This is a genomic window from Achromobacter seleniivolatilans (genome assembly GCF_030864005.1).
In the GTDB taxonomy this organism is placed as follows: Bacteria; Pseudomonadota; Gammaproteobacteria; order Burkholderiales; family Burkholderiaceae_B; genus Achromobacter; species Achromobacter seleniivolatilans.
Genome location: NZ_CP132976.1, coordinates 5,888,870 through 5,946,540, shown reverse-complemented (window position 1 = coordinate 5,946,540; position 57,671 = coordinate 5,888,870). Strand labels below are relative to the sequence as shown.

At 59.1% G+C, this 57,671-nt stretch carries 44 protein-coding genes and 3 pseudogenes (1 of these 47 cut by a window edge); 21 read left to right on the top strand and 26 right to left on the bottom strand.

All coding sequences use genetic code 11. From position 1 onward, the window contains the following. Positions 1-78: 78 nt before the first annotated feature. Entirely contained in the window at positions 79-1,212 is a 1,134-nt protein-coding gene (locus RAS12_RS26900; protein WP_306943199.1) for a hypothetical protein, read from the bottom strand. Positions 1,213-1,785: 573 nt separating this feature from the next. Then, entirely contained in the window at positions 1,786-1,938 is a 153-nt protein-coding gene (locus RAS12_RS26895) for a tripartite tricarboxylate transporter substrate-binding protein (RefSeq protein ID WP_306943197.1), read from the bottom strand. Between the two features lie 74 nt (positions 1,939-2,012). Here RAS12_RS26895 and RAS12_RS26890 point away from each other — a divergent pair, with 74 nt between their 5' ends. Then, positions 2,013-2,381 carry a hypothetical protein gene (locus tag RAS12_RS26890; RefSeq protein WP_306943195.1) on the top strand — a complete coding sequence of 123 codons (369 nt, stop codon included), beginning with the start codon at positions 2,013-2,015 and terminating at the stop codon, positions 2,379-2,381. Positions 2,382-3,452: 1,071 nt separating this feature from the next. Here RAS12_RS26890 and RAS12_RS26885 read toward each other — a convergent pair. After that, positions 3,453-4,595 carry an IS30 family transposase gene (locus tag RAS12_RS26885; protein ID WP_306943192.1) on the bottom strand — a complete coding sequence of 381 codons (1,143 nt, stop codon included), beginning with the start codon at positions 4,593-4,595 and terminating at the stop codon, positions 3,453-3,455. Positions 4,596-4,748: 153 nt separating this feature from the next. Between RAS12_RS26885 and istA the strand changes: the two are divergent. Next, positions 4,749-5,281 (top strand): annotated as a pseudogene (gene istA / locus RAS12_RS26880) (IS21 family transposase); the annotation flags it as partial. Positions 5,282-5,322: 41 nt separating this feature from the next. Here the strand turns inward: istA and RAS12_RS26875 are convergent. The 6 genes from RAS12_RS26875 to RAS12_RS26855 all read right to left on the bottom strand — a co-directional run bounded on the left by RAS12_RS26875 (position 5,323) and on the right by RAS12_RS26855 (position 18,394). Then, a complete protein-coding gene (locus RAS12_RS26875; protein WP_306943190.1) occupies positions 5,323-6,054 on the bottom strand; it encodes a hypothetical protein in 732 nt (243 codons plus the stop codon). A 438-nt stretch (positions 6,055-6,492) separates the two neighbouring features. Continuing rightward, positions 6,493-6,906: a very short patch repair endonuclease gene (locus RAS12_RS31105; protein WP_371321223.1), complete on the bottom strand. Its 414-nt coding sequence runs from the start codon at positions 6,904-6,906 to the stop codon at positions 6,493-6,495. 48 nt (positions 6,907-6,954) lie between these two features. Beyond that, positions 6,955-8,103 carry a DNA cytosine methyltransferase gene (locus RAS12_RS26870; protein WP_306943188.1) on the bottom strand — a complete coding sequence of 383 codons (1,149 nt, stop codon included), beginning with the start codon at positions 8,101-8,103 and terminating at the stop codon, positions 6,955-6,957. A gap of 36 nt (positions 8,104-8,139) precedes the next feature. After that, positions 8,140-14,007: a DEAD/DEAH box helicase gene (locus RAS12_RS26865; protein WP_306943186.1), complete on the bottom strand. Its 5,868-nt coding sequence runs from the start codon at positions 14,005-14,007 to the stop codon at positions 8,140-8,142. After that, a complete protein-coding gene (locus tag RAS12_RS26860; protein ID WP_306943185.1) occupies positions 14,000-16,099 on the bottom strand; it encodes a hypothetical protein in 2,100 nt (699 codons plus the stop codon). The genes RAS12_RS26865 and RAS12_RS26860 overlap by 8 nt, the downstream gene beginning before the upstream one ends. 27 nt (positions 16,100-16,126) lie before the next feature. Continuing rightward, on the bottom strand, positions 16,127-18,394 hold the full coding sequence (locus tag RAS12_RS26855) for a hypothetical protein (RefSeq protein ID WP_306943183.1): 2,268 nt from the start codon (positions 18,392-18,394) through the stop codon (positions 16,127-16,129). 956 nt (positions 18,395-19,350) lie between these two features. Here RAS12_RS26855 and RAS12_RS26850 point away from each other — a divergent pair. The 3 genes from RAS12_RS26850 (at position 19,351) to RAS12_RS26840 (ending at position 21,261) form a co-directional block, all read left to right on the top strand. Beyond that, positions 19,351-20,088, top strand: coding sequence for a putative phage abortive infection protein (locus RAS12_RS26850; RefSeq protein ID WP_306943181.1), 738 nt, complete (start codon positions 19,351-19,353; stop codon positions 20,086-20,088). 159 nt (positions 20,089-20,247) lie between these two features. After that, positions 20,248-20,655 carry an AbiV family abortive infection protein gene (locus RAS12_RS26845; protein ID WP_306951637.1) on the top strand — a complete coding sequence of 136 codons (408 nt, stop codon included), beginning with the start codon at positions 20,248-20,250 and terminating at the stop codon, positions 20,653-20,655. 75 nt (positions 20,656-20,730) lie between these two features. Beyond that, the gene (locus RAS12_RS26840) at positions 20,731-21,261 is read left to right on the top strand and encodes a hypothetical protein (RefSeq protein ID WP_306943180.1); all 531 of its coding nucleotides are present in this window, start codon (positions 20,731-20,733) and stop codon (positions 21,259-21,261) included. An 871-nt stretch (positions 21,262-22,132) separates the two neighbouring features. Here RAS12_RS26840 and RAS12_RS31100 read toward each other — a convergent pair. Further along, positions 22,133-22,936, bottom strand: coding sequence for a TniQ family protein (locus tag RAS12_RS31100; protein ID WP_371321318.1), 804 nt, complete (start codon positions 22,934-22,936; stop codon positions 22,133-22,135). Here RAS12_RS31100 and RAS12_RS26835 point away from each other — a divergent pair. Further along, complete coding sequence (locus tag RAS12_RS26835; protein WP_306943178.1) at positions 22,935-23,135, top strand: hypothetical protein; 201 nt, start codon at positions 22,935-22,937, stop codon at positions 23,133-23,135. The two genes, RAS12_RS31100 and RAS12_RS26835, sit on opposite strands and share 2 nt — an antisense overlap. Positions 23,136-23,570: 435 nt before the next feature. On the opposite strand, the pseudogene RAS12_RS31095 reads toward RAS12_RS26835, so the two are convergent. The 5 genes and pseudogenes from RAS12_RS31095 to RAS12_RS31090 form a co-directional block, all read right to left on the bottom strand. Beyond that, positions 23,571-23,945, bottom strand: a pseudogene (locus tag RAS12_RS31095) (TniQ family protein); the annotation flags it as partial. A 19-nt stretch (positions 23,946-23,964) separates the two neighbouring features. Further along, positions 23,965-24,852, bottom strand: coding sequence for a TniB family NTP-binding protein (locus RAS12_RS26830; protein ID WP_306943176.1), 888 nt, complete (start codon positions 24,850-24,852; stop codon positions 23,965-23,967). Next, on the bottom strand, positions 24,849-26,867 hold the full coding sequence (locus tag RAS12_RS26825) for a TnsB C-terminal domain-containing protein (protein ID WP_306943175.1): 2,019 nt from the start codon (positions 26,865-26,867) through the stop codon (positions 24,849-24,851). The genes RAS12_RS26830 and RAS12_RS26825 overlap by 4 nt, the downstream gene beginning before the upstream one ends. Then, complete coding sequence (locus tag RAS12_RS26820) at positions 26,830-27,489, bottom strand: TnsA endonuclease N-terminal domain-containing protein (protein WP_306943173.1); 660 nt, start codon at positions 27,487-27,489, stop codon at positions 26,830-26,832. Before RAS12_RS26820 ends, RAS12_RS26825 begins: the two co-directional genes overlap by 38 nt. Before the next feature lie 164 nt (positions 27,490-27,653). Continuing rightward, on the bottom strand, positions 27,654-28,088 hold the full coding sequence (locus RAS12_RS31090; RefSeq protein ID WP_371321222.1) for a helix-turn-helix domain-containing protein: 435 nt from the start codon (positions 28,086-28,088) through the stop codon (positions 27,654-27,656). 368 nt (positions 28,089-28,456) lie between these two features. Between RAS12_RS31090 and groES the strand changes: the two genes are divergently transcribed. From groES to RAS12_RS26805, 3 genes are all read left to right on the top strand, one after another. Continuing rightward, on the top strand, positions 28,457-28,744 hold the full coding sequence (groES, locus tag RAS12_RS26815) for a co-chaperone GroES (protein WP_057283173.1): 288 nt from the start codon (positions 28,457-28,459) through the stop codon (positions 28,742-28,744). Positions 28,745-28,781: 37 nt separating this feature from the next. Further along, positions 28,782-30,422, top strand: coding sequence for a chaperonin GroEL (gene groL, locus RAS12_RS26810; protein ID WP_306943170.1), 1,641 nt, complete (start codon positions 28,782-28,784; stop codon positions 30,420-30,422). 213 nt (positions 30,423-30,635) lie between these two features. Further along, on the top strand, positions 30,636-31,607 hold the full coding sequence (locus RAS12_RS26805; RefSeq protein ID WP_306943168.1) for a YihY/virulence factor BrkB family protein: 972 nt from the start codon (positions 30,636-30,638) through the stop codon (positions 31,605-31,607). A 113-nt stretch (positions 31,608-31,720) separates the two neighbouring features. On the opposite strand, the gene RAS12_RS26800 is transcribed toward RAS12_RS26805, so the two are convergent. Together RAS12_RS26800 and RAS12_RS26795 are read right to left on the bottom strand one after the other, a co-directional pair. Next, entirely contained in the window at positions 31,721-37,120 is a 5,400-nt protein-coding gene (locus RAS12_RS26800) for an autotransporter domain-containing protein (protein WP_306951635.1), read from the bottom strand. 381 nt (positions 37,121-37,501) lie between these two features. Continuing rightward, complete coding sequence (locus RAS12_RS26795; protein ID WP_306943167.1) at positions 37,502-37,978, bottom strand: MarR family winged helix-turn-helix transcriptional regulator; 477 nt, start codon at positions 37,976-37,978, stop codon at positions 37,502-37,504. A gap of 139 nt (positions 37,979-38,117) precedes the next feature. Between RAS12_RS26795 and RAS12_RS26790 the strand changes: the two genes are divergently transcribed. The 11 genes and pseudogenes from RAS12_RS26790 (at position 38,118) to RAS12_RS26745 (ending at position 47,490) form a co-directional block, all read left to right on the top strand. Beyond that, a complete protein-coding gene (locus RAS12_RS26790; RefSeq protein ID WP_306943165.1) occupies positions 38,118-39,575 on the top strand; it encodes a 2-hydroxymuconic semialdehyde dehydrogenase in 1,458 nt (485 codons plus the stop codon). Positions 39,576-39,600: 25 nt separating this feature from the next. Further along, the gene (locus RAS12_RS26785) at positions 39,601-40,032 is read left to right on the top strand and encodes a RidA family protein (protein WP_306943164.1); all 432 of its coding nucleotides are present in this window, start codon (positions 39,601-39,603) and stop codon (positions 40,030-40,032) included. A 93-nt stretch (positions 40,033-40,125) separates the two neighbouring features. Beyond that, positions 40,126-41,103 carry a LysR substrate-binding domain-containing protein gene (locus RAS12_RS26780; RefSeq protein ID WP_306943162.1) on the top strand — a complete coding sequence of 326 codons (978 nt, stop codon included), beginning with the start codon at positions 40,126-40,128 and terminating at the stop codon, positions 41,101-41,103. Between the two features lie 110 nt (positions 41,104-41,213). Beyond that, entirely contained in the window at positions 41,214-41,765 is a 552-nt protein-coding gene (locus RAS12_RS26775) for a 3-hydroxyanthranilate 3,4-dioxygenase (protein ID WP_306943161.1), read from the top strand. 27 nt (positions 41,766-41,792) lie between these two features. After that, entirely contained in the window at positions 41,793-42,794 is a 1,002-nt protein-coding gene (locus RAS12_RS26770) for an amidohydrolase family protein (RefSeq protein ID WP_306943160.1), read from the top strand. Positions 42,795-42,852: 58 nt separating this feature from the next. Then, positions 42,853-44,028, top strand: coding sequence for an ABC transporter substrate-binding protein (locus RAS12_RS26765; protein ID WP_306943159.1), 1,176 nt, complete (start codon positions 42,853-42,855; stop codon positions 44,026-44,028). A 40-nt stretch (positions 44,029-44,068) separates the two neighbouring features. After that, the gene (locus RAS12_RS26760; RefSeq protein ID WP_306943157.1) at positions 44,069-44,989 is read left to right on the top strand and encodes a branched-chain amino acid ABC transporter permease; all 921 of its coding nucleotides are present in this window, start codon (positions 44,069-44,071) and stop codon (positions 44,987-44,989) included. 10 nt (positions 44,990-44,999) lie between these two features. Next, positions 45,000-45,998 carry a branched-chain amino acid ABC transporter permease gene (locus tag RAS12_RS26755; protein ID WP_306943156.1) on the top strand — a complete coding sequence of 333 codons (999 nt, stop codon included), beginning with the start codon at positions 45,000-45,002 and terminating at the stop codon, positions 45,996-45,998. Positions 45,999-46,060: 62 nt separating this feature from the next. Continuing rightward, a pseudogene (locus RAS12_RS31145) lies at positions 46,061-46,507 on the top strand (ABC transporter ATP-binding protein); the annotation flags it as partial. Between the two features lie 6 nt (positions 46,508-46,513). Further along, positions 46,514-46,783, top strand: a complete 270-nt coding sequence (locus RAS12_RS31140; RefSeq protein WP_442538744.1) for an ABC transporter ATP-binding protein C-terminal domain-containing protein — start codon at positions 46,514-46,516, stop codon at positions 46,781-46,783. Beyond that, positions 46,780-47,490, top strand: coding sequence for an ABC transporter ATP-binding protein (locus RAS12_RS26745; protein ID WP_306943152.1), 711 nt, complete (start codon positions 46,780-46,782; stop codon positions 47,488-47,490). The genes RAS12_RS31140 and RAS12_RS26745 overlap by 4 nt, the downstream gene beginning before the upstream one ends. Here RAS12_RS26745 and RAS12_RS26740 read toward each other — a convergent pair. The 9 genes from RAS12_RS26740 to RAS12_RS26700 all read right to left on the bottom strand — a co-directional run bounded on the left by RAS12_RS26740 (position 47,487) and on the right by RAS12_RS26700 (position 57,473). After that, positions 47,487-48,539 (bottom strand): Ldh family oxidoreductase, encoded by a 1,053-nt coding sequence (locus RAS12_RS26740; RefSeq protein ID WP_306943150.1) that lies wholly within the window; start codon positions 48,537-48,539, stop codon positions 47,487-47,489. The genes RAS12_RS26745 and RAS12_RS26740 overlap by 4 nt on opposite strands. Before the next feature lie 10 nt (positions 48,540-48,549). Then, entirely contained in the window at positions 48,550-50,070 is a 1,521-nt protein-coding gene (locus tag RAS12_RS26735) for a mannitol dehydrogenase family protein (protein ID WP_306951633.1), read from the bottom strand. A gap of 147 nt (positions 50,071-50,217) precedes the next feature. Next, positions 50,218-51,753 carry a UxaA family hydrolase gene (locus RAS12_RS26730; RefSeq protein WP_306943148.1) on the bottom strand — a complete coding sequence of 512 codons (1,536 nt, stop codon included), beginning with the start codon at positions 51,751-51,753 and terminating at the stop codon, positions 50,218-50,220. Positions 51,754-51,783: 30 nt separating this feature from the next. Continuing rightward, positions 51,784-52,650, bottom strand: coding sequence for a fumarylacetoacetate hydrolase family protein (locus tag RAS12_RS26725; protein WP_306943146.1), 867 nt, complete (start codon positions 52,648-52,650; stop codon positions 51,784-51,786). A gap of 30 nt (positions 52,651-52,680) precedes the next feature. Further along, positions 52,681-53,427, bottom strand: a complete 747-nt coding sequence (locus RAS12_RS26720) for an SDR family oxidoreductase (RefSeq protein ID WP_306943144.1) — start codon at positions 53,425-53,427, stop codon at positions 52,681-52,683. 13 nt (positions 53,428-53,440) lie between these two features. Then, positions 53,441-54,850 carry a TRAP transporter large permease gene (locus RAS12_RS26715; RefSeq protein ID WP_306943143.1) on the bottom strand — a complete coding sequence of 470 codons (1,410 nt, stop codon included), beginning with the start codon at positions 54,848-54,850 and terminating at the stop codon, positions 53,441-53,443. Between the two features lie 73 nt (positions 54,851-54,923). After that, positions 54,924-55,559, bottom strand: coding sequence for a TRAP transporter small permease (locus RAS12_RS26710; RefSeq protein WP_306943140.1), 636 nt, complete (start codon positions 55,557-55,559; stop codon positions 54,924-54,926). Positions 55,560-55,635: 76 nt separating this feature from the next. Further along, positions 55,636-56,610 carry a sialic acid TRAP transporter substrate-binding protein SiaP gene (locus RAS12_RS26705; RefSeq protein WP_306943139.1) on the bottom strand — a complete coding sequence of 325 codons (975 nt, stop codon included), beginning with the start codon at positions 56,608-56,610 and terminating at the stop codon, positions 55,636-55,638. A gap of 128 nt (positions 56,611-56,738) precedes the next feature. Continuing rightward, on the bottom strand, positions 56,739-57,473 hold the full coding sequence (locus tag RAS12_RS26700; protein ID WP_306943137.1) for a FadR/GntR family transcriptional regulator: 735 nt from the start codon (positions 57,471-57,473) through the stop codon (positions 56,739-56,741). A 163-nt stretch (positions 57,474-57,636) separates the two neighbouring features. Here RAS12_RS26700 and RAS12_RS26695 point away from each other — a divergent pair, with 163 nt between their 5' ends. Next, on the top strand, positions 57,637-57,671 hold the 5' portion of the coding sequence (locus RAS12_RS26695) for a diacylglycerol kinase (protein WP_306943135.1). It continues 364 nt past the right edge of the window; 35 of the gene's 399 nt are visible here — the first part of the coding sequence; its start codon is at positions 57,637-57,639; the stop codon falls past the right edge of the window.

The window sequence follows — 57,671 nt, the reverse complement described above, 5'->3', positions numbered from 1 at the left end:
TCCCGCCACTTTCGCCCTGGCCGCAAGTGGCTTTAAGTTGCACTGCCGGCCGAGATTTCGGCCACGGCCCTGAGATCTTCAGGTATTGAATAGCGAAAAAGCGGGGGACTTTGGCAGCACCCGCTTTCCGCACGTAGTCTCAAAGTACTTTTTCAGCGCCCACCCCTCGATTACGGCGCCCGCCTCCGCATCGACTGCCACAACCACTACTCTCGCCCAATCCTTTTTTGTTTCGGTCACAATTACTTCTTGGCCAGGCTGCAGGACGCTGATCGCGCGCGACCGTCGCGGGCCGTTCCGCTCCCGCAAAACGACATGTCGCTCGCCCACTGTCCAGCACGCGGATGTTTGAGCTACCGATGCAGAGAATTCCGGGGACTCGACAAGCTCTTCGAACTTTTCCATCCACTCCTGAGCGACCTCCGCTACTTCGTCCGGAGAGGGCAGTTGCGCAATACTGCCAGCGAGAAGGCACAACTCATTCAGGATCCTCAGGAACATGAAGATAACGCTGAGTACCTCCATTACTGTCGGCCTGACCTTCTGGTGAGGCAGATACGGAGCGGCTGCCCTTGACGTAGAAGCTGCCTTCGCCGCCGCCAACTCCGCTGCAACAGCCTCCTTCGCAATTTCGCGTATCGCTTCCTGCAGCGGCTGCGAAGCATGGTTGTGATCGGAATTTCGGAGAATCTCCAGAGCGGAGTTCGCCATGCTGTGCATACGAGCCCTGAAAGCTGCGTCCATCCCGTTAAACACTGCATTCGCGGCAAGGGACTCAAACCGTTGCAGCTGCTCAGCTGGCAGGATGTCGTTCAGCCGTCGAAGGCCATGCAAGGCGTCCAACTGGAGCCAGGGAGCAAGGCTGGGACCTCCCCATCTACCGACAATATCTCGGATTTTTCCCAGCGAATCGTGCTGCCATAGCTCCATGTGGGGGAGTTTGGGAAGGAAACTACGATTCAACTTCTCGATGTACTCGACCATCGGGTTGTTCGCCACTGCCCTGGCAGCCTCGATGGTCCCGGCCAGCCCAGCGAAATCTCCATATCTACCCAGTTTTAGGGCCGCTGCCATACGTTCGCTGGCCAACACGCCCGCTGGCCGGAGCATCTCTTTAAATCTGCTTATGTCGGGACGCGTAGAGGCACGCGCGAGCGCCCCCACTGCCTGCCGATGAACCGGAGAATTGTCCTTGGAAAAATCATCTTTCATCGGCCTACCTGCTTCTCGTCTTGTTCTGGATGGTCTTAATGATACTGATTGACGCCGGTGGGGCGCTATTGGAACGGACATCACCGCACTGTCCGCACAGCCCCGCTTTCAACGGGACCTCAGGTCGACGATATCGACTCACCGAGGCGAAATTTTCGAATCCACTTCTGAAGACGGACTTCGGTCGAAAGTCATCAAACACTGCCTGCTTCCCCCTCCGCCCCACTCTACGGAAGGAATCCACGCGTGCTCCACTCGACTGCCGAGCAACTATCTCTAAAGGATAAAATTTCGACGATCGGGGCGGTCTGACAATAGTGCATTACATTCAGAATTCTTCCTCCCTATTTCGTTAAGTACCCAGATGAGAAGAATCGGCTTGACCATCTATTTCTTCGGTACTTCAGATCTATCAATGAGCAGCTTCTTAGTCCCGAACTTTTCCCGCATATAACAACTCATTTGGGAGTAGTTCTTGAAATCCGTTAAAAGAGCCTCGCTCTAAAGCATCCGCGTAACGCTCGAGAATCGTTGCTTAGCGACCGCACTACTATCTCGACTAGGGCGATGTCGTTAAGGACCATGCTGGCATGCTCCGATAACCCCGTACCAAGCACTTGCATCAAAGTCGGGATATCCCGATTCCGAGATAGTCGGGACATCCGAAAATGCGCTGAGTCGCTTCTGCGACGCCACAGCCAAAGGCCTGAGCTTTCCTACTTCCATTTGCCAAAGCCCGCAGCGGTAGAGAACGTGAAATCGAGTCGACCGTCGGCCAGATCATTGACTTCCGGCGAGCCGTGAGCGAGCGTCGCAATCTAGCTTTAGACACCATCCCGTCGTACCGAGATCTTCTCGTCAAGGATCCGCGCCAGGGGTGTGCCCGTTTGGATATTTACACGCTCTTCGATCTGTGTCTGCTGTGGATCAATCGCGAAATGAAGGTCGAAATCGCGAGTGCTTTGCAGCATACGGAGTACGGAAAGCTTCAGGGGAAGATGATGTGTTTGCCGACAGATACCGCATTGCAGCCACATCCCAAGCACTTGGAGCGTCACGCTCAGATCGCTAGCGAACTGCGGGAGGCCACGCGCCGACGCAGCGATCGCAATCGTTCTCGTCCCATCAAGGGTGTCACGGGCGTACGCACCGTTGGCAACGAGGTATAGAAGGACCAACTTCCGCTTCGGGTCGGAAGCGTCCCGTTGCCAATAACGGAGTGAGTCGAGAGCGCCCATCGTTGGGCAGCTGTATCCGGCATGCATGGCCAATACCGAACCAGGCGGGCGTCGTGTGCCCGTCAGGCGCCTCGCGTCGCCAGACGCAGGCAAAGGCTCCATTCCGGGGAGAACGGCGCGTCACCCGGAACTTGACACAGGAAATCGAACCCTCCAGAGGCGAAATCCGGCTGGAGGCCGCGCCAGCCTTTGTATATCGAAACTCCTCGATTCCCAAACTCGATGACGTAAATCCCAAGTTGGATGACTTTCGACAGCTGGCATCCTTATGTTCCACCCCCGTTTTACCCCCCTTGTCGAAGTTCAGCGAGCATGGAATTCAGATCTTTTACTAATCAACAACTTACCCGATCTCAGCCATTTAATTTGGAACCAAAGTGTCATTGAGTTTGGAATTCTTCCGAGAAAACGTCATTCAGTTTGGAACTCCACTATTCACCGTCGCTGGCGCCGGACTGTTGGGCCATGCGATAACTCTTATCTGGTGCGGTAGCGGAAGAAAAACTTAGCGCAGTGTCCGGGATGGACAGACCAACTGGTAGAGAGATTTAAAGTTAGATGAAATTCGACAGCCATTCGCTGCCAGTTGGTGAGACTGAGCTCGCGCATCTAATAAATTTTCCCCCTAAAAGCGCGCCGTTCAACGGAAATCGCGATGGCAAAAATGTTTGTCCGTTAACATGAGGTTTTCTCAATACTAGGAGTGATCGTGGGAGACGAATCGAAACTGACCCTTGAAACGGCACGGGCGCGAGTGGTAGCCGCACAAGCCGCCTATGATTCCGCCAGGCAGAAAAGCTTGTCTGTGGCGGAAACAAACGTCACTCGCCGAGATGGGAGTATGAGACAAGAAGCCATGTGGGACAGTCATATGGAAAGTGTCCGCGCCGAAGAGTACGTAGCAGAACGGAGCCTTGAAGACGCAAAAAGGGCCCTTTCGGCCCTTTCGGCCCTAGTCGACCGGTAATCCCCCCGCAAAAGCGTTGTTGTGGATTCAGACGGTCAGTGCAACATTGCGTCCAGCGCTTCAGCCGGGGTCTTGAATCCCAACGTTTTTCTGGGCCGGGAGTTTAGCTTAGCGGCAACTGCATCAAGCTCGCACTGCGTATAGTTTGCCAAGCCTGTTCTTTTTGGGAAGTACTGGCGTAGCAGGCCATTCGTATTTTCGTTGGTGCCTCGCTGCCAGGGGCTGCCCGGATCGCAGAAGTAAACGACCATATTGGTGGCAATACTAAAGTGCCTGTGCGCTGACAACTCAACCCCGCGGTCCCAGGTTAGGCTTTTCCTTAGTTGAGCAGGAAGCTGGCGCATCTGCTCAACAAGTTCTCGAGTGACGGTTTCGGCCCGCTTGTCTTCGATCCTGCAAAGCACGGTGAACCGCGTGCTTCTGTCGACGATCGTGGCAATGGCGCTCTGATTTGCTCCCGAAATAAGATCGCCTTCCCAATGCCCTGGCAATGCGCGGTCTTCGATCTCCGCAGGACGAGAACGAATTGAGATGCAGTCGGGAATGCCGCCTGAAATGGCCGCCCGATGGGGTCTGGCATGGCGGAACATTCGCTGAGTCCGTAGGTGCTTTTTTAGTTCTTCACGCAGTACGCCGCAGGCTTGAACAAACAGCGATCGATAGATTGTTTCGTGCGAAACACACATGATCTTTCCGTCAGGAGAGTGACGCTTCAGCCATCCTGAAATCTGTTCTGGCGACCAGTCAGCCTCCAACAGGCGTATCACGATACCGCGCAGCTCCGGTTCACTGGACAGCAGGTAAGGCTTCGGTCGCAGACCACGCTTCAAGAACTGCTTTTCAGCATCGTACGCTCGGTACTCCTCTGGTCCGCCATTGCGGCCGACCTCTCTCGAGATCGTCGATGCTGAGCGGCCCAACTGGCGACCAATAGCTCGATAACTTGCGCCACTGGCCAACCCTCGAGAGATCGACTCGCGCTCTTCTGCTGACAGGCATTTGGCACGGCGCGTCCTGGTCCTAGGCGAGATGCCTCCGTGGTACAGGAGATATGAAAAGACAGTCGCAGGAGGCTTAGATATGTCGCGCGCAATGGAGCTCATCGGGGTCCCCTTGCACCATAGCTCCCAAATCCTAGACTTCCTCTCCGTAGTCATGGCACCGTAAATGCTGACCATTGCACACCTCTATCCATCAGGCTTTCAATAGGGCGTTGCACTGACCATCTGAATCCACAGGTACTAAAAACTGGGTTAGGATCATACTGACCCACCGCGCCGGAGTAAATCTGACCCACCTGGGCAATGATGGCGGCCTTTTGGCCGCCGACAATGTTGACTCAGGGCAAGCAGTGGAGATCAAGGTAATGGCGCGTCGCGACGTCAGCATTCGGGAGATGGCCAAGCAGCCGGGCTACTCACGCAACACGATCAGGCGGTATCTGCGTGAGGCTGATGCCCAGCAGTACAAGCCCCGCGAGGCACGGACCACCAAGCTGGATCCGTACAAGGACTATCTGCACGGGCGCATCGAGGCGGCCCGGCCGCACTGGATTCCAGCAGCCGTGCTGCTGCGGGAGATTCAAGAGCTGGGCTACCCCGGTGGTGTAACGCAGCTCAAGGAGTTTCTTGGCAGCTACAAGCACCAGGAGCCTGAACCGGTCGCTCGTTTCGAGACCCCGCCTGGCAAGCGGATGCAGGCCGACTTCACCCACATCCGGCGCGGCCGTGATCCCTTGATGGCCTTTGTCGCCACGCTGGGATACAGCCGTTCGAGCTGGGTGCGGTTCACCACCGATGAGCGCGCCGACACTTGGTTCGGATGTCTGCGTCAGGCCTTCATCTACTTCGGCGGCGTACCCCAACCGCTGTCGGCTGTTCGATGGGCAGCCTTCGCTAGACGACTTCACGCTTCCCCCCAGCTTGCATAGCAATAAAGGTATTCGTCGATCACGATCTTCACCTGAACACCGGAATAGTCTTCGTACGCTATATATCTATATCGCCCTTTCTGAACTTCTAACCAGTCATGGATAAGGAGCGCGTTATTCTGCCGTTCCGTCCCGTCTAGTCCGGCGCACGTAAATTGAGCGACGACCATGCGCTGCATAGCACGTGATCCAATCTCCGGGTACAGCTCTGGCACGTGAACATCCTCAATAAACTCGCGTTGTTCCTCCGATAGCAAGGCAAGCGGTCCCCAGGAAAAGACTGTTGGCTCCCCGCGGCACACTGAGCTGAGTTCATACGCAGCATGGCCGCGGGCAAGCTTCAGAAGGACGACTTTGACTCGATCCGCTTCAATCGCAAAGATGACTTGACCATCTCGCTCCTGCCGGGCGGCTTGAATTTTGGCTCGCAATGCAGGACTTCGCCGGAAGATACGGCCCACCAATGGCCGCTGCACTGAATCGGTCGATCCTCGAAGAACGGTTTCAAGTAGACATACAAAATACTCCTCATCTGAGGAAAAGGCGTTGTTGCATTTTCTGCACGCCCCTACAACGGGGAGGTTTTCGGGTAGCGGCGCGTCGAGCAATGATCGCGACGGCACATGATCGCGGGTGTCAGGGAACCCGCCACAATAGATGCAACCATCAATGAGGCGACTGTCAGCAAAGTCCGTGAACTGGTCCATGGCCGTCTAATGTAATTTTTTGACAACCACATAATAAACTGGACCGCAACGAATATTCTGGACCCTGATCAAGAGTTGGTGTTAGATGCAATTACCAAGCAGTGCGAGGCATCGCTCTCGAGGCACCCTGATTAACTTAGATCAGGAAGCGCAGCACTTTTACGGTGTCTGGTGGTGATTCTGTAAGGCCAATCATCCAGATCCGAGTATGAGGGGCGGACGGAGGGAACTGTTGGGACAACGGCCTGGCAGAGTCCTTCTTAAGCACTTAAAAGAAGGAGCGCATCAAGCAGCACATCTCTGCTGACTGGGAGAATGTTACGCTCGATCTGGAGGAGCACATTGATAGCCGATAGAATTCAACCCGGCGGCACAGTCATCTCGGTGGTGCGCTCCGAACGAGTTCGAGGCTGCTCATCGCTAACGAAAATCAGATGCCTATAAAGTCTTGGTAACCCCACGCCCCAAGGCCCTGCGAAGGCGTCGGACTACGACGTCTTCTCGTTTAAGATCATGCTCCCAGAATGTCAACACAGCCCAACCGTCCCGCCTCAATCTAGCCCGTGTTAACTTATCGCGCGCGATATTGCGTGCAATTTTGGCCGACCAATACACTGAATTATCGCACGGACTACGGTAATGCCTAGGACAGCCATGCCAAAAACAACCGTGAACCATCACAGCAACACGTGCTGCGGGAAAAACAAAGTCGGGCGTGCCGACGATCTGCAAGTGCCGGCGCCATCCAGTCAGACGCGCGCCGCGCAAAATGCTCACCATCCGCCCTTCGGTCGACGCATTGCCTCGACTCTTTACTGCTCGCATGATCGCAGATCGCTCGATAGTCGGCATAAGGGGGCCTATCGATTTCGTATAGCTGATGCAAAATAAGTTCTACTGTTAAGCAGCCTCGTCAGCTAATTCAATCGCCTTGATTGTGTCGATGATAGGATTAAAAATGTGCTGCGCAAGGTGATTGACAACTGGTACTGCCACGCCATCGCCCGTGAGATGATAGGCTTCGCTGTACCTTTCGGGGAGCTTGTAATCGTCATCCAAACCCATCAGGCGCGCCGCCTCTCTACGAGACAATAGGCGAGAGCGGACAATTTTTTGGTTTATCACAATGATGGTTTGCAGACTCGAGCCGCCCGATGGAGTGCGCAAACAGCCCGAGACACCATCAAAGCGCGCCTCTGCTCTTTGGAGTCCTTGGCGCATTCGCCGATAAATAGTTCCCACCACTTGCTCGCCAGTTTGGCTTGCCTGCTCGATCGCCCTATCCACCTTTAGCCGGTTGATTGGGGTCATCATGCTGCACAACCGTTTCGTTTCCTCCTTGGTATGCCATTGCACATCCTTGGGGTTGTCTTCGATAAGATCTTTCAGCTCCTTGGGTTTATCCACAGGCAAAGGTAGATCCCACCAAATCCAGCGTGACTGTAGTCTCTTCGGCATGCTCTCAAACGCATGAACAAGCCCTGACGGATGCCAAGTTTTCGATGGGCCACTGGCAAGCAACTGCTCGGGTACAGCGACATTGGCGTTAACGGCCACAATAAAAAGACGAGGTCGAGATTGTGGTAAAAAGCGCGCCGCATCGATCACCATCGCACCTAGTCGATAGCCCCCGGCCACAATAGCTCTTACGATTGACTCAAAGTCTTTACCATCATGACTAGTAAGTGTGCCATAGACATTTTCCAAAGCAATTAAAGATGGATTTCGCCCCTCTTTTTTTAGGGCCATCATTAACTTCCAAAATGCCCAAAAAGTGCCGCTTCGCTCTCCATTTAACCCGACACCATTCCCTGCCAAGGACAAATCCTGGCACGGAAAAGATGCCCATGCCAAATCGGCTCGCCCAGGCAGGTCAATTGGTTTGATGTCGGTAATGTTCTTGATTTTAAGGTGCTCGCCCCCCCAGTTGGCTGTATAGGCGGCCGCTTTCTTTTCACTTATATCGTTGGCGAACAAACAGTTCCATTCGTCGCGCATTGCAGCGCGTACCATCCCGCCACCAGAAAAAAACTCATAGAGGGCCCTCATTAGATATTTAACTTCCGTCCATTTAGATTAATGCTGCTAGTTCGAGCGCCCAGAGCCACGTTCATGGCGTAGGCGAGCTAGAACTTGCAGCGGTCGCCGCTCAAGATTATAGGTGTCGACCGCAAGCATCCCCGGGACAAAGTCCGGCCCCAAAATTCCGCCTAATGTTTCTGGATCTTTTCGCCAAAGCGGGTGCAGCACAATGTAACGCCATGCCTCTCCACTAGAACGTTCGATGATGCACGGCAGCCCTGAATGCGCGAGCTGCTCGTGACTTAGCGAGCTGGGGCGCATGGACACGATGTCCTCGGCGAGCGTGCGAGCACGCTCGAGCCAGCCTGTCAACTCAGGCAGATTTTCATCGCCGGGATTCAGCCCGCAAGCATACTCTGGGTCAGTCAGTGCCCTTAGATAAGAGAGCCCAAGACGCCAGTCGAGTAGACCGTGATAGGCACGGTTGCTGAAACGTTGTATGCACCGATAGCAGGACGTCTTGCATTGTCCCTGGTGAGATCCCCCATCGCCGTAAGATGCAAGAAAATCCGCGAGAGGCCATTGGTCCGTGCGCGATAGGATTGCTCCAACAATTTCGCTGATGTACGACGGACCGCCGGGGATGTTGGGTTCGCCGAGCCTTCGGCACAGTCCCGAGCCGTTGATCAACGCGTCGGCAATCTGCAGCATCGGCCTGCCGTCGCGCAACCGCGGTTCTAATGCCTCAAACTCCTCGGCAGACACGTCGAGCTCAAGCGCCGCGCGTTGCACCAAGATCTGTGTGGCGCTTACCGCCGCTGCTCGGGTAGCAATATCGCTAAATTCGCCCTTGCGCGCAACTCTATCAAGCGTGAGGCGAGAGTCAAATTGCTGCAACTCTAGGTAGACTGCGTCGGTCTTTTTTCGGGACACTAACCCGAATCTCTGTCCGCTCGATCCATTGGCGTCCACAGGCCAGCGGTAAGAATTTTTTTGTCGTACGCTGGCTTCGATAGCTTGGTCGCTAATCCGAGACAGGTATTTACCCGTTGCACCCAGAGGAGCTCGCGCATCCATAGCTTCGTCCATCACGAATAGCGACCCATTGCCCTCGTTGTCGGGGGGGCCGTCGTTTAGCTGCAGAATTATTGCGCCGGCGCCACTCCGCACTATCATGTTGCCTTGCTCAACAGGCACCCCCACCTCCAGCACGGTGGCCACTGTCCTCTGGGACATCCGCGCGATTTCCTCTTCCCCTGAGGACGGGGTGAAGTCTGTGCGGAACGCGACCGGCGTTACATAAGGGTTAAACGAGTCTACGGAGATAGGTTTTTTGCAATCCTCGCAAAGCGAGCCATCGGCCGGGAGCTCTTCCTGGAACTTTGCTGAGCCGCAGGCCGCGCAAAGCGCGACGTAGGAATGTGTCTCCCGCCACCCAGACACTACCTGGGCCTTCCATCCACCGGTGGTTCGTATTGGATCGCTTAAGTTACCGGTAAAACCCACTACTCGATGTCGCTCTTTGTCCTTGACTAGCACATTGCCAGGCGAAAACTCAAACACAGCCATGTCTAGATCTCGATCCATGGTTGACCACGTGTACTCGCCCTTCTCGCCACTTGCTTCTCGTGTCCCAAGGTAGAGGTTTCTTACTCGAGTTGGCATTCCGTACATCGGCAACATTCCCCACTCAGCGAGGAACCTTGCCATCCCAATTTGCGCATCGGGTGCATGCCCGTGAAGCGCCTGAATTTCGGCCATTAGCTTGTCGGATGTGGAGCCAGCAAGCAGCCTATCCCGTTGTTCTCCCTTGACCGCCATGTCTACGAAGCGATCTCGCTCATGGACGGTTGCTTCCAGCGCAACCTTGAGTCGTGCCCGCCACCCGGCACCATCGTTGTGGTAATAGTCCTGCGTTGTGACATACTCCCCGTGCACGTCGGGCGGCACCAGCAAATCGCCCGGGTATTTCTGTCCACTCGCGTAGCACTCGTCGCGCAGCCTCTGGAAGGCGGCACGTAGCCAGCACTTGCGCACTAGGCGCATCGGAATTGGGTCGTGCTCCACCGCGAGAAATGGTGGAGGCGGAGCATCTCCCGTGATAGCTCCGGGGTGCGCGAAGTAGTACGCGTCATGCGACCGCCCGCGGCAGAAAGTCGCTACGAATGAGAACGCTTGTCCTCTGCGTCCAGCACGGCCAACACGCTGCTGGTAGTTAAACCTCTGAGGGGGCATGTTCGCCTGATACACGCTCTGCAGCGCCCCAATGTCGATCCCAACCTCCATCGTCGTCGTCACCGACAACATGTCGATCTGGCTCGCGCGTTGTTCGGTCTCGCTCTCGCCATTGACAAAAATGCCTTTGAACTTACGAAGCCTATCGGCGAAGTCGTCAGTCTGTCCTGTCAACTCCTCGACGCGTAAACGGAAGCGAGAGACGCCGTCGGCCGCCCCGCGCACGATACGCTTGCCGAGGAAGTTGCCGTGCCATAGCTCCTCGACAGCGCCGCTGGAATCCTTGTCCAACATCTCTCCACAACGGGTACATAGCCCCAAACCAGAGTGCAGATGAACACGTTCGCAGTTGCGGCAACGCCAATAGCGGTCGTCCTTCTCGGCAACCCTCAAGTACAAGTTTGCAATGTCGAACATTCCACCTCTATGGCCCATGTCGGAGAAACGCCCAATGACGTCGGTCAGTCTCGCGGTGACGTCCCCTCCGGCGTACGCCTTGTCGGCGATTTTCCTGACCCGGCTCGTCCGCGGGATGTCGGCACCATTTGCCCACTCCTTCACTTCGTCTTCATTAAAGAAGCGGTTATTACGCACGCGGTATGCGCCGGCGAATACGCGCAGCCAAGCGTCCATCTTGTTCTCGTCGTCATGAGCAGTGCCGGCCAGACTCGGGTAGCCCAGGCCGGTCTCCTCCAACGCGAAGAATGTATTTGCGAAGATCACGTCGTCGATCAGCTCATACTGCTGCCTTAAGATTGTGGCGGTGAGGCTGGCTTTATCAGCTCCATTCAATGTTCCCGCGTACTCAACCGAATTGCTGGATTGTTCGAATAGTGCGTGCCACGGACTCCCTTCGAACGTCGCACGTCCGCTTGGATCAAACGGGTGAATGCCCATCTTCACGAACTCGGAAACGAGGTCGCCGACACGTCCGCCACCGTCCGCGTCCTGCAGTAACTCACGCAACGCGACCTTGCGGTCTCCAGACTGCACCGAACCACCCGCTCGTTGCGCGGTATAGCGCTGTACGAGATTAGTCAGTTCAGCTGTTTTCCTATCCTGAGAAAGGCGTCCAACCATCTCATTGAACTCATCCTCGCTGAGCCATTCCTTTTGACGGGTCTCTATGCGGGCACGTGCGGCCGCCACTAAAACTTCACGCCGGAGATCTCGCAAATGCATGGTTTCGATCGCCAGCGCTTGATTGGCGGCGTCCTGGCGACTGTCCGAGAAGCAGATTCCTTTCGGTTCGGCACCGATCGCATGTAGAAGCTCGAAGAGCTCGGTTGCAACCAGCTGAGACGCCTTCGACACGCCCGTGCGGAACGCACGGATCGGCGAGCGCAGTCGATTGCTTGCTGGTCGACGTGAATAGTCGATACCGCACTTAGGGCAGCAGAACGGCTGCGCTGTTTTTGATCGTTTTGGCCCGTCCTTGGCCCTGGTTCCCTTACCGCTGACTGCCTCATCGTTTTGAAAGTAGAGATAGCCGCCCACGTGCCCATCCGGTATGTCTGAGCCGCACGCAACAACGCCTGAGTGCGGGTCCAGGTGCGCTAGCTGCCACTGGTCGTAGTCCCTGTCAGGCAGCATTGGTTGTCGTCTTCGAGGCCAGAACACCGCGAACTCCTCGAAGGTCATCTGGTCGTAGTACTCGCTGGCGGCGCGCTCGGGCAAGTTTTCCAAGTTTCCGGACGAGGGCAGCATCTCGGTTGAGCTCGAGTTGAGTTTTCGCTCACCGCGCTGACCGCCAATCAGCAGATCGCCGCACGCCTCGCAGTAAAGAAGCTCAAATAGTCTTCTCCCTCGCTTCTCGCCATCAGCGGAGGGGGCGTGCGAAAGGCCGCGCTCGGTCGTCAAATTGTCAAAGGTCGCACCTCCAAGCGTCGGCCTGGGCGCACCGAACAGCCCCTCGATGTTTCGAATGAATGTGTGTAGGCGAAATGCCGGCGTAGTCGACTCCACTCGTGCGTTCCAGACTTTAGACTCTGGCAGCGCCCGCGCTAGCGTCAGACCACGCAATGCAGCCATAACGTCCGTGGCCCCCTCCCGAAAAATCCGCGCGCCCAGGTCAGATACGGCAGTCGCACGCACACCCTCGCCATCGCGACACGCGTCGGTAAGAGCGGCCGCGGCCGCCTCTGCCAAGTTGCGCACTCGATCCTCCTCTGTGTCTCCGCCCACAGCAAGCGCAGCGGCAGCCGCGTCCACTGCTGCCATTAGAGCTGCGCTGCGCTTCACTTGAGGAACGAAATCGTCACGCGAGTCGAGCGCAGCCTTGAGCAGTGATTCGAACGGAACAGGATCGATGGGTCCGTGCTCCCATGCTGGGATGTTTGGCACGCCCTTGATAACGCATTCTGACCAATACTCGGCACTGTCCGTCCCAAGGTCGCCCGGCCCCGTGCTGGTGCCGTACGGCGCAAACATGTCCCGCAAGTACTGCCTCGAGCGCTGGCCGTCTTGACCCTCCATTGGCATTGAAGCTGACGACGCTAGGATGCGCAGCTTGTGTCGATGCTTCGGGTCGGCGAGCCCCAGCCTGTCGATCAAGGATTTTGTCAAAAACGCTACCTCGGTGCCTGCCGACCCGCGCACCAAATGCAGTTCATCGAACACCAGATAGAAGTACGCGTCGTCGTTGTCAGTCAACCACTCGCGCGTGCGCCTGAAGATTGGGTCCTCCACCTCTCGCGACAGCATCGCACCCAACATCGACGCGTTGGTGATCAGGATGTCTGGCGGGGCGTCCTGCATGTCCCATCTTGACAGCATCTCGCCGCCGTCCATCGACGGAAAGATGAAGCGGGTTTTCTCGGGGGGATCTTTTTGCGCGTCATGTTCCCGGGCGGCAGTTTGGTTTTCGTCGGATCTTCGGAGGGCGATGCGCAGTTTTTCCAGCCGCCGCTTGCGGCGCTTTTTCTCGTCTGGGTCGTCGGCCAGCCGAGGGTGCTTCTGGTGGCCGGTGACCGGAACAGCGCTCGTATACTGCCCAAAGAACACACGGTTTCCCAAGAACCGTTCGTCCATCACCGCGCGGGCCTCGTCCGAGTCCAGCGTTTTGCGCAATCGAACCATCTGATCTTCGACCAACGCGTTCATCGGGTACAGAACTAACGCGCGCACAGCGGCCGGGCGCTGTTCACCAGTACGCATCGCCCGCCAATCTGTTTCATTTTTCCTCCACCACTGGCCATCTAAGTAATTGCTATTCGGCTGTGGCCATTTGACCGCCTCGTCGGAGATCGCAGCGAGCATTGGCAACATGAAACTCTCGGTTTTGCCGGAACCTGTGCCGGAGGTAACGATCGCAGGGTTTCCCGGGCGAAGTCCTCGATTGAGCATCTGCACCTGATGTCGGTACGGTGGATATTCGGATCTACGCCGGATTTTTCCGTCGACCGAGCGGCCTTCGAACAAGCCAGACAGTGCGAGTTCAGCGAACGCACGTCTCCCTTCAGGCGAGAGTAGTTCTAGTGGGCCATTCTCAAGCATCGCCAATTCCTCAATTGTGGTGTCGCTTGACTCATAGCGCAGTACGGGCTCAAGGAATGGCTCTGTCGTGAATGTGCCCGGCGCTTCGAGCAAGCTGCGTCGAGCTTCCGCCACGGTAGGATCGGAGATGCGGAAACTGGTCTCGACGTAGGAAATGAAGAAATCCTTGATGCGGCCAAAACCGCCGATCGGATCAAGCATGGGTAGCTCTCTGAGGTTTGTTCGCACTGGCGGGTTTCCCTCCAGTGCCTAAGAAAAGGTGTACAAGCTCCGACAAGCGGGCCACTGGGGACAGGCTGGTGGCCTCGGCGACAGCGCGCATAGCGCGCAATGAGCGCCACGCACCGAGCTGAGGCGCATCCGTAGCCACCGCGGCCGCGCCTAGAGCAACGTTTGCGCGCTCGCGGCCCGTATCCAGCTCGGTGGCTGTTCCGGCAGAGGCCGCGATCATCGCTAGGGGAAGTGAGCTATCCGCTTCCAGCACATCGTTCAGGTCAAGGCGCACGGCGCGGCTCAGAATCTCCAAAGCCTCCTCGCACTCTTGGTCGGCGATAGTCACGCAAATGAGCAGACTGCGCGGCAGCGTCCCGCGCTGCGCGCGGTCCGCCAGCGTTGGGTACCAGAATCGGCCTCCTGAACGCTCCGCGCGCTCGAGCACCGCGAGCATCGTCCGAGGTTTGCCTTCAATACCGCTGGCCATCGCTAACGCCTGCCCGAATCCGGTGTGCAAATCCGTTCCGGCTCGTATCCACAAGTCCTCGAATGTGAGGATCGTCGGATCCGCTTCCATGCGAACCGAGCGGCCGCCACCGAACATAATCTCGGCAGCCAGGAGGAAATCATCTACCCCAGGCCCACATAGGGCGGGCACCTCGCCGGCCAGCGTTAGAGCGAGGAAATTTGCCATAAGCGTCTTACCCCTGCCCGATAGCAACCGCGACGCATCTATCTCAGCACCAACTCCCTCCAGAGTAAGGAGCTTTGTTGCCCCTGGGCGGACGATTACCGGGCATTTCGTCTGGGCTGCGGTCAGGCGAGTCTGCTCGACGGCAAGTTCAGCCGCCGCCATAGCTGTGGAGACTTGGATCGCATTCAGGGATGCCTGTGCTTCGGCAATCTCGCAGCGTATTGACGCTGCCTTTTGCCGTTCTTCCCCGACAGCGGCCTTCGCGTGGCCAGCCTCGATAGCGAGTGCCTTGCAGTGCGCGTCCAGTTCGCCAGCCCGCTTTTCCATAGCGCCGACACGTGCTGAGACGCTTTGCTGCAACTCCGCCTCACCATGGGCCCGCAACTTGTCGAGTTCCTCGCTGAGGGACTTCCGCCCAATCTGAGCTGCGTTCTCTAGCTCCTCTTTCAGAGCCGCTAGGCGATGTTTTCGGCTAGCTTCCATCTCGCGCTTCGCCTCTGCCTCAGCCCGAACGCGCGCGTCCGCACGTTCTTGCTCCACTACTCGTTCCGCACCTTCCTTAATCAGCGCGCCGATTCGCTCATCATCGACCAAGACATCCAAAAAGCTCCGCAAAAGTTCCTGGTCTTCCGCGAGGCGCTTCGCTAGCTTGCCAGAACGAAGCGCCTCATTGGCCGCGGAGATGTCGGCAGACTTCACAGGCAGCAAACCCTCACCTTGCTTCGCATGCGATTCAAGCCAAGCGACGAGGCTGCGCGCATGGCCATCGCCGGCGTCTACCGCCGCCCGGACGACTCGTAAAGCGAAGGAGTCATCCGGCGTCCAGTCGTAGTATCGCGCCGGTGTCGCCCCTTTCAAGTCGTATAAATCCACCTCTCCGTCCGGGGTTGGCATTCTTGTCACCGACTCCGGGTCAAAGCGATACGCTGACACCCGGCCATTACCCAGTGCTAAGTGTGCGACGCCTTCGTGCTGCCTCAGCTCGACCTGTAAGACTTCATCTTCAGCGCACCGGACGATCCAGGTGCCCGAGGGTTGGCGCGTCTGCACGCCCTCGACGACGAGTTGGCGTTGCGCTTGCTCCGCACCTTCCAACGCCGACAGATCTACATACCGATGTAGGCGGCGGTGCGCTGTTGCAGGCCATGACTTCGTCCTAGATCCCTTAATACCGATTGTGAACGCTGCCCAATCTGAAACTCTCAACTGTCGCGCGTCGGCAGCGCGCAGCTCTACATCGTTCATACCCCTGAACAGGATTTTGGGATCGTCGATCAATCTCCACTCGCTGTTCACCAACTGCGCCACCGCCTCCAAGTGCGATGCAGTGCCTTTCTCTGCACGCTTGATGCAGGGGCCTGCATACCAAATCACGTTAGATGCCATTTTTGCCTTCTGTCACGGTTTTCATTGTTATAGCGTCAGCCGTCCTTCGCGCCACTGGACCCGCAATGCGCCACGGGAACGACGCGATCTCGAAAGCACTTCACCCGTGCTTGGCTCCGTAAGCGTAGGTGTGCCAACGACACACCCTGGTAGCAGACCGGCGAGCCAGGCGGCATCCTCGACAGTTGCGGGATATTCATAGGAATCATCGGTGAACCCGCTGCTCGCCAGCCGACGCCGGCGCAACGCTGTCGCTAACTTATCTGGCAACCCGCCATCTCGCGCCATCACTTCGATTCGATCGTCGACGAATGCAAACAATGGGACTCGCGCAACCGAGTGTGCACAGACAATCGCCGCTTGGCGCGAAAAAAAATGCCAGCGTTTCCCGCCGCACTCGACGCGGTACACATCATGGTCCGTGGCAGCAGGATGCGAAAGTTGAGCTAGTCGGACCCCACCCTCAGTCGCCCCGAAGGCCTTAAAGCGTCGCTCGAGCCAGCACCATGTGAACGCAATCTTGTAGTTCTCCGCGATCCGGTCAGTTTTGACTAACGCCAATGGAGCGCTCGAGGGCGCTTCTGTCTGCTCAACAAGGGCCCAACCAAGTCGGCTGGCTAAGGTGCCCGGGTCAACACCGACCGCTCCAGTTACCGGTACCGACCATCGCGCAGCCCCGGGGATTCTGAATGGCATACCGCCCATCCCTGTGATCGCCAGTTCAAACGCTTCTAGCGTGTGGAAGCACAGCGCGCCCTCTGCGAGGGCGATCGGAATGTTATCGGTCCAGGATACGACTATGCGCGGCGGCACCAGCGTCCAGACACGGCCTTTCCACCCGTGCCTTAGCCGAGATTCAATCACGCCACCTTCCTGCAACATGCGCAGCGTGCGCCAAGGGGCCAGATTTGTCTCTGGGTCGGCGCGACGCACAAGGTCAACGAGGTCAGACTCGTCCCAGCCATTAGCACCACTGGCGTAGAGCGCCTCTAATAGCCATTCCATCGAGTTTTGCGAGCGTGCCCAGCCAACATTGCAAGGCAAGTTGCTAGCGACTCGTGCTGGACCCATCGTGCTCCAGTCTTCCAGGAGCGACAGGTTTTGCCGCGCTCCGCCGAGCTTCAGATGTGGCGCGGCCCGATCGACAAACTGCAGCCTCAGTCGCCAAGGTGGGCGGCTTTCGCGCTGGAGCAGATGCGGCTCCACGAGATAGGCACCTGCGACTGGGGTGTCGGACACTAGCCTGATGTTGCCCGCCATCGTAATCCGCACCTCGGCAACATCGTTCCTTTCTGGGATTACCCGAAGCTTGTCGGTATCCGCGTCGATCGAAGGCAAAAAACCGGGGAGCCCCAGCCACGCACCATGCACGCGCACACCATCCGACGCCATAGGACGAAACAATTGGACGGAACCGTCCACCATGATTCCACACATGCGCAACTCGGTCGCGACCTTTATGGCGTCAACGGGATCAACGGTCAACTTCCATTGACCATCTCTGGTCACGGTGCCCAGGCGCTCACGTATCAGGTTGGTAAATCGGTCGTCAAATGCGACCAACACACGATCACAACACTTTGCCAAGTCGGGCTCGGCTGTCCAACGACCGAGGCCCACTTGCCTGAAAAATAGCAAGCCTCTGCCAACTGCGGATCCCAGGTTCGTACTAGCCGTTAGTATCTTGTCACGCAGCGCCGCTGACAACGCCCAGTGCACATGAACGTCATCAGTTGGTACTCGCATGACGCGAAATTCGTGCTCTTCATCTGCTGTAAGCCCAATATCGAGCGCGGCCAACAGTCGTGGCTTGGTTCCTACCGTACGGGCCTGCGCAACCAGGCGCCAAAACCGATGATCGGCAATCGCCCTTCGCTGGGAGTAATACGACTGAACAAAGTCGTCGTACGCGTCCTTCAGGCCAACGGAGATGCTCCTTCTGCCCTCCAGTTGCGCCGCCGCTTGGATCACCGTGACGGGGTTATCCAAGTCACGTTCAGGCACATTTGCCAAAACTTGGGCGACCGCTCTAACGTCAGCTCGGTTCGGGAATGACAGACGCCGGGTGTAGCCAATATGGTGCCAGCTTCTGGGATCGGGCAGCACTAATCGACGGAATGGGGCTCCATGCATTACCCGCATATCCAACCATTGAGCTAGCTCTTCCCACATCAGCTTGACCCCGCTTAGGTCGCTAAATGTACGGTCAATGCGAAGCCAATCGGCGAGCTTCGCTCGGAACTGATTGCCCGTATCTGCGGTTCCCTCGAGAAGCAGATCGATGAGCAACGTCATCGCTAGCATCGCAAAGCAGTTGGGAACGTCCGTAGACGGTCGCCGTTGCGGCCCCTCCCTTAGTGCCCTCAGCAGGCATACTTGGTCACGCAGCAGAGCGTCCCGGAACGCTTCCTCGATCTCGCCTTCTCGGCCAGGATCGCTTCCGCATGCTAATGCGAGTGACCGGGGGCTAACCTCGATCGCATGAATGTCGCTAGCGTCTCCCTCTCGTCCGACGGTAAGAAAGTGGCGCACTAGGATGTGCTCCCAGCCGTTGATATCAACTGGAATCGCTTCTTCCGAAGGGAGGTTTACTCTGTCGACGAGATGCATTTTTTCTGTCATTCAGAATTGCAAGCTGGCACCAGCACTCCTCTCTAAAAAGCCATCATACCTTGACTCATTTCAGACAGTAACCATCCCAAACAGAATAGAGCCTGACTTCGCAAGGTAGTCCCTCAAGCGCGTTAGCTGGAAATCCGGGTCTATAGCGAAAACCTTCAGATTTCGATAAGGATAATTAGCTGTTTGCGCTGATTAATGCCATTTGATGCCCATCAATCCAGCAAACTCCAGCCTTTTTTCTTATTCCGCTTTCAACCCGAAACGGCCTTCCAGTCAAAAATATCAAAACCGCTATTCGGTTCGATTCTTTCCCGCCTCATGGCTCGCGGATGCCGCAGGCCGTGCCATTTCACAGACACATGCACCTCATTGCAGATTGGCCGTATACTATTCGTAACAAATTCGTTCGCGGACCTACGCCAGCAGCCGTGGTGCGCAACTCGGACGGGTGAATTTACCACTGTGTTTTCATACAGAATGCCTACCGAGAAGCTAGGCTACAAATCCTTTTTCGTACTCTTTTTCAGCGAATTTAGACCGCAAGCACCAGATCCGGTGTGCAAGTTGATGCGATCTACATTACGTTGGACCGCACAATTCTTTACCGGAAATTTTCACTCCTCCTGCTTATGAAGCTCGCCGACATGCTCGTTCGCCATCCATTTCGATTCGGAGTCGCCGCTATCGGAGCTCTGCTGGGGGCATTTGCCCTGAACTTCAGGAAGGCAGACGTCTCTAGCGCTGCCGCTGAATGGGGGCAGTTCGGTGACTACATGGGCGGACTGCTCAATCCATTATTTGGTCTCATTTCTGTCGTACTCGTCGCAGCAACTTTGCGTAGTCAAACCCAAGCAGCAAAGCTTCAAGCATTCGAGCACCAGTTCTTCACGCTGCTTTCGCTTCATGCCTCTGTTCTGCAGTCTATCGACCGTAAGATGAAAGACAAGACCATCATGCACGGCCGTGATTGCTTCCGCATTTTTTATCGGAAGATCGTTGCCCTTTCGCAGAAAAACCGAGTCCCGCTGGCTACCGCATATCAGCGTTTCTTGGAAACTGACGGGTGGGAGATCGAACACTACTTCAGGACCGTCTATCACTTGTTTAAACATGTGAAGGATCAAAGCGCCGAGATAGAGGCTACAGCGGCACAGCAAAAGCGCTATTACGACCTTATCAAATCGCAGCTATCTCAGTACGAAGTTGTCTTACTGTGGCTGAACGTGGAAGGACTCAATCGGGGAAATTGGGATGCCATCCTGACTGACCCAGAAGCAAAGCCATTCGAGCATCTGAACAAGGGGAACCTGGTCGAGAATCCGCCCGAAGTCCCGGAAGCTGAAGCCAATGAGCTGGTCTCACCATAAGTTCCGGACTGTGGTCCGACATGTCGGTCGACACGGACGCCTTGCGGTACCTAATCGCTCTGCGTCCATCCGCCGCAACGCTCCGGTTACCTTTGCGTTAGAAGGCGCATGTGGTCTTCAACCTATCAAAGCTAGGGTGAAAGTGTTGCAGGCAACGCCATTCCACTCGTAACAGAGCCGCGCAGTCTCTTCGAGGCGAAACATTTGCCGCGTGCCTACGGTCTTGGCCAGATATTCTCGGAAGAATTGGCAAAGAGCATTCTGGTGCGCACCATTAACTTGACAGGAACTTCCGAGAGCGAAATCTCCAATGTCGCCAAGCTTCTGCGAGATCACAAGGAGAAGATTGGATTTCTCGTAACCTATGCCGCGCGCTTGTCTGAAGAACTGCAGGCGCAGCTTGGCGCAATACAGGAAAGGCTGATAGACCAAACGAGTGATATCAAGAGGGACACGATGTATGTGGCATGCAAGGCCAAGTCAGTTGTTGCTCCCCGGAGAAAATTGCGGCTATCGATATCGAACGCTTTGCCTCGCTCGCGGAGTCCCTGTCGCAGCATGCCGTGAGCCTTCTGCCCCTCCATCGAGCGAGCGGGCGGCCTTCGGCTGCCGCTCGTATCACCTCTAAGGCGCTTAGGAAAAATGCCACCATCGTCAATTCGCGAAATATTTGGGCAAGGTGCCAAGGAGTTTGCTGCGCTCGCCACCCGCATCGAAGCGGAGCTCAGCGCTCGGTCGGTCAGCTACAAATACTTACCGCTGGAAGAGTTTTCGCAGCTGTTGGTCAACGACCCCGCACAGGCGCAACGCATTTACTGGTACGAGCTTGTTGGCCGCGCGCACTTCGCGGCAACGAGTTCATTACTCCGATCTGCTCAGTGGGTAAAAGGTGTACAAATTTCTCACGACGAAAACTTGTATCTGCCTTTCTGCGCTAACTTGCGATCACTCATCGAGTCTGCTGCGGATTCTTTGACCGGCGTCGCGGGCGCGGCCCAAACATTTGCCGAGAACTGCAACTCTATAAATGACTCACTAAGATGTAAATCTCATAAAATCGTCATTAGCCAAGAGCTAGAGGATCAATTAATTCACTTCTCGCACGGTCGCAAACTGGTGAAAGGTGATGACGCGCCACAGGCTCATTCAGCGAGGAGGCTAGGTCTTACATAGACCAGTTGGAGATTCTGGGACTGGTTCAAGCACACTCTCTATATCGGCAGCTCTGCCAAGTTACTCATCCTGCTTCAGATAGCGTATCGCACTTCCTGTCGGTAATGGGAGACGTAGAGTTCACGCTGTTTCCGCGCAACGATCGCACTGCCATTACCGCATTGATCCAACGACATGAAGTGCTCCTTCATTCCTTGCTTCGTTATGCCTTCAACCAGCCAATCATTCTGTTGCGGGTGCTCCTGCACGTCGATCTGCCCGAGTACCATAGCGACGAGATCTCTAGGCTAGATCTTTCGGGCATGCCCGGGTGGCAGAAGTGCGCCAAGCTTATGGGCGTAGCAACCTAACAACTCATTCAAACCGACGCCGCTTCTCCGCGCGGCTCAACTAGGCCGTTGAATGATCGCTCTCTCTTGTAGTCATCGGTTGCTCTTAGCCGATGACGGTCGCTTGCGCCAAGTCTGTCGCGCTTAGCATCTTGAAGTAACTTTTCGCGAACTTGCTTGATGGCGTTCTGGCACTTGCCTGCACATGCGTTTTCACGCGACAATTGTGCACACGCAATAGCTGGTGCGCCTTCGACAAGGCAATAGCGTTAACCCCACGAGAGTGGTTCCGCCCGGCGCGGGTAATGACTTCCAGACTACGGAGCCCCATTATTGGGGCTTTCGCTTTTCCCGTTACAAGTAGGCCCTTCCACCTGTCCACGCTACGCCCGACATCCATGCGTTATGCCCGCGCGTAGACGCTCGCAGGTATGGTGAAGGTGGCACCTCCCAGACTGCCGCTCCCCAGCAGAACCCAAACTCCTACTGCCGCAGATGAGCATCAAGCTCAACCACGGCCAATGGCCATCGAAAGCGTTGCTTCAACGCAATCTCGCACAGTCTTCCGATATCTCCCTTCCAAACACGCCGTCCCCGCGTATTGCCACGGGAGGCCACAACGTCTGCGGAGGCGTAAAGCCTGCGGAGGCGTAAAGCCTGCCAAGCGCATTCACCTGGCCGATGCTTCGTCTAACGTCGTCCAGGAGTCGAGGATCAACACGACTCAAGGACTGGCTCTCATTTCGATCCCTAGGTTCAATCCCTGCCGCCAACAGGCTGGGGAGCATTGCGAGTGGGATCCTCTCCTCAATCCCCACCAAGGAAAACCCCTCTTGCAAGATCGCGGCCGTCACAGCCACTTGCAGCTGCGCGAGTTGCGCTGCCGTATCGCATTTCAACGCCGCGAGCCCCACAAAGCGGAGGTCAGCACCACACTTTCCGCACCCCGCAAAAGGAACCGCACTGTGTTGATCATCCACAGCGACAGGGTCGCTGAACTGACACGCCGGGCAAATAGTGAGGATACGGTTTCCGTGCGTTGGACAAATAATCCAATAGCGCATTCGCCATTCAAATCGAAGGAATGGCACCACATCTTGGCGCAAGCAATTGGGGCAGAATCCGCTGCGGGCAGTCCCCTGCTCACTCAAACGCAACCATCTCCTAAGCCAGCGATTCCGCCGAAAGGCGTCAAAGCGCGAGACAAAGCCTTGAAGCGTTGCCGGCGGCAAGTTGGTGCCTTGCGCCAACCGCGCGGCGCCCCTTGAGCCGATGCCTATGTCCCAATCTCGATTGCGCGACAAGTCAAGGTTATCAAGAATTTTCGATACTGGCGCTCCATGCATGCACGCAACCCTCGCCAGCCATGAAGAGGTCGATTCATACAATTGTGGCTGCGGCAAGAACAACAGTGAAGGGATTCGCTCAACCATTAACGTCTCTCTCGAGCAGTTCCAATTGAACCCACCGATGCTGCTTGAGCCAACGACTAACCGTCGGCTCCTCTTCGCCAAGCAACGCCTGCAACACCCGCAGATCGCTTGAATTCGCACCTCCGAACAGCTCTTCTAACTGCCATGCTGGTGGAAGCTGAGTGAAGACGAGTGCATTGTTATCGGCGAGACGGTCCCACGCCCTTCGCACCACGCAAACCGCCTCGGAAGAGCTCAAAAGGCGCGTCAATCGCCCTGGTACAAGATCATCGCCTGATGCGTTCTCAGAGATCCCCAGTGCCCTCACAAGTCGAAGTAATGTGTCCAAACTCAGTGCGTGCAGAAGCCCTCGCCGACCAGCGCTCTTTTGCTCAGGCAATCCGCGCATGACACGCGCCGCAATCAAGGTTGAAATCGCTAGAGAGCCGGAACCTGCACTTTCACAACATAGCGCTCGCAGATCCGCGCCGCATGAGCATTCAAATGGGCCTGCCCTCCTCCACGAAATGCCCCTGCCGCAGACACACAGATCGAGCAGCAGGCACTCGTGCTCAACGCATGATGTATAGAGGGAAATCTCCCAGATAGCTTGTAGCCGGGCATCAGGCCTTGCCAGGCACGAGGGGCACACCTGAGGCCGCGTGTAGCGCAATTGATAGGTCCGACTGAAGTCGTACCCAAGGAAGGCCGATCTGCGCCGTCCTTTCAACGAATAGCTTCTGGGGATCGCCCTTTGAAGCCGACTCAGTGACGCTCCGAACGCATAGGACAAATAAGGCGCCGCAGTAGCCGGCATATAGGTGTGACCAACGGAAGCGGCAGCCCTCGCCAAATCAGAGAACTGCAATCCGTTCACTATCAGCATTCGTAGGGCATATCCGTTGCCAGACTCGTTGTCGCCTATTTCGTCTTGGACAGGCAAAGGCCGGCCAAGTATGTGGTCAAAGAGAAGCAAAAGGATTCTCCTCGTCCGAAGCCCCCGTCTGGAGCGAATAGGCTTGACGCAAAATTCCCGCTGACAAGTTCAGTTCTTCTCGCTCGACAGCAAGGAGAATCGCTTGCACAAGAAGCAATTTCAACAGGCGAGGAGATCCCGACGTGACCCGGAAAATTGCTCCTGCCCATTCTTTGTTCTTGTACAACGAAGTAAGGTCTGTTGCCTTGCAGGTGTCTGCCAGGCCCTTCAGAAATCCGAGCCACTCCGGCCCAAGTCGAAAATGCGCCAGCTTGACTGCCACCGGAATCCTTGAGGTCAATTGGGGATCGATCGTTCCCAAGTTATCCATCATCTCGGTGCCCAGCAACACCACCGGTACCCCTGTCGCGTTGATGAGCCGCTTTAGCCAATCTATGATGGGTGTGAAGACCTTTGTGCCCGATGTGTGATAGACATGCTGGAACTCGTCGAGCACTATCACCTTGACACCTTGGTGCCTGATGGCGCTCACAAGAATCTGGTTGACATCATTGTTGTTGGCGCGCCCTCTATCTCGCTGCATAGAACTGGCCATGGCGTACGAAAAATTATTGAGCAATCCAGTTTGGAGCTGGGAAACAGAGGGCTCTTCTTTTAGGCTCGCGCTGATCAACGGAACGTTGCTACTGTCACTAAGCCCCTGGCGCAATATGTCTGCTAGATGGGACATCAACAACGTTTTCCCTGCGCCTGATGGAGCGGTCACTCTCACTCCGGTGAAGACGCCAACCTGATTTCCAATTTCGATCGCATTCAGCACATACTGCAAAACGTTCTCAAAAGCAGGATGGGGGATGATGACTTCCGAAAATGCTTTGCTCGCACTGATCGCGGCTGCTCCGTATCTATTCATCGGACACCCCCAAGGTTGAACTCATCTGGCATGAAACCCTTGAAGATCGGTATTTCCTCTGGAAGTACCCTTATTTCCTCGTCGGTGAAGATCTGAGGCGCAATCTCTTTCTCTTGTGACGGCGGCGAGGCATTCATCTTCTGTTCCGCAAGAGGCTTCACCGAAGAAAGGCCTTGAAGCAGCGCGTACTTGCGCATGTCGCGAATCAAGCGCTTGCCACGCTTAACGGCGTTATCCACCATATCCTCAAACTCCTGCTGCACCCTTTGCCATTCGACATATGCGCCCTCCCCCCGCAATTTTTCCTTTGCGTAATGCCTAATTAGGCGGTGCTGGCTGAGGGTAAGGCCGTCTGCATAGTCGGGGATCATGCTGGGCACCTTTAGCCAGCTTCTTGAGGTGGGATTTCTTACCCAGATGCTGCCAAGGTCATTCGGATCAAACTTGATTTCGGTTTTGAACCTTGGGGTGCGCTGAGATCGCGCCATTTCTGCGAGATCCGGACTGCGGTAGCTGATGTGGAACATTTCCACCCCGTGGTGTGCGACCGTGAGATTACGAGAGAGACCAGTGAGCAGATCGAGTTGCTCCAGTCCGCCGGCGAACTGCGGTGGTGGCATGGTCTGCATCGATTCGGACAGGGTGTCGTACGGCCTAAGCAACGAACGCTCTGGTATTGCGATCGGATAGACGTCGACCGCCCAACGAACAAGACATTGGCATAGATCGGAGAACATGACGCAGGCCGTAATTTTTGGATCCGTTCTTTTCGCGAGGCCGCGGATTTTCTCTGGCATTCCCTCGATGGGCAGCGTGTTCATCATCGTCCCCAACGCACGTTCGACGTTAGGTTTGAACCACGGCTTTCTGACTGCTGCGAATTCAAGATCGCATCGCAATGCCCATGCAATTTGCCGAAACTGCTGTGAATGAAATGCCAGACCATTGTCCACAAGGATAGTTTCCGGCAGGCCTGGGGTGAGCCACTCGCGCTCTGCCCCTACCGCGCGGACAAGATCATCCTTCGGTCTCAGAGCTAGCTTCAAGCTTTGGCACACCCTGCCAAGAGACTCGCCCTCGAAGCTGATGAACACCGACAAGATGTACTTCGAGAATGAGTCTATGACCAGCGTCAATGTCGGCCGTCCCAATGGAATGCCTCGCCTATCATCAATCACGTAGAGGTCAAGGAGAGTGTGATCCATCTCCACGCGCTCTAACGGGCGCGTGGCATAGACTCCGCCAACCGCGTGACGCCACCTATTGTTTGCTGCGGTTGCACCCATCCGAACTCTGTCTGCCTCGTACCGGGGCACCGATTGAACGAGCCGGCGAAAGGACGACAAACTCATTGGCTCAATCTGGCGACACCCCCGTTGCTGCTCAATTTGCGTGAGTCTCGCCAGATACCTCGTATACGCCGCCGTCACGCCCTTTCCGCGAAAGACGAAATAGCTCTGACGCAGCACCTCCCATGCGATCTCTCTTGTAATCTCGCCCAATCGGATTGCTTTGGCTCGGCGAACGTTTCCAGACAAAAGACTCAGCACGTTCCCCTCGGAATTGTTGAAGCAGCGCAGCCAACGAATCACCGTCGAAGCAGAGGGTGGATTTTCGTCTGGGAATCTCTGCACCACCGACGCCACTACGCTCGAGATTTCCAACCGTGCTGCAGGCTTGATACCGCGTTTTATGACGGCCCGAACGTATCTTTCACGTCGTTCTATCTCTCGGCCTTGCCTGCCGGTCAACCTACCGATTAGCGAAGCCAGCGCGTCACCTGACCCCGTTGACGCGCGCGCGTGCGTGAGCGCTGGAGCAAATGGGGCGGGGCTCAAGACCTCATACTTGCCGTCGATGATGTCGCGTACGAGGTCGGCCGCCTGGAACGTAGTCACAGCCCGGGTATGAATGTCCTCGAACTGGATAGTGTTGTCGCCCAAGTCCCGAACAAACGTCCAGCACCGACCGCCCTTCCTAATTGTTAAGCCAACTTGCAGGGCAAAAGTCGCCATTGCGAAGCTCCTCAAGATCAGAGGGAAAGGAGATCTGATCGGGCAGCAGCGACGGACCGACCGTCAATCGCCGAACCCCAATCAGATGCAAGACGAGCTCTCGTGGGCAGCCGACGCATTGGGCTAGCTTGTCAAGCGAACCAGGAGAAACTTGCGCCTGGAGTTTGACCAATGCACCTCTCACGACATCGTCGGCGTAGTGAGACCTGGCGTAGCGGATGTAGACGGACGCCCTCGCATCGCGACCGTCTTTGTAGATTTGCTCCTCGGTCGCGATCAGGTAAGTGAATCCGTGGCTTCGCAGCAGTTCAGCCGCGGCGTCCAACTTTTCCTGATGCTGACGAACGAACTTTGACGGCTTCACCTCGACGATGACAGCAAGCTTGCTGGCGAAGTCCAGGCGGAAGTCGGGCGTGTACTTAGCGCCACCGGGCAATTCGATGACAAAGGGCTGCGATCGAATCGACACTAACCCAGGGCAGAGCAATGCAATACGCGCAAAGTTCAGTTCCAGCAGGCTTTCATATTCCACCTGCTCCTCTTGAAGCCATGGGCAAGAGATGTACCCCACTCTACGATGTGGTGATCGGGTGACCACTTTCCTACCGCGTTCTAGCAGCATGCTTTTCCTCCTGAAGGCAACACTTGTCCCCGACGAGCGGTCGCTCATCGAAAAATTGCTTGACTGGGTTGCACTGCGGAAGGAAACTTGGATTGTCGAAGTCTTTGGTTTCCGAACCGAAGCACAACGCCGGTCAATGTAAAAGTTGATCGGCGTTTTCTTTTCTACATGACTGCTCTCCTGTCATCTGAGATCGCTAGCGACTGCGAGCGCCGACCGGCGCAACTGCGGGCCCACGCTAAGTACGACGAGCAAATTACTCGCAGTGCTTCGTACCCGGACTCAGCGCACACGCCGTCGTCGGTCTCCAGAATCTCGGCGGCGAGGGTGGCCGCCGCCGTCTCGGTACCAGACTTGTTAATCGCTCTGAGGATTCGTTCCTTTTTGAGCACACGCCTCAGCTCTGACGCCTCCTGGCTCTCCAAGGCCAGCACCCGCGCCAAGCGTGCTACCAAGTCATCCGGGGGCTCCCGATTGCCTTTCTGTATCTGTGTTAGGTAGGACGGGGTCACGCCAGCTAGCTCAGCTAGCCGCTTTGTGGTCAGACCTCGTGCGGCCCGCGTCCGACGAAGCTTCGATCCGAAGGTCTCATAGCGCATGGGTTGAGAAGTGCAGATTTGGGATATTTGAACTCTACCCCGAGCAGCTCAATTTCCGCAACAAGTCCTTATTTTTCAACAGCTTGCGTTAAATTAATACATATTTGTATTGGGGATCACAGACGCCAACGGCGCTGCTACTGTGGTTTGCGCTCATCAAAGGCAGTGCCGAAAGTTTCAAAGTGGATGACACAAATTCCAAACTCGATGGAATTCGACACCCGCGCCCAAAATATGTAACAGCGCAGCCTCCCCCCCTTGAACCTCAGCACATCATCCCTATAATTAGCACTCGACACCGGTGAGTGCTAACGGCTCTCCCGGGCCCAACCGATCATCAATTTCTTCTTCAGTAACAGGAGTTCCTCATGGCCTTGCGTCCCCTGGGCGATCGCGTGATCGTCAAACGCCTCGAAAACGAGCGCAAGACTGCCTCGGGTATCGTTATCCCCGACAGCGCTGCTGAAAAGCCTGATCAAGGTGAAGTCGTGGCCGTTGGCCCCGGCAAGAAGACCGAAGACGGCAAGATTCTGCCCGTCGACCTGAAGGCCGGCGATAAGGTTCTGTTCGGCAAGTATGCCGGCCAGTCCGTGAAGGTTGATGGCGAAGAACTGCTCGTCATCCGCGAGGACGAAATCCTCGCCGTGGTTCTGTAAACCCCGCCTCAAACGAATTTTCGAAGGAAGCTAAGAAATGGCTGCCAAGCAAGTATTGTTCGGTGACGACGCCCGCGTGCGCATCGTCCGCGGCGTGAATATTCTCGCCAACGCTGTTAAGACCACTCTGGGCCCCAAGGGTCGCAACGTCGTGCTGGAGCGCTCGTTCGGCGCCCCGACGGTGACCAAGGACGGCGTGTCCGTTGCCAAAGAAATCGAACTGAAAGACAAGTTCGAAAACATCGGCGCTCAATTGGTTAAGGACGTTGCGTCCAAGACCTCCGACAACGCCGGTGACGGCACCACGACCGCTACCGTGCTGGCTCAAGCCATCGTCATGGAAGGCCTGAAGTACGTTGCCGCCGGTTTCAACCCGATCGATCTGAAGCGCGGTATCGACAAGGCTGTCGCCGCTGCCGTTGCTGAACTGAAGAAGCAATCCAAGCCGGTCACGACCAGCAAGGAAATCGCTCAAGTCGGTTCGATCTCGGCTAACAGCGATGCTTCCATCGGCCAGATCATCGCTGACGCGATGGACAAGGTTGGCAAGGAAGGCGTCATCACCGTCGAAGACGGCAAGTCGCTGGAAAACGAGCTGGACGTCGTCGAAGGTATGCAATTCGACCGCGGCTACCTGTCGCCCTACTTCATCAACAACCCGGAAAAGCAAGTTGCCGTGTTGGAAGATCCGTATGTCCTGATTTTCGACAAGAAGATCAGCAACATCCGTGACCTGCTGCCCGTGCTGGAACAAGTTGCCAAGTCGAGCCGTCCGCTGCTGATCATTGCAGAAGACGTCGAAGGCGAAGCGCTGGCCACCCTGGTTGTGAACAACATCCGTGGCATCCTGAAGACCACCGCCGTCAAGGCTCCGGGCTTCGGCGACCGCCGCAAGGCCATGCTGGAAGACATCGCCATCCTGACGGGCGGCACGGTGATCTCCGAAGAAACCGGCATGTCGCTGGAAAAGGCCGGTCTGGCTGAACTGGGCCAAGCCAAGCGCATCGAAGTGGGCAAGGAAAACACGACGATCATCGACGGCGCTGGCGACAGCAAGTCCATCGAAGCCCGCGTCAAGCAAGTGCGCGTGCAGATCGAAGAAGCCTCGTCCGATTACGACCGTGAAAAGCTGCAAGAACGCGTGGCCAAGCTGGCCGGCGGCGTTGCCGTGATTCGCGTTGGCGCTGCCACCGAAATCGAAATGAAGGAAAAGAAGGCACGCGTCGAAGACGCCCTGCACGCTACCCGCGCTGCAGTGGAAGAAGGCGTTGTGGCTGGCGGCGGCGTTGCACTGCTGCGCGCCAAGCAAGCCATCGCTGACCTGAAGGGCGACACGCCTGACCAGAACGCCGGTATCAAGCTGATCCTGCGTGCTGTGGAAGAGCCCCTGCGCACCATCGTCACGAACGCCGGCGAAGAAGCCAGCGTCGTGGTCAGCAACGTGCTGCAAGGCAAGGGTAACTACGGCTACAACGCTGCTACCGGCGAGTACACCGACCTGGTCGAGCAAGGCGTTCTGGACCCCACCAAGGTGACCCGCACCGCCCTGCAAAACGCTGCCTCCGTTGCCAGCCTGCTGCTGACGGCTGAAGCCGCCGTTGTGGAACTGGCCGAAGACAAGCCTTCTGCTCCGGCAATGCCGGGTGGCATGGGCGGCATGGGCGGCATGGACTTCTAAGTCCCGCTTCTCTTGCATGGCCTCCCCGGCTTTAAGCCGGGGAACGCAGTATCCTGAAAAACCCTCGGACCTTCGCCCCGAGGGTTTTTCTTTGCCTGTTGTTTCTGGACCGCCCGCGTCCGTCCCGGGCAAATACGTTTGCGCACAAACTGTGGGTTTCGCGTGAAAGCATGCGTCCCTACAATGAAGGCTCCAACGTCCAAGCCCAGATCCATGCGCCTTCCCCACAGCCTGCGTGCCCTGCGTCCGTCCGAGATCGGCGGATTGCTTATGGATTCCGCCAACCAGTGGTCTAACCATCGCGCGTCCAGCAAGGGGGCCGCGCTGGCTTTGTACATGGTGTTTTCGCTGGCGCCCATGTTGATCCTGGTGATTGCCGTGGCTGGCGCATTCTTTGGCGAAGACGCTGTGCGTTCAGAGCTGTTCTCGTCCCTGCGAGACATGACCGGCGAGCGCGGCGCGGAAGTGATTCAAACGGTGCTGGCCAGCGCGCACGAATCAGGCGGCGGCTGGATCGCCGCCTTGATCTCTATTTTTGTGCTGATCTTCAGCGCCACGACGGCGTTTGCAGAGCTCAAAGCCAGCTTGGACGATTTGTGGGAAGTGCCGCCAAACCAGAAAGGCGGCATCCATGGCATGGTGCGCAGCCGCATGCTGTCGTTCGGCTTGGTGCTGGTGCTGGCGGTGTTCCTGCTGATCTCGCTAACCGTCAATGCCGGCCTGGGCGCCGCGCGCAAGTTGTACGGTGATCTATGGATGGCTTCCACGTTCGCCACGGTGGCGGATTGGATATCCAGCCTGTTTTCCTTTTCGGTCGTGGTCGCGTTGTTCGCGGTGATCTTCAAGCTGCTGCCCAGCGCCAAGATTTCCTGGCCGGATGTGATTCCCGGCGCGATCGTGACCGCCGCGCTGTTCTTGGTCGGGAAGTGGGGGATAGGCGTGTATTTGAGCCGCGGGGCTGCGGTGTCGGCGTATGGCGCAGCGGGGTCGCTGATTGCACTGCTGCTGTGGATTTATTATTCCGCGCAGATTTTCTTTTTTGGCGCGGTGTTCACGCGGCAGTTCGCGCTGCGGTTTGGACGGGCGGAAAGACCGGCTGTGGCTGCGGCAACCACAGACCCAACACCCGCGAATACAGCAGCCGCGGATGCAGCCAAGCCCAAGCCAGAAGACTTGCCCCGCTGACAAGGCATACGCGCGGATGACATCAGAGCAGCGCTATCCCCACCCGCAAATGCCGATTGCTATAGCTGCCGTCCGAGCACATATGTCTCGGACGGGTTCATACCCCTACCCAGTCAGAAGCGGTACCGCACATCCAACGACCCGGAGTGCTGCTGGTTGCCTTGACCGAACTGGCCGCCGTAGATCACACCCACGGTAGTGCGTTTGCTGACCGCCATGTTCACGCCCAACTCAACCAGCGCCGCATCGCTCGCCACCGGCGCGCCATTGGTGGTGAAAGACGCGCCGCCCTGTACGAACGACATGGTGCTGGCGGGGTCGACATCACCAAAAGCGTGACGCCAGCCCAGCGTGCCGTGCACCTCGCCCAGAGCGCCCGCGCTCTCGAAAGCGCTGCGCGCGTGCAGGCCAACAGTAGTGGTGGTGATGTTGTTGCGGCCCGCATCCCCGCGCAGCGCGGCGTCGCCACCGGACTCCGTGAAGGCGCGCGTGCGCAGGCTGCTGAAGCCCGCACCGACGAAGGGTTCGAGCGTGACGCGGTCGGTCAGCGACATGGCGTAGCCAAGTTCGCCAAACACCTGTGTGGTGTTGCCGTCGTAGTCGGCCTTCAGTGTCTGCGGCAAACCGGCAGCATCGGCGTAGCGCTGCGTTTTAAAATCGTGCCAGGAGTAGGAAGTGCCCAGGCTCAGGTTGAGCTTGCCGCTACCCACGTCAAATGCCTTGCCGCCATAGGCGGTAAGGCTGTAGCTGTCAGCCTCCGAACTGCTTGCGCGGTCGCCGGTGCGGCTACGGCTATTGGAATAGCCAACCGCGCCACCCAGACGCCAGCCGCCTCCTACGGCCACATCTCCGCCGACGGATACGCCCCCGTCGGACTGCGTGGTCTTCGCCGTGTCGCCATTGCCGCCTAACGTGCTCCAGTTACCGAAGACCTGCGCCCACAAGGGCTGCGCGGACGACTGCGGCAATGAGGCAGCATTGCCCAAACCCAACTGGGCCGTAGCCGCACCGGGCAGCATCCTCGCGCCCAGGTTCGCGCGCAATCGATTCATCGGAGCCTGGACGAATGTGTTGGCTACGCTCTGCGCCACGGCGACGCTTGTTGCATAGGTTTCACCGGACATACCGTCAAACACGCTGGGCGGCGCGCCCTCGGGCAGATTCAATACGCGCTTGTACAGCGCGCTGTCGGCTGGCAGGCTTTGCAACGCCCCTGCGACCGCTCGCTGATTGCCAGTGAAGGCCGCGTCGGCAAACTCGATTGGGCGCGTAACTCCGCCGTTGCCGTTGCCGTTGCCGTTGCCGTTGCCGTTGCCGTTGCCGTTGCCGTTTCCATTCCCATTGTCCGGCACCTGCTTTAACTGCACCGTCAGATCCACCTTGTTGTTGCCATAGGCCAAGGACGGAGTCAGGAATGCCAGATTGCTGGAGACCGCATCAAACCGCCCCAGCACACCGCCGCCCGCAGTCAGAATGGTGTAGGTGGTGGATGGCGCGTAGGCGCCGTTCTGGCCAACTTGCATCACCGCGCCCGCCAGATTGGCGGTGCCAGTGACATTCACACTGCTGTTTTGGCCGTCGGCTGCCGTGGCCACGCGATAGATGGAGCCCGTTGCCATGTTCAGGTTGCCCAACACGTTCAAACGGCCCAACGGCGCGGCGGCATTACCCGGCGACAGCGTGGCGCCTGTGCCCACCGTCAGATCCTTGAATGACCCGACACCGGACACGGTAGTGCCCGTCAACGCCTGGACACTGCCGCCCAGCTTGCCGTCGACCTGCAACCCGCCGCCAGCCAATACCGTGGCTCCGTTGAAGGCGCTGCTATCGCCGGTCAAGGCCAGCGTGCCCGCGCCAAGTTTGGCAACTGAACCGCTGCCGGCAAACACCCCGGTGTACTCGGAATCAGTCGCGCGGTTGAACGACAGCCTGCCGTTGTTGATGATGGTGCCGCCGAACGACCCGGTGGAGCCCCCGTCGCCGATTTCCAACTCACCCGAGGCGATGGTAGCGGTGCCGGTGAACGCACTGTCACCCGTCAGCACCAGCGTGCCAGTGCCGTCCTGGCGCAGATCACCCGAACCCGATATTGCGCCGCCGTAGACCACACGGTCGCTGCGGTTGAACGCCAGCGTGCCGCCAGTCTGGATAGTCGCGTTGCCAGCGATGCTGCCAGCCGTGCCGCCATCACCCACTTGCAGCTTGCCGCCAGCTACCGTGGTGGCGCCCAGATAGGTGTTGTTGCCCGTCAGCACCAACGTGCCCGCACCCAACTTGGCCACGCCGCCGTTGCCAGACAAGGATTGCGACACAGTGAACGTATTGCCGGCATCGGCGATGTCCAGGCCGCCGCCGGCCGCGCCCAGCGAGATTGCCCGGGCGGTGTTCTGGAAACTGGTGCCCGTCACGCGCAACGTGCCGCCCTGAAAGTCCAGGCCACCCAAACTTGCGCCCAGATTGGCCTCTGACGACACCGACAACACCCCCGCGCTCAGGCGCGTTTGGGCGTAGGTGTTTGCGCCATTGAGCACCAGCGTACCCAGACCCGTCTTGTTGATGCCGTTGCCAGCGAGCACGTTGTCGATGGTCGTGGTCCACCCGGCCGAGGCCGCGCTACCGTCGCCTACTCGCAATTCGCTCAAGGCGCCGGCAGACGGTGCAACCAGGTTGAGCCAGTCGCCATTCAGGCGATAGCCGTCGCTTGCGAACTGGGCGCCGTTTGCCACTATATTGCCTTGCGAGCTGTCTAGCGTGACCGTGCCTGGTGCTCCGCCAAAGATCGCAAATGATCCGCTGGGCGAGAATGCGGCGTTGACGGAGGCTGCGGCGTCCGTCCAGTTGGCGCTGTTCACGGACCACACGCCGGAACCGCCGCCCAGCTGTACCGGCGTGGCCAATCTGTTGGCGTTCCAGATATTGAGTGTCAGGCCAGCCGAATTGATCAGGTTGATCTGGTTGGATGATCTCAAGTACTGCACCGTCTGTCCTGCCGCGATGCCACTCATACCGCTGTTGACTGTCAAAGAGCCGGTGTAGTCGAACAAGCGGTACACGCCCACGCCGAAACCGCCAGCGTCGCTCACGTTGAGTTGCGAACCGTTTAGCGTCAGATCGCCGTCAACCATGACGCTGTGGACTGCGCCAGCCGTGTTCGCGGTGCCAAGTGCAAAGTTCATCGCACTGCCCTGCGCCAAGGTCAGGTCGCCATAGACGGTGAACGTGCCTCCCGGCGCACCGGGCGTCAGGTTGCCGCCTGCCTGCACCGTCACGTCGCCGTAAACCTGGCCGAAGCCGCCCACCGAACCGCCGCTCGCCACGGTAACTGCACCGTTCAGCGTGGCGGTGGCATTCGCGGATGTGCCGCCCACTACCAACGCGCCCCCGTTTACCTGAGTCGTGCCGGTATAGGTGTTGACGCCATTCAAGGTCAAACTGCCGGACGAGCTTTTCGTCAGCCCGCCCGTGCCGGATATCGATCCGCTGTAGGCTCCCGAATCGAGCGCAAGCGTCTGGGCTCCCAGCGTCACCGAGCCGCCATTGCCGTTCAGGATTTTCATACCGGGAGCCGAAGCGGCGGAGATATCAAAGTTCCCGATGTTGTCGACCGTCACTGTGGATCCAGCCGCAAGACTTCCGCCTACACCCAGCGCCAAAGAGCCGTTCCGGATAAGCAGGCCGCCAGTGAAAGTATTGGCGCCGCTCAGAGTTTGCTTTGCAGCCCCGTCCTTGATCAGAACGCCCGTACCATCAATCACCCCCCCAAACGTCGAAGGCGCCGAATTAGAGATGGTCAGTGTCCTGGCGCCCAGCAGCACACTGCCGCCCGTGCCGGTCAAGTTTGCGATGGACTGGTCGGCGCCGCTCGACATATCCAGCGTCGCGCCAGTGCTCACTTTTACGCTCGCCGTGGCGCTCAACAATCCGCCCGCGCCCAGTCTCAAACTACCGGCATCAACAGAGGTCGTGCCCGAATTGCTGAGCGTGCCGTTTAACGTCAGCGTGCCCACGCCTTGCTTGGTCAAATTGCCCGAGCCCGACAGGGCCCCGGCATAGGTGCCGTTCGCGGCACTGGAAAAAATCACCGTACCGTTGCTGACGATATTGCCTTGCAGGCTGCTGGTATCGCCCTTCAAGGTGGCGCCCTGAACCACCGTGGTACCGCCGGTATAGTTGTTGGCGCCGGTCAAGGTAACGGTGCCGATGCTTGCCACATTCAGGCCGCCAGTGCCCGTCAACAGGCCGGACAGCGTGAAATCGTTCGCTCCGGCTGCGGTCAAACCGTTGGTTCCCAGCGTGAAATTATTGGCTACCGTTACACCGGTCGTAGATGCGCCGATACCACCACCCGCAGCATTGATCGCGCCCGTGCCAAGCGCGCCGCTGCCATCCACCAGGACGGAGCCGCCATTGAGCGCAATGCTGCTGCCGCCGGGCATCAGCGCCCCGCCCGACAAGCTCCAGATACCGCCGGTGACGTCCAGGCTATTGAAGTTAAGGTAGGTGCCGGCGACAACATTGTTGGTGCCGCCGCGATTCGCCGTGTCGGCGAACACCAGCGAATTGACGCCGCCCAAACCGCCGTCCACCGTTCCCGGCGCAGCGAAGCTCAGGCCTGGCGTCGAGCCCACCGTGATCACGTCCGGATTGACGTCTGCCATCGAATTCACTGACGAGCCCGACTGCGCAGTGAAAGTATTGCGAGCGCCCGCCCCCATCGACACACTGCCGGTAATGGTGCCCGCATTGGTAAAATAATGACCGAGGAACGACCCTGGGGATTCAAAGGCGACGCGGCCGATGATGGCGCCACTGGCAGAGTTTAAGAAGGAAACCTGGCCGCCGCCATAAATGGCGACGGCCGCGATGTCCGCGCCCGGCCGGGCCCCTAAGTTGGTCTCCGCCGTCCGGATAGTTCCCTCGTTGCGAACATTGGTGACGCCGCCTGCTCCGTTGTGAATGGCAAGCGCCATTCCCTTGAGGTCGGCAAGCTGCGATTGATAGTTGGTGCCAGAGCCGCCCAGCATGGCGCCAGCGTAGTTATTGAGGGTGTACGTGCCAACAGACGGAGCTACTGATTCCGCCGTACCCAGAACCAGGCCCGACGACACGGCCGAAGTATTTCCCTGCGAAAAGGCGTCGATGATGCCGCGGTTATCCACGGACACGTTTTTGCCCTCGAGCAGCATGGAGTTACCGCCGATGCCAGGTAGTACACCCACAGTGGCCATGCTGCCGACGGTTACCGTCAATCCATCCGCCCCGTTGGTGAAGTTCGGCGCCACCGGATTGGCATTGCCCGTGCATGTCACGATAAGGCCCGACGTTGTGCACGCCGCCAATGCCGCAGGCGCCCACCCCGTCAGCCCAAAACCCAGCGCTACAGCCAATGCGTGCAGCTTCCAGCGTACCGATAAGCCCCCACCTGTCCTCGCCGCGCCGCCGCGCGATTGGGTAGCCAACTCCGACACTGCTTGCCACAAACGTTTAGCGCGGTTCCATACCAAGCGGTACACGTGATTCAAGATCTGTTCCTTTAGACATACGGCGAACACCGAATCACCGCCACAGCGTAGGCTGATGGCGGCAGCGCCAAAACGGTCCGCAACAACAGGGGCGCACGGCGATAGTCGTGTTACCCACGGTTTCGGGATCGGTTCCGGTGGCCTGTGCGAGGGATGGATGTGTCGCGCTTGCCTGCCAGGTATCGGTACTACAGCGTGTGGATTGGCAGGTTGCAGGACGCAACCATTCCGGGTGGATTCGGGCGGTTGAATTTTGTAACAGCCGTAGTTTCCAGATACGAGTTTGCCGTGTCAACTCTGTTTGGATGAATTAACCGGTATCGCGGTCGAACTACATGGGGTGCGGCCTAAGAGTGGGCCACTGCGAGCGGATCAATCCTGCTCTGTCAGCCCCGCCATCAACCGCAGGCACTTCAAAAACACCGGCTGTAACTCAGCCGGTATCGGCGCCAGCACCTGGGCCTCTACCTGGGCATCTTGGGGCAAGATGCGCGCCAGCAACGCAACACCGGCGTCCGTGATCTCCAGGGCATAAGCGCGCCCGTCTTCGGCGGATCGCGTGCGCCGCACATAACCCTTGGCGGTCATGCGGGCCATCATCTCGGCAAAGGAGTTCCGGTCCAACGCAATCAGGTCGGCGATGCGATTTTGCGTAGCACCGGGATGTTGGTAGACAGTGATCAGCAACGCCTTCTGCCGGGGCGTCAGGTCCTCGTCTGGAAACGCCTGCGAGAACAGCGCTTCCGCCCGGAAGTGAGCGCGGCGCAGCAAGTGCGAGGCCACTTGGGTCAGGTCGAAGGCTTGCAAGTCGCGGGATAGAGCCGCGGCGGGTCGGACGGGGGCGGTCATTGGGCATCCATGGAATACGCCCGGCGATTGTAGGCGGTGCTGTTCGCGAAAATGCGCATTGACTTGAGACCAGGCGCTGCCTATGATCCGCCAATATAGTACGTATACGTATTTATTGGCACCCATCAAAGGACCCGTCATGACGATCCGCCAGCTGCGCAATTACATCGATGGCCGCTTTGAAGACGGCATCTCCACCTTCGACAAATTCAGCCCGGTGGACGGGCAGTTGATTGCGCAGGTGCATGAGGCCGGGCGCGATCAAGTCAACCGCGCCGTTGCTGCCGCCCATCGGGCCCTGCCTGGTTGGGCAGCCTTGTCAGTCGCCACGCGCACCGACCATCTGCTGGCGCTTGCCGATGGCATCACACGCCGCTTCGATGACTTTCTGCAAGCCGAGATCGCTGACACAGGCAAACCGGTCAGTTGGGCCAGCAAGATCGACATCCCGCGCGGCGCGGCCAACTTCCGCGCCTTTGCGGAACTGGCGCGCACGCTGGATATGGAAAGCTACATGACGGACACGCCCGACGGCCGGCAGGCGCTGAATTACGCCTATCGCAAGCCGTTAGGCGTGGTGGGGGTGATCTCGCCGTGGAACCTGCCGCTATTGCTGCTGACCTGGAAAGTCGCGCCTGCGCTGGCGTTTGGCAACACGGTGATCATGAAGCCATCCGAAGTCACGCCCAGCACAGCCACGCTGCTTGCCGAGGTGGCCGATGCAACGGGGCTGCCGGCTGGCGTGCTGAATCTGACGCATGGTTTTGGCCCGAATTCCGCAGGCGAATTCATGACCACCCACCCGGACATCGATGGCATCACGTTCACCGGGGAGTCCGCCACGGGTTCGGCCATCATGCGGGCCGTGGCGCCTGGCGTAAAACCCGTGTCGTTTGAATTGGGCGGCAAAAACGCAGCACTGGTGTTTGCCGATGCGGACTTCGATGCAGCGGTGGACGGGGTCACGCGGTCGGTCTTTGCCAATTGCGGCCAGGTCTGCCTGTGCACCGAGCGCGTCTACGTGGAACGCCCCATCTACGACCGCTTTGTCGCCGCACTGGCTGCGCGGGCGCGCGATATGCGCATCGGCTGGCCGATGGACCCCGACACCGAGATGGGCCCGCTGGTGTCGCGGGAACATCGCGAAAAGGTGCTGTCTTACTTTGCGCTGGCCCGGGAAGAAGGCGCAACCGTCGTGGCGGGCGGCGGCATTCCCGAATTTGGCGATGCCCGCGACGCCGGCGCGTATGTGCAGCCCACCATCTGGACAGGGTTGAAAGAAGACGCGCGGTGCATCAAGGAGGAAGTCTTTGGCCCGGTGTGCCACATCGCGCCCTTTGACACCGAAGAGGAAGCCATCCGGTTGGCCAACGACACGCGCTATGGCTTGGCCGCCGCCGTCTGGACGCAGAACCTGACCCGCGGGCACCGCGTGGCGCAAGCCATGAAGGTTGGCCTGGCCTGGGTGAACTGCTGGTTCCTGCGCGACCTGCGCACCCCGTTCGGCGGCAGCGGCCTGTCGGGTATCGGCCGTGAAGGCGGCCGCCATTCGCTGCATTTCTATACCGAACCCACCAACGTTTGCATCAAGCTCTGACCCTTCCAACTTAAAGGAACGCACGATGACCCAGCCCAATATCAGCGCCACCGTCGTCGCCGGAAAAGCCACGCCGCGCGGCAAGTATCCGCACATCAAGCGCGCAGGCGATTTCCTGTTCGTCTCCGGCACCAGCTCGCGTCTGCCCGACAACCGCATCGCCGGCGCGGAAGTGGACGCCATGGGCACCACCACCCTGGATATTCGCGTGCAAACCCGCGCCGTCATCGAGAACATCAGCGACATCCTGGCCACGGCCGGCGCAACGCTGGCGGATGTCGTGGAGATCAGTACTTTCCTGGTCAACATGAACGATTTCGGTGGATACAATCAAGTCTATGGCGAGTTCTTCGACACCGATGGCCCGGCGCGCACCACCGTCGCGGTGCATCAGTTGCCGCACCCGCAATTGCTGATTGAGATCAAGGCGGTCGCCTACAAGCCGCTTGCACGCTGACGGCACGGCAAACGCATGACAGGCGGCGGCATTTCAGGTTCACCCAGGGAACAGGACAATAGCCCGCAGCCCCGTGCCGCGGGCGCCGCACGCATGTCGAACTTCCGCATTACGCCTAACGCGCTCAGCCACAAACTGAAGCTGCACCAATTGCAGATTTTCGAACGCGTGCTGGCGCGGCGATCATTGTCCCGCGCGGCCAGCGAACTGCACCTGACTCAACCCACCGTCACCAAGGCCATCCACGATCTGGAAGCCTTCTTCGGCGCAACGCTGTTTGAGCGCTCCAACCGCGGCGTCACCCCAACCGAACTGGCCATGGTGCTGGGCCGCCGCGTACACGCCATGATGGCCGAAGTCCGCTACATGGCTGACGACATTGATGCCGTGTTGGGCGGCGCCAGCGGGCATGTCGTGGTGGGCACCTTGATTGCGGCGTCGGCCAAACTACTGCCCGAAGCCATCGCCCGCCTAATGACCGAACACCCCGGCATCCAGGTCACAGTGCGCGAAGGCCCCTCCGCCCAATTGCTGCCCGCCCTGGCCACCGGTGACGTGGACATCGTGGTGGGCCGCCTGCCCGGCGCGGACATGGCGTCGATCTCTGGCGTGGCCGTAGACCATCACAAGCTATACCGCGAGCAACTATGCCTGGTGGTGGGCAAGCAGCATCCCATGGCCGATGCGAAAGTTATTGATCTGGCGGATCTGATCGATCACATCTGGATTCTGCCCGCGCCGACCTCGCCGCTACGCGCGTCAGTCGAACGCACCTTCTTCGACGCCGGCCTGCGCCTGCCTGCCCGCCATGTGGAATCGCTATCGCTGCTGACCAATATCGGCGTGCTGATGCACAGCGACGCGCTGGCGCTGATTCCCTACGATGCGGCAGCGCAGTTCCTGGCGATGGGGGTACTGGCCCGTCTGCCGACGAATGTGTTTGGCGATTTTGGCGACGTCGGATATTCCATCCGCGCTGACCGGCCGCTGACGCCGGCGTGCCAGAGGCTGGTGGAATATCTGAAGCAAATTACGGCGCAGCGGACTGCCATCCGGGAAATCCCGCGATAGATAACCCGCATACCCACCCGCACAATTTCTATTGTGCACATCCCCTGTCACGCCCCTAGACTTCCTTCATCAGAGAAGTCCCAGCCCAGCATCACGCTCCGGAGTCCCGAATGCCCGCCTACGGCCCGCCATTGAATTTCCAGCGCTGGATTCAAGATCACGCACATCTGCTGAAACCACCCGTTGGCAACCAGCAGATCTGGCAGGACAGCGACTTCATTGTCACCGTCGTTGGCGGCCCCAACCATCGCACCGACTACCACGATGACCCGCTGGAAGAATTCTTCTACCAAGTGCGCGGCAATGCCTGGCTCTCATTGTGGGTGGACGGCAAAGCCGAACGTGTGGATCTGAAGGAGGGCGACATCTTCTTGTTGCCGCCGCATGTTCGCCATTCTCCGCAACGTCCGGAAGCCGACAGCGCCTGTCTGGTCATCGAGCGTCAACGCCCATTGGGTCTGCTCGATGGATTCGAATGGTATTGCCCTCATTGCAGCCACCTGGTGCATCGCGTCGAAGTGCAGCTGAAAAGCATCGTGACCGACTTGCCCCCCTTGTTCCAGGCCTTCTACGCCAGTACCAGCCTGCGCACCTGCCCAAGCTGCGGCCAGGTGCATCCTGGTAAAGGCCTCGCCCCGAACACGCAAGCCACGCCCGGCTAGCCTATTACCCTGCGAGCCCCAGCCGCCATGATTCAGAAAATTGATATGCACGCCCACTTCTTTCCGCCGATAACGCGGCAGGAAGCGGCCGCGCTGGACCCCGTCAACGCGCCCTGGCTGCGCCCGGATGCCAACGGCAAAACCGGCCAGATCATGGCGGGCGACCAGCCCTTCCGGCCTGTTGACTCCACGTTGTGGGACCCCGCGCTGCGCGTGCAGCAGATGGACCGCCACGGTGTCGATATACAGATCCTGTGCGCCACCCCCATCATGTTTGGCTACACCTATCCCGCCAAGACAGCAGCTGATTGGGCGGCGCGCATGAATGATCTGGCGCTGGAACACTGCGCCCATGCGCCGTCGCGTCTGAAGGCGCTGGCGCAGGTGCCTCTGCAAGATCTGGACCTGGCCTGTAAAGAAGCTACGCGCGCATTCGCAGCGGGCCACCTGGGCGTTCAGATCGGCAACCACGTCGGCCCGCGCGACCTGGATGATGAAACGCTCGTGCAGTTCCTGATTCATTGCGCCAACAGCAACATCCCGGTGCTGGTGCATCCTTGGGACATGATGACCGATGGCCGCATGAAAAAATGGATGCTGCCCTGGCTGGTCGCGATGCCAGCTGAAACGCAGCTGGGCATCCTTTCCCTGATCTTGTCCGGCGCCTTTGAACGCATTCCCCGCAGCCTGAAACTGTGTTTTGCGCATGGCGGCGGCAGCTTCGCATTTTTGTTGGGCCGCGTGGATAATGCGTGGCGCCACCGCGACATCATCCGCCAGGACTGCCCGCAACTGCCCTCTTCCTACACGGATCGCTTCTACACGGACAGCGCGGTATTCGACCCGCGTTCGTTGCGCCTGCTGATCGATGTGATGGGCGAAGACCGCGTGCTGCTCGGCTCGGACTACCCCTATCCGCTCGGTGAACAGGAAGTGGGCAAGCTGGTGACGCACGCCGATCTGCTGCCTGAAGTGCAGCACAAGATTCTGTTTCGCAACACCATGACGTTCTTTGGCTTGAACCCGTAGCACCCACCGCGCTTCACCATACATGACCGTGACACACGGCAACTCAAGGGAAAACACCATGAAACGCACCATCACGCTGACCGCCGCTGCGGTCATGGGCCTGGCGCTATCAGCCACCGCGCTGGCCGATGTGAAGATCGGCCTGCTTACCACCTTGACCGGCCCGGGCTCCGTGCTGGGCCAGGATCAACTGGACGGCTTCATGCTGGCCGTGGAACAGGGCGGCGGAAAACTCGGCGGTGTTGCTGTGCAGATCATCAAGGAAGATGACCAGTTCAAGCCGGAAGTGGGCGTGCAAGCGGCGCGCAAGCTGGTGCAAAGCGACAAAGTGCCGATCATCACTGGCGTGGTGTATTCCAATGTGATGCTGGCTGTCGTGCGTCCCGTCACCAGCGCGGGCGTGTTCCTGGTGGGCTCCAACGCAGGCCCCACGAACCTGGCCGGCAAAGACTGTTCCCCTTATTTCTTCTCCACGTCCTGGAACAACACGCAGCGCCATGAAGGCAGCGGTGAAATGGCCAATCAGATGGGCTTGAAGAAGGTCTATCTGCTGGCGCCCAATTACCAGGCGGGCAAGGACGCCATGGCCGGCTTCAAGCGCTTCTACAAGGGCGAGGTCATGAACGAAGTGTTCACCCAGGTGAACCAGCCCGACTACTCGGTTGAACTGGCGGCGCTGGCCGATGCCAAGCCCGAAGCCGCTTACGTGTTCTTTCCTGGCGGCATGGGCGTGAACTTCATCAAGCAATACCGTCAGGCAGGTTTGTTCGGAAAAATACCGCTGCTGTCGGTGGACACCATCGACGGCGCTACGCTGCCCGCGCTGCAAAAAGATGCGCTGGGCGCAGTGACCAACGTGCCCTATTCGCCCGATCTGGACAACGCTGCCAACAAGGCATTTGCCGCGGCCTTCCGCCAGAAGTACGGGCGTGAGCCGTCCAGCTATGCCGCCCAATCATTTGATGCCGCGCAGCTGATCGCATCGGCCCTGAAGAAAACGGGCGGAAATGTGGACGACAAAGACGCATTGCGCAAAGCGCTGGAAGCCGCGGACTTCCCGTCCGTGCGTGGCGAATTCCGCTATCAGCCGAATCACTTTCCCGTGGCCGGTTTTTTCCGCGCCGACGTCGAGGCCGGGGCAGACGGCAAGGTGGGCTTTGTGAACAAGGGCCCGATCTTCCCCGACCTGTCCAAGGTATCGGACCAGTACGCCGCCCAGTGCGTCATGAAGTAACGCTTGCGGCCGACGCGGCCGCAGGCAAGAGGTGAACCTGATGTCCACGACGTTGCTGCTGGTGCAGGCCTTGAACGGCCTGCAACTTGGAATCCTGCTGTTCCTGTTGGCCGCCGGGCTGACGCTGGTGTTCGGCATCATGAACTTCATCAACCTGGCGCACGGATCGCTCTACATGATGGGCGCCTTCATCGCGGCCACCGTGTTCCGCCACACCGGCTCGTTCCTGCTGGCTGGCGCTGCGGTGATCGCCGGCATGGCCGCCTTGGGGCTGCTGCTGGACCGTATTGCGCTGGCCAGGCTGTACCCGCGCGAACACCTGGACCAGGTGCTGGCGACGTTCGGCTTCATCCTGTTCTTCAATGAACTCACGCGCATCATCTGGGGGCCCGCGCCTATCAGCATGGGGCTGCCATCATGGCTGTCGGGCACGATCGACATACTGGGCGTTACCTACCCGCTCTACCGCTTCCTGATTATTGTGGTGGGCTTGCTGGTGGCGGCGGGCTGTTATGTGCTGATTCACCGCACGCGCTTGGGCATGCTGATCCGCGCGGGTTCCACCGACCGCATGATGGTCGGCGCGTTGGGGGTGAATATTGCGCGTCTGAATACCTTGCTGTTTGTGTTGGGGTCAGTGCTGGCCGGATTGGCGGGGCTGATGGCGGGGCCTATCTTGTCCGCCCAAACCGGCATGGGCGAACCCATTCTGATCCTGACCTTGGTGGTGATCGTGATCGGCGGCATCGGCTCGGTGCGCGGCGCATTCCTGGCCGCCTTGATGGTGGGTTTGATCGATACGTTAGGCCGCGCGTTGTTGCCGACGCTGCTGCGCGCGGCGTTGCCGCCCGCCGCCGCCAACGCGGCAGGCCCTGCCATCGCGTCAATGCTGATTTATGTCGTGATGGCGCTGGTACTGGCTTTGCGGCCCCAGGGCCTGTTTCCCGTCAAGCACGGATAAGAGGCGCAATATGGTCAGACTTTCTCCGCGCTTTCTGGTTGCCGCCCTGCTGCTCGCGCTGTTGGCCCTGCTGCCTGCCTACGCGCACTGGCAGGGTGAACCCTTTTTGCTGGCCTTGTTCGGCCGAGTGCTGGTCTACGGCGTTGCTGCGCTGGCGCTGAATCTGCTGCTGGGTTTCGGCGGCATGGTCAGCTTTGGCCATGCGCTCTATCTCGGGCTGGGCGCCTATGCAGTTGGCGTGATGTCGCACTACGGCATCGAGAACGGCTGGCTGCATCTGGCTGGCGCGCTTGGCGCGTGTGCTGTGGTCGGGCTGATCAGCGGCTATGTCGTGATGAGAACCTCTGGCATCGCGTTCATCATGATTACGCTGGCCTTCGCGCAGATGTTCTATTTCTTGGCGACAGGTCTGGATGGATTTGGCGGCGACGACGGCATGTCCTTGTTTGCCGGCAGCGATTTTGGCGCATTCCGGCTGGATACGCCACTGGCGTTGTATTACGCAGCGTTTGGCGTATTGCTGCTTGTACTGTGGTTGATGCACCGCCTGATCCACGCGCCTTTCGGCATGGCACTTCGGGGCTGCCAGGCCAACGAACGCCGCATGCGCGCGCTGGGCTTTCCAACCTTGCGCTATCGCCTGGCCGCTTACGTGATCTCGGCAATGATCTGCGGCGTGGCGGGCGTGCTGTTGGCCAACCTCACCATGTATGTATCGCCGTCCTACCTGGCGTGGACGACATCCGGCGAATTGATCGTGATGGTGGTGTTGGGCGGTATCGGCACATTGTTTGGCCCCGTGGTGGGTGCCCTGGCATTTCTGCTGCTGGAAGAAGGGTTGAAGCTGCTGACGGACCACTGGATGCTGATCATGGGTCTGTTGATTGTGGGCGTGGTGCTGGTGTCGCGGCGCGGCGTGTACGGCAACCTGCCCGATACCCCTTGGCGCAGAAAGGCGCGGCAGACCAGTCCGCCGCCTGCCGCTCGCGCATCCGGAGAGCCGCTATGAGCGCGCTGCGTATCGAAAACCTGCAAAAGCGGTATGGCGGACTGACAGTCACCGACAACCTGTCGCTCGAAATTCAATCGGGCGAACTGCATGCGGTAATCGGACCCAACGGCGCGGGCAAAACCACGCTGATTGGACAACTCAGCGGTGAACTTCGCCCCGATGGCGGACGCGTGTTGCTGGACGAGCGGGATATCACACGGATGCCCGTGGAAAAGCGCGTGCGCCACGGACTAGCGCGCTCCTATCAGATCACTTCCGTCTTCAAGCCGTTCACAGCGCTTGAGAACGTGATGATGGCGGTGCAGGCGCGCCGCGGCCATAGCTTCCGGTTCTGGCAACCCGTTCTGTCCAACGCGGCGCTGACGGCTCCCGCGCAAGACGCCCTGGAATTGACCGGCCTGTCGGCCCGCGCTGATACGCCTGCCAGCGATCTCGCGCATGGCGAACTACGGCAACTGGAACTGGCAATGGTATTGGCCTGCCAGCCCAAGCTGTTGTTGCTGGACGAACCCATGGCTGGCATGAGCCAGCACGAGTCCGAAGCCATGACACGCCTGCTTCTGAAATTGCGCGGGCAATACACCATCTTGCTGGTCGAACACGATATGCAAGCCGTCTTCGCTCTGTCCGACCGCATCACGGTGCTGGTGTACGGCAGCGCGCTTGCTTGCGGCACGGCAGACGACATCCGCAACAATCCGCAGGTGCGCGAATGCTACCTGGGCAGCGAACGCGCAAGCGCCCGCCGCAAAATGGCTGGCCATTCCGAGGTACAGGCATGAGCGCGCTATTGTCTTTGCGCGGCGTAACGGCGCACTACGGCGCCAGTCAGGCGCTGTTCGGCATAGACCTGGATATAGGCCCAGGCGAATTCGTGACCCTGCTGGGCCGCAACGGCATGGGCAAATCCACCACCGTGAAAGCGGTGATGGGATTGAACCGTGCCACACAGGGCAGCATCACGTTCGACGGACGCGACATCAGCCGGCTGCCCGCCTATAAAGTGGCGCAATGCGGCATCGGACTTGTGCCTGAAGGCCGGCACATTTTTCCGAACCTGTCCGTGCGTGAAAACCTGGTTGCCACCGCGCACAACCGCCAAGGCGCATCTCAACCCTGGACACTGGAACGCGTGTACGCCTTGTTCCCGCGCTTGTCTGAACGCGCGCGGCATCTGGGCAGCCATCTGTCGGGCGGCGAGCAACAAATGCTGGCGATTGGGCGAGCCCTGCTGACCAATCCCCGACTGCTGATTCTGGATGAGGCCACTGAAGGGCTGGCGCCTGTCGTGCGGGAAGAAATCTGGTCCGCGCTTGAAACGCTAAAGCAAACCGGACTGGCTGTGCTGTGTATAGACAAGAATCTGGAGCCGCTGCTGGCCACGGCGGATCACCACGCCATCGTGGAAAAAGGACGGGTGGCGTGGACGGGTTCGTCGCAGGCATTCCTGGATGACGAACCTCGCTTGTTGCAGTATCTGGGGGTCTAAGGCCGACACACCGGTGGCGCCACGCCCAGACGCGTGCTCCACGCGATGATCTCGTCCCATAAGGCCGCAGGTACGGGAATGCCGTCACGCTGGCGTTCGGCCAGTGCCGCCGCCTCGGGGTCACCAGGCATACGCGGCGCTCCGGGCGCTTGCGACAATTCCATCGCCATGCCTGCAACCACCCCGGCCAGCGCCGCGCCACCTGCGAACCTCGCCGGATCAATGACGATGAAAAATGCCCCAAGTTCGCGCGGGCGTTCCAGCGCTTCATACATCGGGGAAATATGCGGCCCGAACGGATTGCCGTTGAGCGGCCCGCACAGCAGTTCAATCATCGTCGCCAGGCCATAACCTTTGTAGCCATAGTCTTCGCCACCCAAAGGACGCAACGCCCGTACCTGATACGCATCGGTGCTGTTCTGCCCTTCGGCATCCAGCGCAACACCGTCAGGCAGCGCCACGCCATCACGCCGGGCGTTCATGACGCGATTCCACGGGATAGCCGTGGTGGCCATGTCCAGACAGAGCGGTTCTGCTCCCGCGCGCGGGAACGCCAATGAAATCGGATTCGTGCCAAAGAACGGCTGATAGCCGCCATGGGGCGCGGCGATCGAATCAGAATGCGTAAACGCAATGCCGATCAAGCCACGCTTGGCCGCTGCCCGGCTGTACAGACCTATCGCGCCACAGTGCGAAGAGTTACTGACGCCCACGGCCGCCACGCCCGCCTCGCGGGCCAGATCGATGGCCAGTGCATTGGCCCGATGCGCCACCACAATGCCCTGCCCCCGCCCGCCATGCAGTTGTGCTGTACCCGGCCCCGTGCGTTGAATCTCGATCACGGGCCTGGCCAGAATGGACCCGTGCGCGACGCGGTTCAAGTAGTGCGGCAAACGCGCGATGCCATGGGAGTCTATGCCCCACAGACTGGTCTGGGCCAGGCTGGACGCCAGGCAGCGCGCATCCTCCGGATCGAAGTTCTGAGCACCCAGGCAGTCCGTGCCCCAGCGCTCCCATTCAACGGCGTCCACTCGGTGGTCAAGCGTCATGCGGCACTCCTCAGGTAGCAGCCTCCACGGCGTGCATCACACCATGCTCACGAAAGGCTTCCAGATGCTGGGCCAGCGCCGCGACAAACTCGGGCGCCTTGCCCAAGTCGCCAAACACCGGCTTGAATCCTGACAGCACCATGGCCCGCCGATGCGCAGCTTGCGACGGTGCGGACGAACGCACCGCCACGTCGGCACGCGACAACAGTTTCGCCAGACGCGCCGACAGGGGGTCCTGAATCGTGTAGCGTCCGCCCTGCTCGTCCTGGCCGCGCAAATAATGCAGCCAGGCCGCAACCGCCAGCGATAGCCGGTTGATGTCGTCTCCCGTGCGCAGCCGGTCGCGTATCGTGTCCAACAAGCGTTGCGGAACCTTTTGCGAACCGTCCATGGCAACTTGCGCCACCGGGTGGGGCAGCGCAGGGTTGGCGACGCGGGCCAAGAAGCGCTGCCGGTATTCCTCCAACCCGCTATCTGGAATGCCTTTCAAGGTGGGCGCGATCTCCAGCCGCATCATGGCGTCAACAAAGTCACGCAGCACTGGGGTTTGCACCGCATCGCTGATGGTCGGAAGACCCAATAACGCGCCCAGATACGCCAAGGTTGAGTGCGGCCCGTTCACCATGCGCAGCTTCAGCCGTTCATAGGGCGCGGCGTTGCGGACAAAGGTCGCGCCGCCATGCGTTTCCCAAGCGGGACGGCCTGCGGCGAACTTGTCTTCGATCACCCAATTCATATAGGGTTCGCCAACGACGGGCCAGGCGTCCTCAACCCCCAAACGCTGCGTGATCCGCTGGCGGTCCTGGTCGTCGGTGCCGGGCACGATGCGGTCCACCATCGAGTTCGGAAACGTGCAATGCGTGTCGATCCAACTGGCCAGCGACACATCGACGCGCAACGCAAAAGCCAGCACCAGACTACGCAGCAAATCGCCGTTGCCCCGCACGTTATCGCAGGACAGCAGCGTAACGGGCGGCAGACCGCGCTCACGGCGCAATGCCAATCCGTAAACCAGAATTCCGATGGTGCTGCGCGGCCGATGCGGGTTTTCCAGGTCATGCAGGATGTCTGGGTCGTCCCAACGCAAATAACCGGTGGCTGGCTCGTGGCTGTAGCCCTTTTCCGTCACTGTCAGACTGACAATGCGGGTCTGGGGATAGGCGATGCGCTCTAAAACAGCGTTGGGGTCTTCTTCGGCGACCATCACCCGCAACACCGAACCCACCACACGCAATTGCTCACGGGCCTGGCCATCGGGTCCCCGGTCGCGCAAGGCCAGCGTGTACAGACCATCTTGCGGGGTCAATGCGTCTCGGGTGGCGGGGCTGCGCAGTGACACGCCCAGGATGCCCCAACTGAGATCACCGCTGGCCTGCATGGCCAGATCCGTCATTACCGCTTGATGCGCCCGGTGAAATGCGCCCAGCCCCAAATGGACGATGCCGGGTGTCAGCCGGCTCCGGTCATAGACAGGTTTTTCCACGTCTGCGGGTAGACGCGGCAACGACTCCGTATTCAAACGTTCAAGCATGGTTGACCAATGGCTTAAGGCGCCATGCACCTGTCGGATGACCGGCCAGTCGGCGCGTGCGTGAGGATATCCGGTGATGGAGATTTCGTCGATATCCAAGCCGTGACCTGTTGCAACGCCGGTGCCCGCAAAACAGGAAATCATGCGCTACATCACGGCGCCCAACTGCCAAGGCACGAATTCGTTTTGTCCGTAACCATGCTCTTCGCTGCGCGTGCGCCGGCCCGAAGCGGTTTGCAGCATCAACTGAAAGATGCGCTCGCCCATCTGCGCGACGCTTTGTTCGCCATCAACCACTTCCCCGCAATTGATGTCGATATCGTCCGATTGGCGCTGCCACAGCGCCGTGTTCGTCGACAGTTTCAACGACGGCGCGGGTGCACAGCCGTAGGCCGACCCGCGCCCCGTTGTAAAGCAAATCAGGTTGGCGCCGCCTGCGACTTGCCCGGTAGCGGAGACTGGGTCGTAGCCCGGGGTATCCATGAACACCAGCCCGCGCGCGGCCACCGGCTCGGCATACTCAAACACATCGGTCAGATTGGTGGTGCCGCTCTTGGCGATCGCGCCTAGCGACTTTTCCAGAATGGTCGTCAACCCGCCCGCCTTGTTGCCGGCCGACGGGTTGTTGTCCATTTCGGCATCGTTGCGGGCGCAATAGTCTTCCCACCAGCGCACCCGCGCCAGCAGCTTGGCGGCCACGGCCGGGGTTTCGGCACGACGCGTCAGCAGATGCTCGCCGCCATAGATTTCGGGTGTTTCGGAAAGAATGGCGGTGCCCCCGTTGCGCACCAGCAGGTCTACCGCCGCGCCCAGCGCGGGGTTGGCGCTGATGCCCGAATAGCCGTCGGACCCGCCGCACTGCAAGCCCACCATCAAATGGCTGGCGGATACCGGTTCGCGCCGCACCTGATTGGCCTGGTCCAGCATCCGCTCCACCAATTCGATGCCCCGCGCCACGGTCTTGCGGGTACCGCCGGTGTCCTGAATATTGAAGGTGTGCAACAGACCGCTTTCGCGTAAGCCCTCTTGCTCCATCAACCCGCCGATCTGGTTGGTCTCGCACCCCAGCCCGACCACCATCAGACCGCCAAAATTGGCGTGCCTGGCGTAGCCGCCCAAGGTGCGCCGCAGCACCCGCAGCGGCTCGCCTTCGCTGCCCGTGGCACAGCCTGCGCCGTGGGTAAGCGCCACCACGCCGTCCACGTTCGGACAGGACGCCAGGGCATCGGGGTGTATATCGCGCCGGAAGTGATCGGCTATGGCGCGCGCCACGGTGGCGGAGCAGTTCACGCTGGTCAGGATGCCAATGTAATTGCGCGTGGCTACCCGGCCGTCGGCGCGCACAATGCCATCGAAGGTGGCGGGATGCTCCACATACTCCGTGGCGTGCGCGCCTTGTCCCACCGCGTAATCGCGCTCGAAGTCCGAGAACTCCAGATTCTGCGTATGAACATGCTGACCTGGCGCTATATCCTGGCGCGCCACGCCGATGATCTGGTTATAACGGCGCACAGGCTGCCCGGCCGCAATGGCGCGCACGGCCACCTTGTGGCCGGGCGGCACCAGGCCCGTTATGGTCACCCCTTCACCGTCCAGCCGCGTCCCGCTGACCAGCTGCCGCCGGGCAATCACGACGTTGTCTGCCGGATGGATGCGTATCACTGCCGTATCGGTTTGGGACATGTTGGCTCCGGAAAGGAAGGGGCGCGAAACCTAGCCGTCGATCAACGCCGGGTTCCAGGCATGGACGCGCTGGCGCTGTTCACCCAGGCCGGCGATGCCCAGCTTGATGTCGTCTCCGGCCTTCAGGTATACGGGCGCGGGCTTTTGCCCCATGCCCACGCCCGGCGGCGTACCGGTGCTGATCAGGTCGCCCGGATACAGCGTCATGAAACGGCTGACGTACGCTACCAGTTGCGCCACGCCGAACACCATCGTGCGGGTGCTGCCGTTCTGATAGCGCTTGCCGTTCACTTCCAGCCACATCTCCAACGCCTGGGGATTGGGGATTTCGTCCGCCGTCGCCAGCCACGGGCCGACCGGTCCGAAGGTGTCGCAGCCCTTGCCCTTGTCCCAGGTGCCGCCGCGTTCAATCTGATATTCACGTTCGGATACGTCATTGACCACGCAATATCCCGCCACGTGTTTCATGGCGTCGGCCTCGCTGACATAGCGCGCCTTTTCGCCAATCACCACGCCCAACTCCACTTCCCAATCGGTCTTGACCGAATCCTGCGGCAGCACAACAGGATCATTGGCGCCCACCACGGCAGACGTGGGTTTCATGAAAATGACGGGTTCCGCAGGCACCGGCAATCCCGATTCCGCAGCGTGGTCCGCATAGTTCAAACCGATGCAGACGAACTTGCCCATGCCGCTCCATGGCGGCGCCACGCGGCCAGGATTCTGCACCAAAGGCAGGCTGGCCGGGTCCACTGCGCGCAGCTTCGCCAGCGCCGCCGAATCCAGCGTTTGGGCAGTGATGTCGGGCAGCACCGAAGACAGGTCGCGCACATTGCCCTGGGTGTCGATCAGGCCAGGTTTTTCAGCGCCTCGGGCGCCATAGCGCATCAGTTTCATATCAGCTTCCTTGCTTGAAATAAGGGGAAATCAATTGGACCAGCCGCCGTCAATCACTTGAGCGGTGCCGGTAGTGAAGGCAGATTCGTCACTGGCAAGATACACCGACAGCGCCGCGATTTCTTCCGTGCGGCCGATGCGTCCCATGGGCTGGCGCGCCGTGAAGGCGGCTTCAACCGCAGCGATGGATTGGCCGCTGGCCAGCGCCTGCGCCTCGATACGCTGACGCAACGACGGCGACTCCACCGTGCCGGGGCAGATGGCGTTGCAGCGAATGCCCTGAGCCACAAAATCAGCGGCCACTGCTTTGGTCAGGCCGATGACGGCAGCCTTGGTGGCGCCGTACGCGCAACGGTTTGGCGCGCCCTTGATGCTGCCCGCCACAGACGCCATGTTGACGATGGACCCGGAGCCGCGCGCAAGCATGCCCGGCAGGCAAGCGCGGATCAACAGATACATGGACCGCACGTTCAGATTGAACGAAAAGTCCCACGCATCTTCATCGCAGTCCAGGATCGTTCCCGCATGCACGAAACCCGCGCCGTTGAACAGCACGTCCACCGAACCCGCGGCCTGGACCAGCGCCGCAATGGCGCGCCCATCGGTCACATCCAGCACCTGGGTGCGGCAGCCAGACAACGTCTTCAATGCGGCCTCGTTGATATCCACAGCCAACACGTCAGCCCCTTCCCGCACAAAACGCTCCGCCACGGCGCGGCCTATACCCTGCCCCGCAGCGGTGACGATAGCGGTCTTGCCTTTCAGTCTTGCCGACATGAATAACCTCCTGTTATTTACCAGCCATGCCCATTGCAGTGGGCAGCCACAACGTGATCTGGGGAATGTAGGTAATGGCGATCAGCGCCACGAACAACGGCACCAGCCAGGGCAGGATGGCCATGGTGGTGCGTTCGACCGACAGCCGCGCAACCCGCGCGAGTACAAACAACACCATGCCCATTGGTGGATGCAGCAGACCGATCATCAGGTTCAACGTCATGATCAGACCGAAGTGGATCGGGTCGATGCCCAGCTTCAACACAATGGGCAGCAGGATGGGCACCAGGATCGTGATGGCGGCGATGGTGTCGATGAAGCAGCCCACGATCAGGATCAGCACATTGGCCATCAGCAGAAACACCCACTTGTTCTGCGTCACGCTCAAGATGGCGTCGGTCAGCGTCTGTGCGGCCTGCGTCGTGGTCAGCAACCACGCAAAGACCGATGCGGCCGTCACAATGAACAACACCGACGCGGTGGTTTCGATGGTGTCGAAGGTGGCTTTGGCCAAGGTCTTGAATGTCATCGAGCGATAGCGCACCAGGCCCAGGAACAGCGCCCAGATCACCGCCGCCACGGCGGCTTCGGTGGGCGTGAACCATCCCAGCGTCATGCCGCCAATCAGAATCACGGGCGCCATCAGCGCCATGACGGCAGAGAAGTTGAATCGCCAGTCCAATGCCAGCAGAGCCGCGAACGCAATGCCGGTGGCCCAATTGGGCGACACACCGCCCAGCGTCATCAGCCAGATGGACATGGGAAACGACAGAACGATCAGCACTTCCAGCGCCGCGCCGCCCAGCAGCTTCCAGTTGAAAGCCACATCGCCGCCCCAGTTGTTGCGGCGTGCGTAGTAGGCCACGGTCAACATCATCAGAATGGTCAGCACCGCGCCCGGCACCAGTCCCGCCAGGAACAACGATCCGATCGAAACGTTGGCCATCATGCCGTAGATGACAAAGGGCAAGGAAGGCGGAATGATGGGGCCCAAGGTGGCCGACGCGGCCGTGACGCCCACGGCGAACTCGGTCTCGTAGCCGTGGTCCTTCATGGCTTTGATCTCGATGGTGCCCAGGCCCGCCGCGTCCGCGATTGCGGTGCCTGACATACCGGCAAACACCACCGATCCGATGATATTGACTTGCCCCAGCCCGCCCCGCATCCACCCCACCAGCGCCACGGCAAAATTGTAGATGCGGCCCGTGATGCCGGCGATATTCATGAGGTTGCCGGCCAGAATAAAAAACGGCACTGCCAGCAAGGGAAACGACTCGACGCCCGCGATCATCCGCTGCGCGATCACGACGTCTGGCACGCTGCCGGAAATCAGGATGAACAGCAGCGACGCGCCTGCCATCGATACTGCCACGGGCAAGCCCAGAATCATCAACAGCAAAAAGGTACCAATCAGTGTGCCCATGTCTTGCTCCTGGAAAGGCACTGCGGATTCATGGTGTTCGGGTCTGCGGATCTTGACCGCGACGCCGGCCGGTCTAATCCAGCGCGTCGTAGGCCGCCGGATTTTCCAGGATCGAATAGCCCTGCCGCCAGTTCTGCACTGACACTTGCACTGACCGCGCGAACATCATAAAGAAGCCCGCTAGCGCCACCCAGTAAACATAGGACTTATTCCAGAACAACGTGGTCATCGGTTCGTCACCCACCAGCACGATGTACCGATAGGTCAGCCACACCGCATAGCCGAAGAAGGCCGTGCGCAAGATGTCGATCACCGTGGACAGCACTCGGCCCACGCGTTTGGGCAAGTAACGGTACAGAAAGTCCACCTGAATATGGCGACAGGCGCGCACGCACATTGCAGCGCCCAGGAACACCACGCCGATCAGGCAATACACCGCCAGCTCTTCGGTCCACGCATAGGAGTCATTCAGCACGTAGCGGGAGAAGAATTGCAGAAACACCAGCAACGCCATCGTCCAGAACATGGCCAGGCAAACCCAATCCTCCGGCTGATACCCCGCCAGACTGACTTCGTGCTGATCGGCTTCTTCAAAGGTATGAACAATGTCTTCGACCGAGGCCGCCTGATGCGGACCCGGCGGCGCCAGATGCTGGCTGGGCGCAGAACTGGCCGCCGCTATCGGGCCGGCCTTCGCGTTGGAATGCATGGATTTCCCCTCGTCGTGGATCGGGTGACAGACCGCGTGACTCATGGCGGGCCGCAAGCGGCGGCCCGCCTGCGGCTTATTTCACCGCCTGGATCTTTTCCCAATCCGACTTCTGGTAGCCATACTGTTCAAACGGCACTTTTTCCAACACGGTATTGCGGAAGTCGTCCACATTGACCTCGGCCACCGACAGTCCGCGTTTCTTGAACACTTCGACCATCTTCTTTTCGCTGTCGGCGACTTCCTTGGACGCCTTCTCGGAAGCCTGCTGCGCGACCTCGGCGAAGATCTTTTTGTCTTCATCCGACAGGCTCTTCCACAACTTGCCTGAGATCACCGTATTCAGATGGTCAACGATGTGGCCGGTCAGGATGATGTTCTTTTGCACCTCGTAGAACTTCTTGGCTTCGATTGTCGTCAGCGGATTTTCCTGCGCCTCCACCGTGCCATTCTGCAAGGCCAGATAGACCTCCGCGAACGCGATGGGAGCCGTGTTGGCGCCACAGGCACGCGGCATGGCCAGGTACGCGGCCACGTCCGGCACGCGGATCTTCATGCCTTTCATTTCAGAGCACTTGGTAAAGGCGCGGTTGGACGTGGTCTGGCGCGTGCCGTAGTACGTTGTGGCAACGATGTGGTTGCCGCTTTTTTCGTCATAGCCGCGCGTCAGCTCTTTATAGATATCGCTCTTGGTGTAGGCGATCAAGTGCTCGGGACTGCGGAAAATATAGGGGTAGTACGTGACGCCGATGCGAGGAAAACTCTTTGCGGCGAAGCTGGAACCGGAAATGATCATGTCCACCGTACCCAGGGTCAGCCCCTGGTTGATATCGTTTTCCTTACCCAGCTGAGAGGCGGGATAGACATCAATGTGATAGCGGCCGTTTGTGCGCTTTTCGATTTCTTGCGCCGCCCATACCGACGAGGTATGAAAGGGTTCGGAAGTCTCGTACACATGCGCCCATTTCAGTTTGGTCTGCGCCAGCGCGCTGCCACTGACGGCCAGCGCGACGGCGGCAAACAGCACCTTGAAAGCGTTGCCTCGATTCATGTTGTCTCCTCTCTCTGAGGTCACGGGTACGGCGGATATTGTTATGAGCCGCCCGCGTCATGTTTTACATAGGGATGTCACATACAGGTTGCACCTTCGGACTACTCGACTACGATTCACCAGCAACGTCAGAACGGCGCCGGCTCTTTGCTATCGGTACGCAACGCATCCGCCGCGCCCGGCCAACTGGCGGTCAGGCGGTCATGCGAGCAAGAAAGATGAAAATGCATGGCCGCGCGCGCGCCGGGCTCGTCACCGGCCGCAATGGCATCGATAACGCGGCGGTGCTCGGTAATGGCGGCGACCCAGCTTTCGGGGTTTTCAAAGTAGTCGCCCAGCTTTACAGACAGGGGGTTGTGGCGTTCATCGAACAGTTCACCCACAACGCGCACCAGCACCGCATTGCTGGCCATTTCAGCCACGCGCAAATGAAACAAGCGGTCGCCGCGGATAGGCACGCTGCCGGCGCGGGCCTCTTGCTCCATGGCATCCACGGCTTCCCACAAGCCATCGACCAGCGCAGGTATGGAATTACGCGCGGCCTGAGCAGCCAGTTCACCTTCGATGGTGCGGCGGGCGAGTATGGTTTCCAGGGGGCTTTCCGCGGTCAGGCTGGCGCGTGGCGCACCGGCCAGGCTCTGAACATAAACGCCCGAGCCCATGCGAACTTCAACCCAGCCTTCAACTTCCAGTGCGATCAGGGCTTCACGCACTGACGGACGCGACACGCCCAGCTTCAACGCCAGGTCACGTTCCGGAGGCAGACGCGCCCCCACTGGAAATTCGCCCGCCTCGATCAGCAAACGCAGCTGGTCGGCGATCTGACGGTACAAACGGCGCGGCTCAATAGTCTGGATCGGCATGGGATCAGGGAGCGCAAAAGGGTAAAGTGGCCTTACCAATTGACCAGAATCCTGCGCCTGCCTTCGCCGGGTCACAATTGGGGTTTGCCCATAGCCGCTCGCCGCATCACACGAGCAACCCTTATCTGTTAAAAAGCCGCCACACCCGGCTCTCTTTGCATCCATGACCCACGATCCGCATCACTCGCCCTTTAAAAG

What these genes read in the sequence shown, in the direction of transcription:
- RAS12_RS26900 (WP_306943199.1), bottom strand. Translation starts at nt 1,212, where the DNA reads ATGAAAGATGATTTTTCCAAGGACAATTCTCCGGTTCATCGGCAGGCA.
- RAS12_RS26895 (WP_306943197.1), bottom strand. Translation starts at nt 1,938, where the DNA reads ATGGAAGTAGGAAAGCTCAGGCCTTTGGCTGTGGCGTCGCAGAAGCGA.
- RAS12_RS26885 (WP_306943192.1), bottom strand. Translation starts at nt 4,595, where the DNA reads ATGGTCAGCATTTACGGTGCCATGACTACGGAGAGGAAGTCTAGGATT.
- RAS12_RS26875 (WP_306943190.1), bottom strand. Translation starts at nt 6,054, where the DNA reads ATGGACCAGTTCACGGACTTTGCTGACAGTCGCCTCATTGATGGTTGC.
- RAS12_RS31105 (WP_371321223.1), bottom strand. Translation starts at nt 6,906, where the DNA reads ATGCCGACTATCGAGCGATCTGCGATCATGCGAGCAGTAAAGAGTCGA.
- RAS12_RS26870 (WP_306943188.1), bottom strand. Translation starts at nt 8,103, where the DNA reads ATGAGGGCCCTCTATGAGTTTTTTTCTGGTGGCGGGATGGTACGCGCT.
- RAS12_RS26865 (WP_306943186.1), bottom strand. Translation starts at nt 14,007, where the DNA reads ATGCTTGATCCGATCGGCGGTTTTGGCCGCATCAAGGATTTCTTCATT.
- RAS12_RS26860 (WP_306943185.1), bottom strand. Translation starts at nt 16,099, where the DNA reads ATGGCATCTAACGTGATTTGGTATGCAGGCCCCTGCATCAAGCGTGCA.
- RAS12_RS26855 (WP_306943183.1), bottom strand. Translation starts at nt 18,394, where the DNA reads ATGACGTTGCTCATCGATCTGCTTCTCGAGGGAACCGCAGATACGGGC.
- RAS12_RS26850 (WP_306943181.1), top strand. Translation starts at nt 19,351, where the DNA reads ATGAAGCTCGCCGACATGCTCGTTCGCCATCCATTTCGATTCGGAGTC.
- RAS12_RS26840 (WP_306943180.1), top strand. Translation starts at nt 20,731, where the DNA reads ATGCCACCATCGTCAATTCGCGAAATATTTGGGCAAGGTGCCAAGGAG.
- RAS12_RS26835 (WP_306943178.1), top strand. Translation starts at nt 22,935, where the DNA reads ATGCACGCAACCCTCGCCAGCCATGAAGAGGTCGATTCATACAATTGT.
- RAS12_RS31100 (WP_371321318.1), bottom strand. Translation starts at nt 22,936, where the DNA reads ATGCATGGAGCGCCAGTATCGAAAATTCTTGATAACCTTGACTTGTCG.
- RAS12_RS26830 (WP_306943176.1), bottom strand. Translation starts at nt 24,852, where the DNA reads ATGAATAGATACGGAGCAGCCGCGATCAGTGCGAGCAAAGCATTTTCG.
- RAS12_RS26825 (WP_306943175.1), bottom strand. Translation starts at nt 26,867, where the DNA reads ATGGCGACTTTTGCCCTGCAAGTTGGCTTAACAATTAGGAAGGGCGGT.
- RAS12_RS26820 (WP_306943173.1), bottom strand. Translation starts at nt 27,489, where the DNA reads ATGCTGCTAGAACGCGGTAGGAAAGTGGTCACCCGATCACCACATCGT.
- RAS12_RS31090 (WP_371321222.1), bottom strand. Translation starts at nt 28,088, where the DNA reads ATGCGCTATGAGACCTTCGGATCGAAGCTTCGTCGGACGCGGGCCGCA.
- groES (WP_057283173.1), top strand. Translation starts at nt 28,457, where the DNA reads ATGGCCTTGCGTCCCCTGGGCGATCGCGTGATCGTCAAACGCCTCGAA.
- groL (WP_306943170.1), top strand. Translation starts at nt 28,782, where the DNA reads ATGGCTGCCAAGCAAGTATTGTTCGGTGACGACGCCCGCGTGCGCATC.
- RAS12_RS26805 (WP_306943168.1), top strand. Translation starts at nt 30,636, where the DNA reads ATGCGCCTTCCCCACAGCCTGCGTGCCCTGCGTCCGTCCGAGATCGGC.
- RAS12_RS26795 (WP_306943167.1), bottom strand. Translation starts at nt 37,978, where the DNA reads ATGACCGCCCCCGTCCGACCCGCCGCGGCTCTATCCCGCGACTTGCAA.
- RAS12_RS26790 (WP_306943165.1), top strand. Translation starts at nt 38,118, where the DNA reads ATGACGATCCGCCAGCTGCGCAATTACATCGATGGCCGCTTTGAAGAC.
- RAS12_RS26785 (WP_306943164.1), top strand. Translation starts at nt 39,601, where the DNA reads ATGACCCAGCCCAATATCAGCGCCACCGTCGTCGCCGGAAAAGCCACG.
- RAS12_RS26780 (WP_306943162.1), top strand. Translation starts at nt 40,126, where the DNA reads ATGTCGAACTTCCGCATTACGCCTAACGCGCTCAGCCACAAACTGAAG.
- RAS12_RS26775 (WP_306943161.1), top strand. Translation starts at nt 41,214, where the DNA reads ATGCCCGCCTACGGCCCGCCATTGAATTTCCAGCGCTGGATTCAAGAT.
- RAS12_RS26770 (WP_306943160.1), top strand. Translation starts at nt 41,793, where the DNA reads ATGATTCAGAAAATTGATATGCACGCCCACTTCTTTCCGCCGATAACG.
- RAS12_RS26765 (WP_306943159.1), top strand. Translation starts at nt 42,853, where the DNA reads ATGAAACGCACCATCACGCTGACCGCCGCTGCGGTCATGGGCCTGGCG.
- RAS12_RS26760 (WP_306943157.1), top strand. Translation starts at nt 44,069, where the DNA reads ATGTCCACGACGTTGCTGCTGGTGCAGGCCTTGAACGGCCTGCAACTT.
- RAS12_RS26755 (WP_306943156.1), top strand. Translation starts at nt 45,000, where the DNA reads ATGGTCAGACTTTCTCCGCGCTTTCTGGTTGCCGCCCTGCTGCTCGCG.
- RAS12_RS31140 (WP_442538744.1), top strand. Translation starts at nt 46,514, where the DNA reads ATGGCTGGCATGAGCCAGCACGAGTCCGAAGCCATGACACGCCTGCTT.
- RAS12_RS26745 (WP_306943152.1), top strand. Translation starts at nt 46,780, where the DNA reads ATGAGCGCGCTATTGTCTTTGCGCGGCGTAACGGCGCACTACGGCGCC.
- RAS12_RS26740 (WP_306943150.1), bottom strand. Translation starts at nt 48,539, where the DNA reads ATGACGCTTGACCACCGAGTGGACGCCGTTGAATGGGAGCGCTGGGGC.
- RAS12_RS26735 (WP_306951633.1), bottom strand. Translation starts at nt 50,070, where the DNA reads ATGCTTGAACGTTTGAATACGGAGTCGTTGCCGCGTCTACCCGCAGAC.
- RAS12_RS26730 (WP_306943148.1), bottom strand. Translation starts at nt 51,753, where the DNA reads ATGTCCCAAACCGATACGGCAGTGATACGCATCCATCCGGCAGACAAC.
- RAS12_RS26725 (WP_306943146.1), bottom strand. Translation starts at nt 52,650, where the DNA reads ATGAAACTGATGCGCTATGGCGCCCGAGGCGCTGAAAAACCTGGCCTG.
- RAS12_RS26720 (WP_306943144.1), bottom strand. Translation starts at nt 53,427, where the DNA reads ATGTCGGCAAGACTGAAAGGCAAGACCGCTATCGTCACCGCTGCGGGG.
- RAS12_RS26715 (WP_306943143.1), bottom strand. Translation starts at nt 54,850, where the DNA reads ATGGGCACACTGATTGGTACCTTTTTGCTGTTGATGATTCTGGGCTTG.
- RAS12_RS26710 (WP_306943140.1), bottom strand. Translation starts at nt 55,559, where the DNA reads ATGCATTCCAACGCGAAGGCCGGCCCGATAGCGGCGGCCAGTTCTGCG.
- RAS12_RS26705 (WP_306943139.1), bottom strand. Translation starts at nt 56,610, where the DNA reads ATGAATCGAGGCAACGCTTTCAAGGTGCTGTTTGCCGCCGTCGCGCTG.
- RAS12_RS26700 (WP_306943137.1), bottom strand. Translation starts at nt 57,473, where the DNA reads ATGCCGATCCAGACTATTGAGCCGCGCCGTTTGTACCGTCAGATCGCC.